Source organism: Chitinophaga japonensis, assembly GCF_007830125.1.
GTDB classification, from domain to species: Bacteria; Bacteroidota; Bacteroidia; order Chitinophagales; family Chitinophagaceae; genus Chitinophaga; species Chitinophaga japonensis.
The window spans coordinates 115,344-173,014 of the sequence record NZ_VLLG01000005.1; the positions used below are offsets into that span (position 1 = coordinate 115,344).

54 protein-coding genes and 1 pseudogene (2 of these 55 cut by a window edge) are annotated in these 57,671 nt (G+C 55.5%); 32 read left to right on the forward strand and 23 right to left on the reverse strand.

The window, feature by feature from the left end; all coding sequences use genetic code 11:
* The 3 genes from LX66_RS21760 to LX66_RS21770 form a co-directional block, all read left to right on the forward strand.
* Positions 1-931, forward strand: partial view of a hypothetical protein gene (locus LX66_RS21760; RefSeq protein WP_145717554.1) — the 3' portion only. 566 nt of this gene lie to the left of the window's left edge; the window shows 931 of its 1,497 coding nt (coding positions 567-1,497); its start codon lies beyond the left edge, outside the window; the stop codon is at positions 929-931.
* Positions 932-1,046: 115 nt separating this feature from the next.
* Positions 1,047-1,916, forward strand: a complete 870-nt coding sequence (locus LX66_RS21765) for a DUF6438 domain-containing protein (RefSeq protein ID WP_145717556.1) — start codon at positions 1,047-1,049, stop codon at positions 1,914-1,916.
* A 23-nt stretch (positions 1,917-1,939) separates the two neighbouring features.
* Positions 1,940-2,437, forward strand: coding sequence for a protease (locus LX66_RS21770; protein WP_145717558.1), 498 nt, complete (start codon positions 1,940-1,942; stop codon positions 2,435-2,437).
* Between the two features lie 4 nt (positions 2,438-2,441).
* On the opposite strand, the gene LX66_RS21775 is transcribed toward LX66_RS21770, so the two are convergent.
* Together LX66_RS21775 and LX66_RS21780 are read right to left on the reverse strand one after the other, a co-directional pair.
* Positions 2,442-3,425 (reverse strand): NAD-dependent epimerase/dehydratase family protein, encoded by a 984-nt coding sequence (locus LX66_RS21775; RefSeq protein WP_145717560.1) that lies wholly within the window; start codon positions 3,423-3,425, stop codon positions 2,442-2,444.
* A gap of 16 nt (positions 3,426-3,441) precedes the next feature.
* Entirely contained in the window at positions 3,442-4,056 is a 615-nt protein-coding gene (locus LX66_RS21780) for a class I SAM-dependent methyltransferase (RefSeq protein ID WP_145717562.1), read from the reverse strand.
* 54 nt (positions 4,057-4,110) lie between these two features.
* Here LX66_RS21780 and LX66_RS21785 point away from each other — a divergent pair, with 54 nt between their 5' ends.
* From LX66_RS21785 to asnB, 7 genes are all read left to right on the forward strand, one after another.
* The gene (locus LX66_RS21785; RefSeq protein ID WP_145717564.1) at positions 4,111-4,368 is read left to right on the forward strand and encodes a hypothetical protein; all 258 of its coding nucleotides are present in this window, start codon (positions 4,111-4,113) and stop codon (positions 4,366-4,368) included.
* Entirely contained in the window at positions 4,316-4,798 is a 483-nt protein-coding gene (locus LX66_RS21790) for a MarR family winged helix-turn-helix transcriptional regulator (protein WP_211366467.1), read from the forward strand. Before LX66_RS21785 ends, LX66_RS21790 begins: the two co-directional genes overlap by 53 nt.
* 226 nt (positions 4,799-5,024) lie before the next feature.
* Entirely contained in the window at positions 5,025-5,492 is a 468-nt protein-coding gene (locus LX66_RS21795) for a fibronectin type III domain-containing protein (protein WP_145717566.1), read from the forward strand.
* Positions 5,493-5,510: 18 nt separating this feature from the next.
* A complete protein-coding gene (locus LX66_RS21800; RefSeq protein ID WP_145717568.1) occupies positions 5,511-6,977 on the forward strand; it encodes a sodium:solute symporter family protein in 1,467 nt (488 codons plus the stop codon).
* Positions 6,964-7,086 (forward strand): hypothetical protein, encoded by a 123-nt coding sequence (locus tag LX66_RS28545; RefSeq protein WP_262713221.1) that lies wholly within the window; start codon positions 6,964-6,966, stop codon positions 7,084-7,086. The genes LX66_RS21800 and LX66_RS28545 overlap by 14 nt, the downstream gene beginning before the upstream one ends.
* Entirely contained in the window at positions 7,080-8,177 is a 1,098-nt protein-coding gene (locus LX66_RS21805) for an aspartate/ornithine carbamoyltransferase family protein (RefSeq protein ID WP_145717570.1), read from the forward strand. Before LX66_RS28545 ends, LX66_RS21805 begins: the two co-directional genes overlap by 7 nt.
* A 116-nt stretch (positions 8,178-8,293) precedes the next feature.
* Entirely contained in the window at positions 8,294-10,267 is a 1,974-nt protein-coding gene (gene asnB, locus LX66_RS21810) for an asparagine synthase (glutamine-hydrolyzing) (RefSeq protein WP_145717571.1), read from the forward strand.
* A gap of 47 nt (positions 10,268-10,314) precedes the next feature.
* Here the strand turns inward: asnB and LX66_RS21815 are convergent, their stop codons facing one another.
* Complete coding sequence (locus LX66_RS21815; protein WP_145717572.1) at positions 10,315-11,091, reverse strand: helix-turn-helix domain-containing protein; 777 nt, start codon at positions 11,089-11,091, stop codon at positions 10,315-10,317.
* Positions 11,092-11,211: 120 nt separating this feature from the next.
* Here LX66_RS21815 and LX66_RS21820 point away from each other — a divergent pair, with 120 nt between their 5' ends.
* Positions 11,212-11,628, forward strand: a complete 417-nt coding sequence (locus LX66_RS21820) for a VOC family protein (RefSeq protein ID WP_145717573.1) — start codon at positions 11,212-11,214, stop codon at positions 11,626-11,628.
* A gap of 25 nt (positions 11,629-11,653) precedes the next feature.
* Here the strand turns inward: LX66_RS21820 and LX66_RS21825 are convergent, their stop codons facing one another.
* Both LX66_RS21825 and LX66_RS21830 read right to left on the reverse strand, forming a co-directional pair.
* Positions 11,654-12,193: a DUF4199 domain-containing protein gene (locus LX66_RS21825; protein ID WP_145717574.1), complete on the reverse strand. Its 540-nt coding sequence runs from the start codon at positions 12,191-12,193 to the stop codon at positions 11,654-11,656.
* Between the two features lie 114 nt (positions 12,194-12,307).
* Positions 12,308-12,778 (reverse strand): response regulator transcription factor, encoded by a 471-nt coding sequence (locus tag LX66_RS21830; protein WP_145717575.1) that lies wholly within the window; start codon positions 12,776-12,778, stop codon positions 12,308-12,310.
* Positions 12,779-12,893: 115 nt separating this feature from the next.
* Here LX66_RS21830 and LX66_RS21835 point away from each other — a divergent pair, with 115 nt between their 5' ends.
* On the forward strand, positions 12,894-13,271 hold the full coding sequence (locus LX66_RS21835; protein WP_145717576.1) for a hypothetical protein: 378 nt from the start codon (positions 12,894-12,896) through the stop codon (positions 13,269-13,271).
* Positions 13,272-13,328: 57 nt separating this feature from the next.
* Here the strand turns inward: LX66_RS21835 and LX66_RS21840 are convergent, their stop codons facing one another.
* The 3 genes from LX66_RS21840 to LX66_RS21850 all read right to left on the reverse strand — a co-directional run bounded on the left by LX66_RS21840 (position 13,329) and on the right by LX66_RS21850 (position 19,235).
* Positions 13,329-14,987: a glycoside hydrolase family 43 protein gene (locus LX66_RS21840; protein ID WP_145717578.1), complete on the reverse strand. Its 1,659-nt coding sequence runs from the start codon at positions 14,985-14,987 to the stop codon at positions 13,329-13,331.
* 121 nt (positions 14,988-15,108) lie between these two features.
* Positions 15,109-15,726 (reverse strand): hypothetical protein, encoded by a 618-nt coding sequence (locus tag LX66_RS21845; protein WP_145717579.1) that lies wholly within the window; start codon positions 15,724-15,726, stop codon positions 15,109-15,111.
* Between the two features lie 77 nt (positions 15,727-15,803).
* Complete coding sequence (locus tag LX66_RS21850) at positions 15,804-19,235, reverse strand: DEAD/DEAH box helicase (protein ID WP_145717580.1); 3,432 nt, start codon at positions 19,233-19,235, stop codon at positions 15,804-15,806.
* Between the two features lie 149 nt (positions 19,236-19,384).
* On the opposite strand from LX66_RS21850, the gene LX66_RS21855 reads away from it, so the two are divergent.
* Positions 19,385-20,464, forward strand: a complete 1,080-nt coding sequence (locus LX66_RS21855) for a 3-oxoacyl-ACP synthase III family protein (RefSeq protein ID WP_145717581.1) — start codon at positions 19,385-19,387, stop codon at positions 20,462-20,464.
* A 6-nt stretch (positions 20,465-20,470) separates the two neighbouring features.
* On the opposite strand, the gene LX66_RS21860 is transcribed toward LX66_RS21855, so the two are convergent.
* Positions 20,471-21,217, reverse strand: coding sequence for a hypothetical protein (locus LX66_RS21860; protein WP_145717582.1), 747 nt, complete (start codon positions 21,215-21,217; stop codon positions 20,471-20,473).
* On the reverse strand, positions 21,214-22,014 hold the full coding sequence (locus LX66_RS21865; RefSeq protein ID WP_145717583.1) for a DUF3108 domain-containing protein: 801 nt from the start codon (positions 22,012-22,014) through the stop codon (positions 21,214-21,216). Before LX66_RS21865 ends, LX66_RS21860 begins: the two co-directional genes overlap by 4 nt.
* Before the next feature lie 186 nt (positions 22,015-22,200).
* Here LX66_RS21865 and LX66_RS21870 point away from each other — a divergent pair, with 186 nt between their 5' ends.
* From LX66_RS21870 to LX66_RS21880, 3 genes are read left to right on the forward strand one after another with little or no spacing between them, the layout of a single operon-like run.
* Positions 22,201-23,220 (forward strand): sensor histidine kinase, encoded by a 1,020-nt coding sequence (locus tag LX66_RS21870; RefSeq protein WP_145717585.1) that lies wholly within the window; start codon positions 22,201-22,203, stop codon positions 23,218-23,220.
* A complete protein-coding gene (locus tag LX66_RS21875; RefSeq protein ID WP_145717586.1) occupies positions 23,217-23,930 on the forward strand; it encodes a LytR/AlgR family response regulator transcription factor in 714 nt (237 codons plus the stop codon). Before LX66_RS21870 ends, LX66_RS21875 begins: the two co-directional genes overlap by 4 nt.
* Positions 23,931-23,978: 48 nt before the next feature.
* Complete coding sequence (locus tag LX66_RS21880) at positions 23,979-24,446, forward strand: hypothetical protein (protein ID WP_145717587.1); 468 nt, start codon at positions 23,979-23,981, stop codon at positions 24,444-24,446.
* Positions 24,447-24,460: 14 nt separating this feature from the next.
* Here the strand turns inward: LX66_RS21880 and LX66_RS21885 are convergent, their stop codons facing one another.
* The 5 genes from LX66_RS21885 to LX66_RS21905 form a co-directional block, all read right to left on the reverse strand.
* Positions 24,461-25,336 (reverse strand): PIG-L deacetylase family protein, encoded by an 876-nt coding sequence (locus LX66_RS21885; protein WP_145717588.1) that lies wholly within the window; start codon positions 25,334-25,336, stop codon positions 24,461-24,463.
* A 62-nt stretch (positions 25,337-25,398) separates the two neighbouring features.
* On the reverse strand, positions 25,399-28,563 hold the full coding sequence (locus LX66_RS21890) for an error-prone DNA polymerase (protein ID WP_145717589.1): 3,165 nt from the start codon (positions 28,561-28,563) through the stop codon (positions 25,399-25,401).
* Positions 28,564-28,578: 15 nt separating this feature from the next.
* Positions 28,579-30,078 carry a Y-family DNA polymerase gene (locus LX66_RS21895; protein WP_145717590.1) on the reverse strand — a complete coding sequence of 500 codons (1,500 nt, stop codon included), beginning with the start codon at positions 30,076-30,078 and terminating at the stop codon, positions 28,579-28,581.
* Positions 30,079-30,080: 2 nt separating this feature from the next.
* On the reverse strand, positions 30,081-30,812 hold the full coding sequence (locus LX66_RS21900; protein WP_145717592.1) for an ImuA family protein: 732 nt from the start codon (positions 30,810-30,812) through the stop codon (positions 30,081-30,083).
* 81 nt (positions 30,813-30,893) lie between these two features.
* Positions 30,894-31,847: a GlxA family transcriptional regulator gene (locus tag LX66_RS21905; RefSeq protein ID WP_145717593.1), complete on the reverse strand. Its 954-nt coding sequence runs from the start codon at positions 31,845-31,847 to the stop codon at positions 30,894-30,896.
* Between the two features lie 96 nt (positions 31,848-31,943).
* On the opposite strand from LX66_RS21905, the gene LX66_RS21910 reads away from it, so the two are divergent.
* The 3 genes from LX66_RS21910 to LX66_RS21920 all read left to right on the forward strand — a co-directional run bounded on the left by LX66_RS21910 (position 31,944) and on the right by LX66_RS21920 (position 34,592).
* Positions 31,944-32,927, forward strand: a complete 984-nt coding sequence (locus LX66_RS21910) for a quinone oxidoreductase family protein (protein WP_145717595.1) — start codon at positions 31,944-31,946, stop codon at positions 32,925-32,927.
* 97 nt (positions 32,928-33,024) lie between these two features.
* Positions 33,025-33,546: a DinB family protein gene (locus LX66_RS21915; RefSeq protein WP_145717597.1), complete on the forward strand. Its 522-nt coding sequence runs from the start codon at positions 33,025-33,027 to the stop codon at positions 33,544-33,546.
* Positions 33,547-33,614: 68 nt separating this feature from the next.
* Positions 33,615-34,592, forward strand: a complete 978-nt coding sequence (locus tag LX66_RS21920; protein ID WP_145717598.1) for a 3-keto-disaccharide hydrolase — start codon at positions 33,615-33,617, stop codon at positions 34,590-34,592.
* Positions 34,593-34,638: 46 nt separating this feature from the next.
* Here LX66_RS21920 and LX66_RS21925 read toward each other — a convergent pair whose 3' ends face one another.
* Positions 34,639-36,006 (reverse strand): S1 family peptidase, encoded by a 1,368-nt coding sequence (locus tag LX66_RS21925; RefSeq protein ID WP_145717599.1) that lies wholly within the window; start codon positions 36,004-36,006, stop codon positions 34,639-34,641.
* Positions 35,994-36,584 carry a hypothetical protein gene (locus LX66_RS21930; RefSeq protein WP_145717600.1) on the reverse strand — a complete coding sequence of 197 codons (591 nt, stop codon included), beginning with the start codon at positions 36,582-36,584 and terminating at the stop codon, positions 35,994-35,996. Before LX66_RS21930 ends, LX66_RS21925 begins: the two co-directional genes overlap by 13 nt.
* A 178-nt stretch (positions 36,585-36,762) precedes the next feature.
* On the opposite strand from LX66_RS21930, the gene LX66_RS21935 reads away from it, so the two are divergent.
* The 4 genes from LX66_RS21935 (at position 36,763) to LX66_RS21950 (ending at position 40,292) form a co-directional block, all read left to right on the forward strand.
* Positions 36,763-37,353, forward strand: a complete 591-nt coding sequence (locus LX66_RS21935) for a hypothetical protein (protein ID WP_158642708.1) — start codon at positions 36,763-36,765, stop codon at positions 37,351-37,353.
* Positions 37,354-37,412: 59 nt separating this feature from the next.
* Positions 37,413-38,183, forward strand: coding sequence for a peptidase associated/transthyretin-like domain-containing protein (locus LX66_RS21940; protein ID WP_145717602.1), 771 nt, complete (start codon positions 37,413-37,415; stop codon positions 38,181-38,183).
* Between the two features lie 95 nt (positions 38,184-38,278).
* Positions 38,279-39,358 carry an alpha/beta hydrolase gene (locus tag LX66_RS21945; RefSeq protein ID WP_145717604.1) on the forward strand — a complete coding sequence of 360 codons (1,080 nt, stop codon included), beginning with the start codon at positions 38,279-38,281 and terminating at the stop codon, positions 39,356-39,358.
* A gap of 1 nt (position 39,359) precedes the next feature.
* Positions 39,360-40,292 (forward strand): nuclear transport factor 2 family protein, encoded by a 933-nt coding sequence (locus LX66_RS21950; protein WP_158642709.1) that lies wholly within the window; start codon positions 39,360-39,362, stop codon positions 40,290-40,292.
* Here the strand turns inward: LX66_RS21950 and LX66_RS21955 are convergent, their stop codons facing one another.
* Positions 40,293-40,817, reverse strand: coding sequence for a hypothetical protein (locus LX66_RS21955; RefSeq protein ID WP_145717606.1), 525 nt, complete (start codon positions 40,815-40,817; stop codon positions 40,293-40,295). It lies immediately after the preceding gene.
* A gap of 174 nt (positions 40,818-40,991) precedes the next feature.
* Between LX66_RS21955 and LX66_RS21960 the strand changes: the two genes are divergently transcribed.
* Positions 40,992-41,882 (forward strand): NAD(P)-dependent oxidoreductase, encoded by an 891-nt coding sequence (locus LX66_RS21960; protein ID WP_211366470.1) that lies wholly within the window; start codon positions 40,992-40,994, stop codon positions 41,880-41,882.
* 18 nt (positions 41,883-41,900) lie between these two features.
* On the opposite strand, the gene LX66_RS21965 is transcribed toward LX66_RS21960, so the two are convergent.
* From LX66_RS21965 to cobA, 4 genes are all read right to left on the reverse strand, one after another.
* On the reverse strand, positions 41,901-42,257 hold the full coding sequence (locus tag LX66_RS21965; protein ID WP_145717607.1) for a winged helix-turn-helix transcriptional regulator: 357 nt from the start codon (positions 42,255-42,257) through the stop codon (positions 41,901-41,903).
* A 319-nt stretch (positions 42,258-42,576) separates the two neighbouring features.
* Positions 42,577-44,118, reverse strand: coding sequence for a M81 family metallopeptidase (locus LX66_RS21970; protein ID WP_145717608.1), 1,542 nt, complete (start codon positions 44,116-44,118; stop codon positions 42,577-42,579).
* Positions 44,119-44,139: 21 nt separating this feature from the next.
* Positions 44,140-44,835 (reverse strand): Crp/Fnr family transcriptional regulator, encoded by a 696-nt coding sequence (locus tag LX66_RS21975; protein WP_145717609.1) that lies wholly within the window; start codon positions 44,833-44,835, stop codon positions 44,140-44,142.
* Positions 44,810-45,610 (reverse strand): uroporphyrinogen-III C-methyltransferase, encoded by an 801-nt coding sequence (gene cobA / locus LX66_RS21980; protein ID WP_145717611.1) that lies wholly within the window; start codon positions 45,608-45,610, stop codon positions 44,810-44,812. The genes LX66_RS21975 and cobA overlap by 26 nt, the downstream gene beginning before the upstream one ends.
* A 184-nt stretch (positions 45,611-45,794) precedes the next feature.
* On the opposite strand from cobA, the gene nirB reads away from it, so the two are divergent.
* The 6 genes and pseudogenes from nirB (at position 45,795) to LX66_RS22010 (ending at position 56,568) form a co-directional block, all read left to right on the forward strand.
* Entirely contained in the window at positions 45,795-48,296 is a 2,502-nt protein-coding gene (nirB, locus tag LX66_RS21985; protein WP_145717612.1) for a nitrite reductase large subunit NirB, read from the forward strand.
* A gap of 42 nt (positions 48,297-48,338) precedes the next feature.
* Positions 48,339-48,722 (forward strand): nitrite reductase small subunit NirD, encoded by a 384-nt coding sequence (nirD, locus tag LX66_RS21990; protein WP_145717613.1) that lies wholly within the window; start codon positions 48,339-48,341, stop codon positions 48,720-48,722.
* A 91-nt stretch (positions 48,723-48,813) separates the two neighbouring features.
* Positions 48,814-50,178: an alginate export family protein gene (locus LX66_RS21995; RefSeq protein WP_145717614.1), complete on the forward strand. Its 1,365-nt coding sequence runs from the start codon at positions 48,814-48,816 to the stop codon at positions 50,176-50,178.
* Between the two features lie 22 nt (positions 50,179-50,200).
* A pseudogene (locus tag LX66_RS22000) lies at positions 50,201-51,535 on the forward strand (NarK family nitrate/nitrite MFS transporter); the annotation flags it as partial.
* 42 nt (positions 51,536-51,577) lie between these two features.
* A complete protein-coding gene (locus LX66_RS22005; protein WP_145717616.1) occupies positions 51,578-55,108 on the forward strand; it encodes a nitrate reductase in 3,531 nt (1,176 codons plus the stop codon).
* On the forward strand, positions 55,108-56,568 hold the full coding sequence (locus LX66_RS22010; protein ID WP_145717618.1) for a rubredoxin: 1,461 nt from the start codon (positions 55,108-55,110) through the stop codon (positions 56,566-56,568). The genes LX66_RS22005 and LX66_RS22010 overlap by 1 nt, the downstream gene beginning before the upstream one ends.
* A gap of 7 nt (positions 56,569-56,575) precedes the next feature.
* Here LX66_RS22010 and LX66_RS22015 read toward each other — a convergent pair whose 3' ends face one another.
* Positions 56,576-56,983 carry a Dabb family protein gene (locus LX66_RS22015; protein WP_145717619.1) on the reverse strand — a complete coding sequence of 136 codons (408 nt, stop codon included), beginning with the start codon at positions 56,981-56,983 and terminating at the stop codon, positions 56,576-56,578.
* Positions 56,984-57,116: 133 nt separating this feature from the next.
* Between LX66_RS22015 and LX66_RS22020 the strand changes: the two genes are divergently transcribed.
* Together LX66_RS22020 and LX66_RS22025 are read left to right on the forward strand one after the other, a co-directional pair.
* Complete coding sequence (locus LX66_RS22020) at positions 57,117-57,560, forward strand: SRPBCC family protein (RefSeq protein ID WP_145717620.1); 444 nt, start codon at positions 57,117-57,119, stop codon at positions 57,558-57,560.
* An 18-nt stretch (positions 57,561-57,578) separates the two neighbouring features.
* A protein-coding gene (locus LX66_RS22025; protein ID WP_145717621.1) for a helix-hairpin-helix domain-containing protein crosses the window boundary here: on the forward strand, positions 57,579-57,671 show its 5' end (the start). 117 nt of this gene lie beyond the right edge of the window; only the first 93 of its 210 coding nucleotides appear in the window; its start codon is at positions 57,579-57,581; the stop codon falls past the right edge of the window.

Here is a 57,671-nt window from a genome sequence, read left to right on the forward strand (position 1 = left end):
TTCCACTTTTGACTCCCTGCTGGCCGCCACCACCAATACGCTGCATAACATTAACCTGTACAACGCCTACTACCCCGGCGCCACCAGCACCTGCAACTGCCCGCCGGAGCAGAACGTACTGTGCCTGCCCTGCGGCGGCGCACCCGTTCCGGGAATGAATGACAGCACCTACCAGGGCGCCATGGAAGTAAAGACCGCCTGGCGGGAACTGACCCCGGAAGATGACTCCACCCGCTATTTCAAACGCACGGTGATCGTGTATGAAAAATCGGGCGACAACCTGGTAGCAGTGAATAAAAGGTATGCGCTGGTCGGGTTGCATATCATCCACAAAACGCAGAATTACCCGAACTTCATCTTTGCCACCTTTGAGCAGGTGGACGTGGAGCAAAGCGATATGGGCTATGTGGAACTGGACAACCAGGGCGTCGAGACCGGCCCCATTCATGCCCAATATCCCCGCCTGCACCCGATCCCGGATGTGATCAACGCCTCCACGGATGCGGCACATAAAGCGCTGAAAGACCAGAACCCGAACTCTATCTGGCAGTATTACCGCCTGGTAGGCGTACAGAGCACGCCCACCAACGATACCAGTTCTTTCAGCTTCTTCCTGGCGAACTACGTGATAGAATCCGACTCTACCCTGGCCAACTTCCACGGGAGTGGCATTGGCACCCCGCACAATGCCGGGAACAACAACCTGTACAAAGGCCAATACTATTCCATGGGCGGTTGCCAGGGTTGCCATGGCGTGGCGCAGTTGACGCTTGGCGGCGACTGTTCTTTCCTGATGGATACCGTTGGCAAGCCGGTAACCAGCCCGGACCCCGGACTGCAATTCAGCAAACTGCAAAGGTATATCAGCGCCCTGCAACGCAACCGTCTGATGCTGGAAATGGAAAAAGAGAAACTACAGCAAAACAAATAAGCGCGCAGGTGAAAAAAGTTTGATGCACAATGGGAACCTTCGGAGAAATCCGGGGAGCCCATTGTGCTTTTATAGGCATTTTATGCTTAATTTCAGCACACATCACCACATATTTATGAAAGCATTTTTGTTGTTGATCACGCTTCATTTTATGGTAGCCACCGGCTATTCGGGGCCAATAGATAGTTTGCAGACACTGGAAGAGGTCCGGCGCTTTATCACCACCCTGGGCGGCCACGTTGCCAACGTGGATACCTTCCTGAAGACGGATTTGGATAACAACGGGCTGGCAGACCTCATTGTAAAAGGAGATCCGCTGACGATAGTAATGAACAGCAACAGCGCCGGAGATAAACTGCACTATGTCTATCCGCCTGGTTTTGCTTCGGAATATTTGTTGATGGGTGTTGACAGCTCCGGTGGACAGCAGCAATTGCTATTGAAGACTAGCAAGAAGAAAAAATATCTTCACTACTCCCAAAAACGCATCCCGGAGAACAACAAAGATACCGCGCTCCGGGAAGCACAACCTATTGACACCCTGGTGTACAGGTTTAACGGGTTCATTGAATATAATGCGGCTCCCCCAAGATATAAGATCAAGTCAGTACGCCTGGCCACCACTACTTGCCTGGGCACTTGTCCTGAATACAACCTGGTGGTAAACAGCGACCGGACAGCAGATTATAATGCAGGATATTATACCGGGAAAAGCGGGCATTTCACCGGGATAATAGATGAACGCAGCTTCAATGAACTCATGCAGTTGATAGATTACATTCATGTACAATCACTGAGTGAGAACTACGCTATAGAAGCAACGGACTATCCTACCGCCATTTTAAAGGTCATATTTGAAGATGGACAGGAGAAGCTCATCCAGGATTATGGAATGAGGGGCACACACGGGTTGCGCGCGCTGTACCACTTCATAGACAAGCTCAGAAGCTCCCAGGAATGGATATGGGACAGGAAAATAAAATAATTTCTCCTAACTTGCCGCCCACAATGAACAACATCATCATGAGAAACCTGCTTACCATCCTGGCAGCCTGGCTGTCCGTCTTTTTCTTCCCGGCCTGTAAAAATTCCCAACCTGCTAACGGCAGTACCAACGAAGCGCTGGTAGCGGTCATGACCATACCCGCTACCGTGAAGGCAGGCCAGCCGGTAATGCTGCATTTCGCGGTACGCAACCCGTCGGCAAAAGAGCTGAGCTTCTGTAAATGGCATACGCCTTTTGAAGGGTTTATGGACGCTTTCCTGCATGTCCAGGAAAGCAAGGGCGCGGAAGCGCAATACAGGGGCATCATGGCCAAAAGGATCATGCCGCCGCCTGCAGACGCCTATATAAGGGTACCCGCGGGCGACAGTGTATCCGTGGATATCGACCTGCTGAAAGGCTACGCCGTGGATGTACCGGGAACATACACGGTGCGTTACCAGGCCGGCGGCGTAAGCGGACTGGAAAAGGTAAATGAAGCGGCATTTACCGTGGTGGAGTAAGCGTTTACTCTACCGGGTAGGGCCCTTCGGAAAAGGTTTCCGTATGGTATCCCTTTATGCCTACCAGCCTGGCAAGGGGACTTTGCAACTGGCTGCCCGCCTGCAGCCGCTCCACTACCGCGTTAAAATCATGCCGCGGCTGCCAGCCCAGCGCTGCACGGGCGCACCTGTTCACATACACCCGGTCTATGCCCGGGAACATTTTCCAGCCACGGCGGGCATACTCCGCTGCGTAAGCAGGCGCCCGCTGCTGCAATACGGCCGGCGCATCATGACGCAGGCGCGCCATATCTTCCGGTAAAAAGGGCGTGGTGGCGCTGATAATGTAAGTGCCGAAACCGATGTCCGCAGCACGCGCTGCAGCCGCCAGGTGAGCGCTCACCGCGTCTTCCAGGTCCACCCGGCGGAACAGGTATTCATTGGTTTTAAGGTTGTCATCTGTATAGCTTTCCCGCATGCGCCTGTTATCATCTGCTTCCGGGAAAAAGCGGGAGGTGCGCAATACAATACAGGGCAGGCCGTAGTTCCGGTAATATAGTTGGCAGAAATCCTCCGCCGCCGCTTTGGTAACGCCATAGATATTCTTCGGCACGGGCTGTACTTCCTCCGTGATCCAGGCAGCCGGCGCAGCGGGCGGCGGCACCAGCGCATCGCCGAAAACGCTGGTGGTGCTGGTAAAAATAAAACGCTCCACACCGGCTGCCACCGCTTCCTGCAGCAGGTTGAGCGTACCGCTGATATTGGTGTCTATGAACTGCTGTTGGCTGTGCGTTACCACATGCGGCTTGTGCAGGGTGGCTGCATGGAAAACGGTTTGCACGCCCTCCATGCAGCGCCGCACAAAAGCGCGGTCTGTAACGGAGCCTCTATGCGTTGTAAAGGCACTTGCCTGTATATCCAACGCCACCACCTCGTACTGCAGGTGCCGCAGTGTGCGCACCAGCCCTTCGCCCAGGTGACCGGCACTACCGGTTACCAATACTTTCATGGATCGCGTATAAGTTTTAAGTAGCTTTTCTTCCTACAAACCTGATCACCGCGCCTTTTCCAACATGGTATGTCCCTTCATTTAAGATCACTTCTTCTTCCGTCAGCAGCAGTATCTCGTAATTTTTAAAATCAGCGGTTATTTCTGCCTCGGAATACAGCTCGTCCATATCCCCCGGGCCTCCCACTTTGGGGTCCAGTTGCCTGAAGTGCAGGTGTCTTTTGCTGAAAGCTTCAAAAATAATGATACCGCCCGGTTTGAGATAGCCATCCAGCTTTTTATGAAATGCGGCTTTCCGCGCCGCTGAAAAATGCGCATATATCAGCCCGATGGCATCGAACGATGCGCTTTCAAACGTTAGTTGCTCCAGATCCCCGACAATGTACCCGATCGAAACCTGCTGCTCCAAAGCAAGCAGCAAGGCCTTCTGCCGCCCTTCCCTGCTCTGGTCAAAGGAGGTCACCTGCCAGCCCAGCCGCGCGGCAAACACGCCGTTACGGCCCTCTCCATCGGCCGGCATTAATATAGATCCGGGTGTGAACTTTGGCAGCCATTCCTTAAAGAACAGGTTTGGTTCCCTCCCATAGGCAAATTCAGGGTTCTTATATCTTTCATCCCATTTTTTGTCCATATCGGTTCGTTTTAAATTTTCCGGTCATTCCCTTCAAAATTGGCGCTCGCCGCCATGCTGCGCAAGCTCGTAAAAATAAGCAACTATTTTCTCATCCTGAAAAAGGGCCGATATGCCCGGCACCGGCATCCACGCATTCTTATTGATCCGGTAGATCACGGCGTCCGATGCCGCCACCGTTACCGTCAGGCTGCTGCTGATGGTGCTTTGGTTGCCGGTATTGCCAAAAAGATCGTATTTTTAGGGGCTTTATCTAACCGTGGATTACAAAGAGATCATTACAGACATACGCAAGATCGTGCGGTCCATTAACCTGGAATCCAAACGTATATTGAAAGATTTTGGCGTGAGCATACCGCAGTTGCTCTGCCTCACCTACCTGAGCAAGCAGGAGGAATACCAGCTCACGCACCGGCAACTGGTACAGCACCTGCACCTCAACTCCAGCACCGTAACCGGCATTGTGAACCGGCTGGAGAAAAAAGGCTACATTGCCCGGCTACCCAAAAAAGGCGATAAACGCGTTACCAACATAGCCATTACGGCCGCCGGCATAAAAGTGGTGGAAAGCACGCCGGACCTGCTGCACGAAAAACTCTCCAAACACCTGCAGCAACTGCCGGATGCACAGGTAAAGCAGATCAAAAAATCGCTGGACCTGCTGATCGACGTACTGGGCATCCGCGAACTGGACGCCTCTCCCCTGCTCATACTGGAAGATCCGCTGCCACCGGAGGAGTAATTAACAATTAATAATTAATTTTTTTGCTGCTGTGTAGCACAAACATTAGTTGTGGTACGGCCTCCGCAATTATTAATTCTTAATTATTCATCATTAATTTTCAGCGACGCCCTAAATAGTTCTATACGAACAATTTAGCCACTCCCATTTTGTTAAAATCCAGATTATTAACAAATTATATAGCTGATTTCTTGGTCAATTCGGTTGTATAGAACATATTTGCAGGATGAACTTTTCCCTGACCAGAGCAATTTCCCTGAAAGCAATGGCGCTTACCGGCCTGTTGCTGATAGCATTACGCGGCCTGGGAGCGGACACCATACCTGAATTGCGCCCCGCTACCGGCCCCGTGTCAAGGGACGGACACGTTAAACTGATATGGCAATACAATGGCGGCCACCCCGGCAATGTTTACGAGCTGCAGCAGGCAAAGAACGCAACTTTCAACGATGCACATACCATTTACAGGGGACCGGACCTGGCCTCCTTTGTTTCCGGCCTGGAAAGCGATACCTATTACTACCGGGTACGGCTAAACGGGCATAGCTGGTCAGAAACCGTACGCATAGAAGTGCTGCACCATTCCATGCGCCTTACCCTCATCCTGATGGTGGTAGGCGCCGTGGTTTTTCTTTTAACCGCCTGGATCATTATCAAAGGAGCCAATCAAGCCGTAAGAGAAAGGCAGATCTGACACATACGAACTTAGCCAATGAGACATCAATCTTACATGATATCACAGGAAACCGGGTGGATACTGCTCGGCGCGCTCAGCGTATTATGGATACTGCTGGGCATTTACTGGGGCCGCAAAGCCAAAAGCATGGACGGCTTTATGCTGGCCGGCCGCAACGTGGGGCTGGCTTTCGGCACCGCCACCGCCATGGCCACCTGGGTCACCTCCAACACCACCATGCTGGCGCCGCAGTTTGCACTGGAACTGGGCGTATGGGGCATGCTGGCCTACTCTACCGCCGCCTTCGGGCTGCTGCTGTTTGCGCCGCTGGCCAAACGCATCCGCTCGCTGATGCCCGGCGGGTATACCAGCGGCGATTTTATCCGCCTGCGCTATGGCAAGGCCACCTGGATATTGTTTCTCGTGATCAGCATTTTCTACGGCTTTACCTGGCTGATCAGCATGGGTATGGCCGGCGGTATATTAATGAACGCCATTGCTGGTATTCCTTACGCCACCGGTATGACCATCATACTGGCGGTATGTACGGGCTATACGCTTTTTGGCGGGCTGTACGCAGTGATAGGCACGGATTACATCCAGTCGCTGATCATCATGGCCGGCATCGTGGTCGTAGGGATTGCCGTGATGAACAAGGTAGACCTTGATACGGTGTACAACCACCTGCGTACCGACAAGCCCATGCTGCTGAAAGCATTGCAGCCCGCCGCCATGATGGCCGTGTTCAACAACCTGCTGTTCGGCCTCGGGGAGGTGTTCCACAGCAACGTGTGGTGGAGCCGCGCCTTTGCCATGCGCGGCGAGGTAGGTAAAAAAGCCTATACCCTTGCCGGTTTTGCCTGGCTGCCCATACCGGTAGCGGCCGGCTTTATTGCGCTCACCAGCGGCGCGCTGGGCATTAACGTGACCAGTCCCGACATGGTAGGCCCGCTGGTGGCGGCCAACGTGCTGGGCAAGGCAGGGGCCGTGATCGTATTCGCGGTGTTCTTCTGCTCCCTGGCCTCCAGCGTAGACAGCCTGCTGGCCTCTACCTCCGACCTGATCACGGAAGATATTTACCGCAAAATGATCAACCCGTCCGCCAACCAGCAACAGTTGCGGAAAGTATCTGCCGGCATCATCATCGGGCTGGCGGTGCTGGCCTGGCTGGTATGCCTGCCCCGCATCGGCACGCTGGCTACGGTACTGTTCTTTGCCGGACCCATGGTGGGCAGCACGATCTGGCCGGTAGCTACGGGCCTGTACTGGAAAAAGGCCAATGCAAAAGGCGCTATCTGGGGCATGCTGGCAGGATCGCTGGCGGGACTGGCGGCGTATTTTGAACTGGGCTGGTACACCGCCTCGCTGGTAGGGGCAGCGGTATCCATGGTCGTAGTAGTAGCGTTCTCCTACTTTTTCCCGGATAATTTTGACTGGCGGCGCCTGGATGAAAAGCATCACGGCGATGCCGCACAAAAAGCAAGCAGCCATGTATTTCACTGAGTCATTTGTCAGCGTTATGATCATCGGCGCGCTGATCCTCATCAGCATAGCGGTGATCGTGCTGCTGGCGCTTTTAATAACTGATATCAAAAATAAAAAGCTATGGTAACCAGGACAATCAATTCGGATGTAGCAGTACAGGAAGCAGATCCGCATATTCCACATGGATTGCATCCTGATCCTAAAAAACTGCTGAAGCAAGACCCGATCAACATGCATATTCTGAAGCGGCTGACAGGACAGTCGGTCGTTTCTGTAAAACAGTTTGATAAACAGTTGGTGTGCGAGCTGTGCAAGTTTGCCGCCCTGCTGGAAGCAACGGAGATCGGCAAAAGCCACCCGCTGGACGGCAAGATCGTGATCACTGCCTTTTTTGAGGCCAGCACCCGCACCCGTTTGTCTTTTGAAAGCGCGGTGCTGCGGCTGGACGGCAAGATCATCAGCATTCCCGAAGGCCACAGCACCGGCGTGGCCAAAGGCGAATCCCTGTCCGATATCGGCGAAATGTTCAACGCTTACGGCGATGCCGTGGTGATGCGCCATACCGAGACCAGCGCAATAGAAGAGATCATGCGCAACCTGCGCATCCCGCTGATCAACGCGGGCAACGGCTCCGGGGAACACCCCACGCAGGCGCTGGCCGACTGGTTTGCCATCCTCAAATGGAAACCGCAACTGAAAGAAACACTGAAACGGGAATCAGACAAGATACACCTGGGCATATTGGGCACGCCGGGCAGCATGCGGGCCGTGAACTCGTTCCTGCAAATGTCCCTGCTGTTCAGGGAGAACATCAAGCGCATCTCCATCGTGTCCGAGCTGGCCGACCCGCTGGGAGAAGAACTGACGGAACAGTTGGAAGCGTCCGGGCTGGACTTCCAGATCACCAACAATATCAACGAGGTGGTGAGCGACCTGGATGTGATCTATATGAATTCCATCGCCTTCCTGGGTGACAGCTACAAATCGCTGGACTCCCGCTTCAAGCTGAACCAGCAAACAGAACTGAAGGACAACGCGGTGGTGCTGCACCCGCTGGCCCGGCTGGACGAGCTGGACCCCACGCTGGACGGCACGCATCACAACCTGTACTTTACACAGGCGCATGGCGCAGTATTTATACGGCAGGCGCTGTTCATTTCGCTGCTCAACCGGTTTGACCGGCTGCCGCAGGAACAGATACCCGTCCTTCATCAATAGATTAATAATTAACAATTAATAATTAATAATACCTGTAGCACATGTGTTTCGTTGAAAGACAGCATTACGATTATTCATTGTTCATTATTAATTATTAATTAATTAAAAGAGATATTATGTGCGGAATAACAGGATACTGGAATGCAAGAGGTTTACATAACCAAACGCCCAAACTGTTGGAGAAAATGGCCCAGACCCTTCACCACCGGGGGCCTGACGGCTATGGATTTCATTTTGACAAGGAAGCCGGGTTGGCCATGGGCCATGCCCGCCTTTCTATTATAGACCTGTGCTCCGGCGGACAACCACTGTACAGCGAGGACAAAAAGAACGTGCTGACGGTGAACGGGGAGTTTTATGACTACAAACGCATCCGCACCCACCTGCGGCTGCAGGGCGCGCACTTCAGCTCCAAGTCGGACAGCGAGATCGCTATGCCGCTGTACGACCGCTACGGGCTGGATTTTGTGGAGCACCTGCGGGGCGAGTTCGCCATTGCTTTCTACGACGGGCGCAATGACCGGCTGATACTGGTGCGCGACCGTTTTGGCGTAAAGCCCCTCTTCTACCACATCCGGAACGATGTGGTGTACTGGGGCTCCGAGATCAAGGCGCTGTTTGCGCACCCCGACGTGCCCCGGGAATTTTCCACCCATGCCGTGCTGCACCAGCTCATGCATACCATGGTGCCCGGCACCAGCGCTTTCAAAGACGTTTACGCGCTGAAACCGGGGCATATGCTGATCATTTCCCGCCGGGGCGACAGCCTGGACGTACAGGAAAAGCAGTACTGGGACATGGACTTTCCGGAAGAAACGGAACGCGATAAAAGCATACCGGCCGACTATCACATCGGGAAGGTACAGGAAGTGCTGACCGATGCGGTGCAGCAACGCCTGGAAGCCGATGTGCCGGTAGGCTGCTACCTTTCCGGCGGCATAGACAGTTGCTCTATGCTGGGCATGGCCGCCGCCATGCAGCAATCGCCGGTGAAGGCCTTTACCATCAGCTTTGACAACAAGGACTATGACGAGGCCCACATTGCCCGCGAAATGGCGGAAAAGGTGAACGCCGAACAGGAGCAGATCAGCCTCTCGGCCGACGAACTGTATGGCGATAACTACGTGCGTACCCTCTGGCATGCGGAACGCACTTTCTACAACACGCTGGGCGTTGCCAAATGGTGCATGAGCAAGCGGGTGAATGAATGCGGCTACCGCGTGGTGGTGACCGGCGAAGGCTCCGACGAGCTGTTTGGCGGCTATCCCGCCTTTAAGCGCGATATGCTGGCGCACGGGCTGGACGGGGAGCACGACGCCGCGGAAGTGGCTTCCTACAAAAAGCTGATGGAAGAAACGAACCGCCTTTTCAGGGGCGCCATCCTTTCCGAAGACACCATCAGCCACCCCGCCATGGAAAGCGTATGCGGCTTCACCCCCTCCTGGATACAGCCCTGGATGCAAACCCTGGCTATTGCCAGGCCCCTGTTGCACGACGATGTGCTGGATATGCTGAAAGGCTACGATCCCATTGAGGCCATTGCCGGCTCCTTCAACAAGGCACAACTGAACGGCCGCCATGTGCTGGACAAAGCGCAATACACCTGGAGCAAGACCATGCTGGAATGCCAGATCCTGAACTGGGGCGGCGACCGCGTGGACATGGCCAATTCCATGGAATCGCGCCCGGCCTTCCTGGACCACCATGTAGCGGCAGCAGCCGTGCAGATACCGCCGCATTACCGCATTCACGGCAACAAGGAAAAATGGGTGCTGCGTGAAGCCATGCAGCAGATACTGCCCCGGGTGCTGTACGAGCGCGAGAAATTCGCCTTTATGGCCCCGCCGGGACATACCGATCAGAAAAAGCAGCAGGCATTGCAACTGTTGCTGAATGAATATATGAATGAACAGGCCATCCGCGATGCGGGACTGTTTGATGTAAAACGGCTCACCGCTTTCATGAAAGCTTACCTGGAGGATAAGGACCCGGTTTCGCTGGTGCGCAAGGATGCATTGATCAACCACCTGCTGGGCCTGCATATCTTATGGCGGCAGTTTGTAAAACGGGAAGCGCCGGTAGCGGTGTAAAACGTCAAGACCTGCCAGGTTTTAAAAACCTGGCAGGTCTTTTTTTTTTACCAGAAGTTAACAGACTTAAAAAACTCCTGCGGAGCCAGCCCTGTAAAGGCCCTGAAATCTCTTATAAAATGCGCCTGGTCAAAATAGCCGGCGTTTAATGCAACATCTGTAAGGCTGGCCGATTGCGGCACCTGCGCAACCACGTTCCTGAAACGCACGATCGAAGCAAACTGCTTGGGCGATACGCCGGCCAGGCGCCGGAACCTTTTCTCAAAGGCATCCTGGCTGATGTGCAGGTTGCCGGCCAGCGCTTTTATTTTCACAATGCCCCTTGCCGCAGTAATGGCCCTGACGGCGTGCAGCACCAGCGCGTCCTGCCCGGGCGCCTGCAGCAGTGTGCATAAAAGCCGCTCCACTATGGCGATTCGCTGTACATGGTCCGCAGCAGCGGCTAATTGTTCTTCCGTTTCCCTGACCAGCGCATCCGGCAGCAGCGTATCCAGCGGGAGACTGGTACCGGCCAGCTCATGCAGCGGCACTTTAAAGAAGGCGGCAGCGCCTGTTGCCGAGAATATGACCAGCAGGTTGGCCGTGTCCGGGGCATATTGCAGCAAGCGGACAGACTCCCGGATGCCGGTGATCACGGAAACGGGTAAACGGCTTTGCTCCTCCTCCCGGCTGCCATAGTTAACGCTGCCTTTATAGCGGAAAGCCATTACCAGGGAAGTATCGGGCAATATACTGTTCTCCATCCCGTCCCGGCTTTCAACAATGTTGTACACCCTGACATATGGCTTTAAAATATCCGATGGAAAGTAGCTGCTCAGTTGCATGGATAAATTGTCTTGATATACCTCCTTTATTGTCGTGTTCACACCCCGTCCGGGAAGGCGCAACGCAATAGATTTGCCAATAAAGTTACATGATTACTCAAATAAAATTTTAAGAACGTTATGTCACAGATCAATGCTTACCTGACATTCGACGGCAACTGCCGTGAAGCCATGACATTCTACAAATCCTGCATCGGCGGGGAACTGGAGCTGATGACGGTGGAAGGCTCTCCCATGGCGGACCAGTTCCCTGCCGACCAGCAAAAGCGCGTACTGCACAGCGCTCTCACCAAAGACAGCCTGCTGCTGATGGCCTCTGACCTCTGCGGCCCTGAAGAGCGGGTGAACGGCAATACCGTTGCCCTGTCCCTGACCTGCGACAGCGAAGAGCAGATGCAGGCTTTCTTCTCCAACCTGTCTGCGGGCGCGAACGTAACGCATCCCATCCATGATTTTTTTGCAGGCAAGATGGGCGCGCTGACCGATAAGTTTGGCCTGCAGTGGACCTTTTACTACGGCAACGGCCACGCACAGTAAGCCGGCTCCGGCAACTGCCGGCCATTCAACCGGCAGCAACAGCGGTGCCGCCGGAGCGGCGCTTCAGGATGGCGGCGCTGATCAGCGAGATCACCAGCCCAATGGGCAGCACTTCGGCGTAGGTCAGCAGCACCACCATCACGGGGTTGGTATACATTTGCTTAAACTTTGCCATCTCCTCCGCCTTTTTTGCCAGCTCCGCCGCCCCGGCCCCATCGTTTTCCGCCTGCCGCAGCACATGGGCAGTGTATTTGTCCATAAAATCCGGGATGAACAGGTAATAGTCTATTAACCATACCACCACGTACATCGTGGAGGCGATCAGGGTAATATACAAGCCTATTTTAAAGGCCTTCCCGAAGGAGATCACCCCGTTGTTATACTTGTTGCGGAAATTCCTGACCCCGATGAAGATCAGTGAAAAGGCGAGGATCATGGCGGCATATCCCACCACTACATTGCCTTCAAAATTCTCCCGGCTGTAGCACATGGCGATGGAGATCACCATCATGGTGGTGATAATAAGCCCGGAGATCAGGCCGAATACGAGGACGTTTTTCTTCATAATGAAATGCATTTGGTTGATGCTGCAAAAATGGAGGTTCACCTGCTTTTCATCTTCATACTTTAGGGTGATTTTGGGGAGAACAGCGGCTTTCATACCAAAGTATGGCGCCTATCAGGGTATGATATGCAGCCGCTTGCCCATTTCCACTGCCTGGGTCCGGCGTTTTACGTCCATTTTCTCGAACAGCCGGGAGGAATGGGTTTTAACGGTGTTCAATGACACGAACAGGCGGGCGGCTATTTCCTGGTTGCTCAATCCCTCGGCCATGAGCTGCAATACCTCCAGCTCCCGGCTGCTCAGGCCCAGCCGGTCCAGCGCGTCTTCATTCCGGGTAAAATCGGGCTGGCGGATATAGACCTCCTTTTCCACGATCACGGTCTTTACCCTGGGCCTGGCGAGCTTCAGCGCCAGCCAGCCACCCAGTGCGGTGAAGATCACGGCAATGGCGCCGATGTATACCTCGAAGGCATGGTGAATGATCACCAAACGCAGCTCCAGCCATTTCAGCAGGCCCAGTAATGCGGCCAGGCAAATGCCGTACAGCAGGGCATGTTTATGCTTGACGATAAAATTAAAAACCATGGTACAACCGGGTAATCCGGTTCAAAAATAAGATATTTTCGGGGCCGGTTACACCTGGGAAAATTTCACTATCTTACTTCTATTCTCAACCTTAAACAAAACCCTCATTGCAACCATGAAAAAGCCCTTTGCCTTCTCCGTCCTCCTGTGCGCATTGTTTTGCCTCCTTCATGTCAGCAACGGCTGGTCTGCCGCCCAACCTGCAGCCTCCATTGCCAAAGCTGCGGATTATAGCTGCAGCTATTATGATGATATGACCGGTAAATATTATTGCGTGGAAACAAGCGCAACCTGCAATATTGCGCATGCCTTTGTGAAAGAGTCCGGCAGCACTGCCAGCCCTACCCTCATCGTGCTGACCTACCAGGGCAACATAAATGGATGCCAGTATTTCGAGGGTAGCCTGCTGTTGCCAACCGGTAGCACCATTGTAGTGGGCGTAGTGAGTTGTAGCTGCGGATCGTCCATCACCACGCACGTGTTCTTCGTGTAAGGAATGGCCGGGAAGATGTTAATGCAGCGGGCGCAGGCCGTACCGCTGCATTAACTGCTACCGCGTTACCCGGAACCAGTCAAAATCCGCATAGCCGCCATTCTTTGCCTCATGGGGCCCGTTGCAGAAGATGCCCACCTTGGCGCCGATCCATTTGTCCGGTGTGGCCTGGAAAGATGATCCCAGCGGCTGGTAACGCCTGCCGTCCAGGCTGTAGCTGAAAGTACACTGCGCGTCCGGTCCTTTCACCTGCACCCGCAGGTACACCTGGTTTTCCCGCATCTCCTTTTTATCGAATTCCTTTTCTTCGCCCCCTTTTTCCGCACCTTTGCAAATGACCTGGCGGAGCGTATACGTATCTCCTTCCTGCTGCAGCGCCACATACGCGTAATCGCCGCCCATTACAATAAGCCCCGCCTGCTTCTGTGCAATGTCCGCAGTGAGCTTTACCACCGTAGTGGCCATAAAATCCGGCGCGGGAAACTTCTGGAGGAACAGGTTCGGCACATCCCAGCAGTTTTTACTGCCTTCAGGACGGCGCACGGCAAACAGCCGCAGGTACCCGCTGCCGGGTATCAGCGCGCTCCAGCGAATGTCCGGGTTGGCGTGCCACTGCCATTGCAGCCCCGGCTGCCGCCCGTTGAACTCATCGGACTCCTGCGGCGTGATCACCGGGTAGCTTTTTCCCACATCGGGCTTTTTATGCGTGAGCACCGGCGCTCCTTTTCCGTCCCCATCGGGGTCTGTCCCGATCACCGGCCAGTCGTTTGTCCAGCGCACCGGCTGCAGGTGTGTGATCCTTCCGTAGGCGCCGCGGTCCTGGAAATGAATGAACCAGTCCTCCCCTGCCTGCGTAGTGACCCAGGCGCCCTGGTGCGGGCCGTTGACGGGCGTATTGCCCTGCGCCAGCACGATCCTGTCCTCATAGGGCCCGTATATATCCCGGGAGCGCATCACTACCTGCCAGCCCTGCGTAACACCACCACCCGGCGCCCAGATGTAGTAATAGCCGTTACGTTTATAGAATTTGGGGCCTTCCAGCGTAGGGTGCTTACCGTGACCGTCAAAAACGTGTACGCCGGCATCCATTACTTTCATCCCGTCAGCGCTTAGCCGTTTCACGGTGAGGATGCTGTTGATCTCCGCACGGCTGGCCGCCCAGCCATGCACCAGGTAGGCCCTGCCATCATTATCCCATAAGGGGCAGGGATCGATGAGGCCTTTGCCGGAGTCCACCAGCACCGGCTCGCTCCAGGGCCCTGCTGCATGCTGGGCTTTTACCACGTAGATGCCAAAATCGGGATCGGGATAATAAATATAGAATTCACCTTTATGGTAACGGATAGCAGGCGCCCATACGCCATTGCCATGCTGCGGTTTGTTATACCATGACACCGGCACCTGCTCTGGCAGGGCATGACCGATAAGGGTCCAGTTCACCAGGTCTTTGGAATGCAGCACCGGCAGGCCCGGCGTACAGTTAAAGCTGGAAGCGGTCATATAAAAATCATCCCCTACACGCACCACATCGGGGTCTGAATAATCAGCGAACAGGATGGGGTTCTTGTAGGTACCGTCCCCCTGGTCCGCCACCCATACCTTTGAAACATAAGGATCACCCGGGTATGGATGCTGCTGTGCGTAACTGCTGCTGCAAGCGGCCAGCAGGTAAAGCGATACACACCTGTAAGCCCATACGAAAAGATTGTTTCTCATAACGTTCTGTTATCCTTTGGAATCTTTAAATATAGAGAAATAACCGGGGATAAAAAAGGAGCAGGCGGCTTTTTAGCGCCGCCTGCTCCCTATGCGTTTTACGTTGTTTTTCCTTGTCCTGTTATTGCTTCAGCAGCTTTACGACCTGCGTGCCCGTTACGATAGTGGTAGTTGTTACACCCTGACCGGTCTCCGTCTTGCTGGCGTTTATATGCGTAAGCAGTACCAAGGTATCGCCGGACCATGTCAGCCGGGAGCCGGAGGCGGTGGTAGGCGCAATGGTGCCTGATCCGTCGGTAGACACCATGTTGATGAATCCCTGTTCAAAGTAAATGGAATCCGTACCTACCAGCTTGTAGGGAGCCGTGCTGCTGGACTTGGGGATCGTGGCCGAAAAAGGTATCTCGTATGCGTCGTACATTCCGTCGCTTGCAAAATACTCGGCTTTCAGCACCGTATCTACCATGTAGGTGAAATCGGAGGATTTTACCGTAGTGGCATCGAACATAACCGTTCCACCGTTATTCTTCGAAACATAATTGGCAACGATCACCGCTGTATCCTTATAATCATCGGATACATTGATGGTGGTGGATACCGTGGCTGATATCATGTTCACGAAATCCCATGTTCCCTGGATAGCGTTTACATCCGGTTGGTCATCATCTTTACTACAGGACGCAAAAAACGTGATAGTGGTGGCTGCAGTTAACAAAAAGAGTAATCTTGTGATCTTCATTGATTTTGGGTTTACGTTTGGTATAGGTGAGGAAGCAAGATAATGTGTTGTCCCCATAAATAAATAACATATAAATGTTATATAACAAAATGCCCGCCCCTGGAGCGGATGAACGTGATCAACCGCTCATAAACAGGCTTCCTGGCCAGCAGGTCGGGGTTACCGGTAATGAACAACTGCTTCCGCGCACGGGTAAGGGCCACGTTCAGCTTGCGGTCTATCAGCAGGCCGTCCTCCTCGGCCTCATGGGCCAACTGGTCCAGTTGGTAGGCCTGGTTTACGCTGAAGGAGTAAATGATAATGTCCCGCTGTGAGCCCTGGAAGCGCTCCACGGTATCCACGGTAAGGTCGTTCAGCGCCGGCAGGTGCAGGTCGTGTATCCTGTGTTTGACCAGGGCCATCTGGCTGCGGTAAGGCGTGATGATGCCGAGGCTTTGTTCCGGTACAAAGGGCAGATCGTTCTGCCGGTAGAGATCATAGATATGCCGCACCAGCAGCGCCACGATCTCCGCTTCCCGGGCATTGCATTTATTATTCCCCGCATCCGGCCGCTTTTCGGCAGGAATGAATGCCAGCCGCCGGGTAGCCAGCCATTGCTGCACCGGCTCCTGTGCATCGTATAGTACAAAATCAAGCGGCGCTACCTGGTGCGGCGCCGGCACTACCTGCAACTGTCCGCCATAGAACGCTTCATTGGGAAAGGCCATGATATCGGGATGCATGCGCCCCTGCCGGTGCAGCATGCCCCATACCGGCGATTCCCCGCCGCCTTTATGCAGGCGGTACAACCGCTCAAAGAGGGAATGCCGGCGGTTGCGAATGCCAATGGCATTCAATGCCGGGTGCTGCAGCTCCGCATCCTTTTCCTTCTGCAATACCACGGCGGGCAGTTGCTTATGATCCCCGATCAGGATGAACCTGTCCACCGCGTTACGCCCTTCCGCATCTTTGGCGCACAGTACGCCCAGCAACTGCGGTTCCAGTATCTGCGAGGCTTCGTCAATAATGGCCACCTGGAAATGTTTCAGCCGGAACAGTTCCGCTTTGCCGGCAATGGAGGATACGGTGCCCACAAAGATGCGGTGCGCCTGAATGCGCTGCCGCACCTGCTCCCGGGTATCGCAGCCGGCTATCACGTTATCGAGTAAACGCTCCCGGTAACAGGGCTCGCAGGACAGCAGGGACCCTACCCGGATATAATCCGGCTGCCCGTCGATATCGTCCAGCGCGCGGCAGATCTCGTCCACCGCCCGGTTGGTATAGGAAAGCAGCAACAGGTTATTAGCCGGCTCCGCGTAAAACTCCTGCACCATGCTTTTCAGCGCAATGGAAGTTTTACCGGTACCGGGCGGGCCGATTAACAGGAAATAATCCTTCGCCATTTTGGCTTTCAGCACGATATCCGCTATGGCGGGCGACAGTATAGCCGGCCCCGTTAGCCGGGCCGCCGGGTCCTGTTCCGGGGGCCGCTGGTGCAGCAGCAGGGCCTGCCGGTCCGCACCGGCCTGCAGGAAGGCATATAGTCCGCGGTACATGGCGGCGTAGGAAGCGTCCAGGAAATCATGCTCCACGGCATACCGGCTGCCCGGGGGCAGCACAGCGGGGTTCCGCTGCCGGTAGCGCAGCCGGATGGTAATGCTGTGCGGCGTTAGTGCTTCCACCGCTCCCTTGAACACCTGCTTGTTGGTCACATTGTCCGTATACCGGTTGCGCTGGTAGAGTACCACGATATCGCCTATACGGAAATTAGGCAGGAAATCCGTTCCATAATCCGGTATCTGCAGGCGGATCACCGGCACAGGCGCTGCTGTACGGTTTTCCAGGATGGTGAGGTCCGGCAGTATTTCCCCGGCTTCCAGCTTGTCCTCCAGGGAAGAGAGCCACAGGGAGGCAATGCCTTTGTTGGTGTCGTACTCCGTATCGCCCGTCCTGGAAATGTAATGCTCTTTGGTAACAAAGGTGTAGAAGGCGTAGAAATAATCCAGCACCAGGGGCGGCGACTGCATAAAGGGCGCCTTGAACGCCGCCAGTTGCGGGATGATGTATTGCTCCAGGAAACGGCTATGGGTGGTTCCGCTGTTAAAAAGCGTATCCGGATGTATGCTGCCGATCAACTGCCGGGTGGCTTCCCCGGTGGCGTCATTGGCAATGCTGCGCTCCTGCGCCACAACCAGGTTGCGGATATTGATGATCTCCCGGATGGCCGCCATATAAGGCTGGGAAAGCCGCAGGTTGGCATTGGTATCCGGGTACTTTGAATAAAGGATGAAGGTGCTCAGGTGGCGGAATGATACGCCCAGCACTTTCTGTATCACGATCTGGTACAGGAATGCCTGCGACCGGTGGTTCCTGCCTATCAGCTCCACGTTGCTTTCGGGGAAAGGCGAGCGGCCGGATTTCAATTCTATCACCACCTGCCCGTTATCCGCCGGCTCCAGTTGTAAAAAGTCCAGCCGGCCCTGCACGCCCAGGTGCTCGCAGATAAAGTTGGGCTCCAGTATCCCGTTCTCCCGGCTGATCTTCCTCGAGGGGAACACCGTTTTCACCACCTGCCGGATATTGTTGAACTGCACCTGCGCTTCCCGGAAAAAGGTATGCTCCTGCTCCACATCGCGCAGGTCTGCACAGGTGGCAAGCTCAAAAGGCAGGGATCTGAAGATCCGTCGCATGGTATCCCTGTACACTACGGGACTGTCGGCGGTCTCATTCACAAATTCATCCAGGAACTGGTTGGCCGCATTACCCAGCAGGATATGACGGGTATTCTTCGGCGGCTCAAACTTGCTCTGCAGGTAGTTGAGCGGATGATCTCCGTACTCTTTCATGCACTCTGCCAGCGCGCTGATGTCCAGCAGGTAATCCGGCTCCAGCACAAGCAGGTCCGGGTAGTAAATATCATCCGCATCCACGCGCACGTCCAGCAGGTTCAACTGGCAGCCTTGCCACAGCGCTGCCGCCGTGGGCGCAAAAGTATCTCCCGTGCTTTCCGGGTCGCGGTAACGGATACGGATCGGCTCGCCGGAAGGCGTGTCCTCATCAAACGCATAGATATACTGTTCATCCACGGCAGTGACCGCCACCCTTATCCTCTCGTGCGTAATATCCCGGTTCCGGTACCCGGGCTTGTATATGTCCTCTGCAGGCAACAGCGCCTGCAGGGCCGCCGGCACCCGCGCACCATAAAAATGCGCCAGCACATCGCAGATGGCTTTCAGGTCCTGCAGGTACTCCGCTTCCGTGGGATGAAAGCTACCCTGCAGCACCTGGTTGGCATGTATCCGGAACGTATGGATACGATAGGCGGTTCCTGCAGGCAACCGCGTTTGCTGGCACACATAATTGAGACGGGAGAAGAGGTTGGAGAACTGGAGCGGCGCGCCGGCGGTCATCTGCCTGCACACTCTTTCCAGCAGTAAGCGCAGGCGGGTGTAGGTATCCCTGGGCCCGCTACCGGCAAAATGATATTCCTGTAGTTCTTCGAAAAGGTCAGTTCCTGTTGTGGTATCCATGTTTCTGCCGGGTAAATATACAGAAATTAAATCCGGGCAATTCAACAGAATTGCCCTACCTTGCAGTTTGACTGCAACTGATACAATTCTTTAACAAGCACGGCACTCCTGACTCCGCCCGGGAGTTGCTTATTTACAAGGGTGAAAATTTGAATACAGTAAGAACAATTATCAGCGGATCAGGAAGCTATATTCCACCGCAGGTTAAATGCAACGAAGATTTTAAGAGCAATGAGTTTTTCGACAGCAAGCAGGGGCGCATACCCACTGCCAACGAGGAGATCGTCGAGAAGTTCCGCCAGATCACCGGCATTTATGAACGGCGATACGCGGACAGTAACCAGAGCACTTCCGGCATGGCTGCCATTGCCGGGGAGCGGGCTATTGCCGATGCCGGCATAGACCCTGAAACGCTGGACCAGATCATCGTGGCGCACAACTTCGGCGACATCGATGCACATTCCGTACAGTCCGATGCAACGCCTTCCCTGGCGGCCCGTGTAAAGCATATACTTGGTATAAAAAACACCGCCTGCGTGGCCTACGACATCCTGTTTGGCTGTCCCGGATGGCTGCAAGGCGTGATACAGGCCGATGCCTTCATAAAGGCCGGCGTGGCAAAGAAATGCCTGGTGATCGGCGCAGAAACGCTGAGCCGGGTACTGGACCCGCATGACCGCGACAGCATGATCTTCAGCGACGGCGCGGGCGCCGTGGTAGTGGAAGCGCGGGAAAGCGCGCCGGATGGCAGCGGCATCCTTTCCTCCTGCGCACGTACATTTACCGTAGATGAAGCACGCTATATCGACATGGGGCATTCCAACAACCCGGAGGCAGACCAGCAAATACTGTACATAAAGATGCAGGGAAGAAAGGTGTACGAATTCGCGCTGAAACACCTGCCTGCAGCCATCAAATCCTGTATTGACGACAGCGGCATGCCGATCACGGCCATCAGGAAAATATTCATTCACCAGGCCAACGAAAAACTGGACGAAGCCATCGTGAACGGGCTGTACAAATTATACGGGCTTACACCGGATCTGCCCAGCATTATGCCGATGAACATTCATACGCTGGGCAACAGCTCCGTGGCCACCATCCCCACCCTGTACGACATGGTGCGCAAAGGCGAGCTGCCGGAACACCAGGTGGTCACCGGCGACGTAGTGGTGTTTGCATCCGTGGGCGCAGGCATGCATATGAATGCCGTGACCTACCGGGTATAAGCAGCTTCAGTGGCTGCGCAGCCACGCTTCCATATCCGCCAGCACAACTTCCGGATGCTGCGCAAGCGCCGCCTTTACGCTATGGCAATTCTCCACCCCCATCAGCACCAGCACCCGCTTGCCCGGGTGCTCCCCGGCAGCCTGCAGGGTAACCTGCACGATATTCGCTATCCAGCGTCGCTGTCCATCAGCTTCCACCGGTCCTACCAACCGGTCTTCCAGCGCACGTTTGCCAGCCAGCACTTCGTCTGTGACAGCACTGTTCACATCCGCCGGCGCATGCCAGGCTGATCGCAGCAACCCGTACAGGGCGGTGTTATACCGGTCCAGCATGTCCGCAGCACCGGGCTGCGCCGCCCGGAAATCTTTCCAGGCGGCGATCACCTCATTCACGATCTCCGTAAACATCGGCTCTGCCGGCTCAGCAGCATAAGCGGGACGCTTGCTGCTGTTTATAAATGGAAAAATGGCGGCGGGATATTCTATCTTGGACGCATGCACTTCCTGCGCCTCCAGCTCTTTAGGGCTTACGTCCAGCACCAGCACATCGGGGTTGATGCTGCGGATAATACGCTGCAGCGTATCCAGGTTATACACCGGGGTGGTAGCATGCCGCTTGTACAAAGTAGCCAGTACAAATACTTCGGTCCTGCCCGCAGTCTTTGCCTGTTGGGCCTGCAGGGCGCCGGCCAGCAGCAGCATACCCAGTAAAAGGATGACCGGCACGACGGGTAAAACAGGTGATTGCTTCATAAGGTAAGTTTTGGCGCTGCGCGCGGCAGCTTTATTTTACAACGGAACATTTTGTCAAATACATCTTCTTCCTTCAGCAGCTCATGCTGCTGCTTGCTGATCCAGAAAGTTTGCGTGTATGCCACACCGTTATATGATCCCGTGGTCGCCAGTTTCCAGCAGTCCACCTGTACCTGGCCCAGCAAGGTAAGCTGCTCGCTGCCGGTGACCTTGTACAGCACAAATTCCGGCGGCTCCCGGCCGGCGTCATAAAAGTTGATGGCAAAGGTTCTTCCTTCAGCTAGGGGCAGCATTTCAAAGGTCTCTATATCCAGGTTCCAGTTAAAATTGGGCCGGTCAAAAGCCAGTGCAAAATCCTTTTGCGCATTGGCCTCTACCGTGTCTGCACCGGCAATGCCCGCAGCGCTCCAGTTATAGGCGTTGGTCTTACCGTTACCGCTTTCCGTGTGGTACAGGGGCGCAAAGTCCTTTGCCCGGTTCAGGGAAAAGATCACCCGGTAGCTGGCCGTGTCGCTGCCCAGCCATTGCTGGTGGATGGCGTACACTTTTTCGCCGTTGCGGGTCTCCACGGCAATGTCCCGTATCCAGTACCAGCACCAGAGGGTTTTACCCGCCCCGGGGCGCTGGTAGTATACAAGGTATTGCTTCAGCCCCGGTTGCAATGCGGAGGTACGCAGGTGGCCGCTGCCGGGATACACGGTATCCACCTGCGCATAGGCAGGGGCGCGCAGCAGGGCGGCGGCGCACAGGAGGAACACGGTAACGGGGAACAGCCGGTATGGGTAGTGTTGTTGCATATGTGGTGATGTTTACCTGAACGGCTGTAAATTTCAGGCAGGAAAGCGAGGCCGGGAAACCCGTTCAATCCTTTGCAATGTTCCTTTAACGGTAAGGGATATTCCTTCAATAACCGCAACCGTTGAAATTCCGGCGGCAACGGTTGAAAAAAGCAAGGGCGGGTAAAATTCTTCGTAATTTTAAGCATGAGAATTTTCAGCGGGCAGGCAAGTCCCGTGCAGTTGCAGTGGCTGATCTGGGGATTTGTGTTCATCATTAATTTCATTTCATTGCTGCCTATGGACGGAGTGCCGCAGTCGGCCGCCTTTACCATTGTGAACACTGGTTTTTACGCTATCATCATTTACGGCAACCTCCATTTCCTGCTGCCGGTATTTTACCGGGAAGGACGCCTGCTGCCCTATGTATTCTTTTCCCTGCTTTTCCTGGCGCTGGTGGGCATCTCGAAAAGCTACCTCTCCCAATACCTGTACAACCGGTTCTTTGCGGAGGAGTATACGCCCATGAACGCCAGGATGCTTATTTACACCAGCGTAACGGGTATCGTGGTGTACGTGTTGAGCTTTGTGTTCCGCTTTGCCCTGGGTTATTTCAAGCTGAAGCAGCAGGCGGAAGAGATCATCGCGCAGAAAAGCCAGGCGGAGCTGAACCTGCTGAAATCGCAGGTGCAGCCGCATTTCCTGTTCAACACCCTTAACAACATCTATTATGAGGCCTACCGGGAAGCGCCCCGTACCGCTATTTTCATTGAGCGCCTTTCCGAGATCATGCGCTATTTTGTAGATGAAAGCCCGAAGGAGGAAGTAACGCTGGGCACGGAGATACAGTTCCTGGAAAATTACATTGCGCTGGAAAGGATCCGCATCCGGCATGAGGTGGACATCAGCTTTACGCAACAGTGCCAGCCCGGCACCGGTATTCCGCCCATGCTGCTGATGACCTTCGTGGAAAACATCTTCAAGCATGGCATTGATAAATCTTCCAGCCGGAACGAGGTGCACATCTCGCTGCTGCAACAGGATGGCTACCTGGTGTTCCGGACGCGGAACCTGCTGCACCCGGCGCAGGCCGGCAACAACGGCAGCGGGTTCGGCATACAGAACCTGCAAAAAAGACTGGCCCTGCTGTACGGCGCTCACTTTGAGCTGAAAACCTATGCTGCCGGGCAATATTTTAACGCTTTTCTAAAGATCCCGCTGTCATGAACCTACGTTGCATGATTGTAGACGACGAGCCCAATGCGGTGAACCTGCTGGAAATGCTGATCCGGCAAACCACGGAATGGCAATTGCTGGCCAAGTGCTACGACGCGCTGGAGGCGCTGGCCTTCCTGAAGGAACAGGAAGTGGATTTCATTTTCCTGGACATCAACATGCCGCGGCTTACCGGTATGGAACTGGCCGGGCTGCTGCCCGCTTCTACCCACCTTGTTTTTACCACCGCCTACTCGGAATACGCGGCGGACAGTTACGGCTATACGACGCTGGACTACCTGCTGAAGCCCGTTACCCTGAAACGCTTTTATGCGGCTGTACAGAAAATAGAAAGTTACTTTGCCATGAAGGAGCGCGGCAGCGATGCCCCTGCTCCCCCGCCGCCCGCTACTTATTTCTTTATCAAATCCGGTAAAACCTTTCATAAGATACTGCTGAAGGACATCCTGTACTTTGAAGGGGAAAAGGAATACGTGCGGCTGGTAACCGCCACCGCGCAACTGCTGGTGTACCGGCGCCTGAAGGAGATCGAAGAGCAGCTATCACAACCCTTTATCCGCGTGCATCACTCCTACATCATCAACATGGCGCAGGTAAGCAAAATACAGGACAATCACATTTTTATTGCCGATAAGCAAATACCGGTAAGCGACAAGTTCCGGGAGCCGTTTATGACCGCTATCCGGCAGCGGATGTTTTAATAATAAAATAATTTTTAATATTTATATTTGCCGGCAATTTTGAATTTCATGCTCAGATCCCTTGCCTTTGTAACCTGCGTGCTGGGCATAGCAGGTTGTATGGAAACCAGCGCCGGCGATACTGCCCGGACCACCGATATTGACAGCGACCGCATAGCTACTGCCAGCGCCCCCCGGTATACGGCCTACCGGGAGAGCGGGGAACAAACCATCTCCATAGACAGCGCGCTGTATGCGCACCTGCAGTGGGCCAATGCCCTGATCCACACTTTTGTAAAGTATTCCGACAACCCGATGGTGCAGTACGCCCTGCAGGACCATACGCTGGAATGGCGCTGGGACCGGCTGCAAACTACCGATACCGCTGCCTACCTGGTAGTGCAGCTAACGCACACGATAGACGATGAAGACGGCAGAAGAGCTGTAACAGACGGCTGGATATACGTAGATACGCTGACGCGGGTGGTGTACGAGTACGACCTGCCCAACGACAGCCTGCTGTTGCTGGCCGAATAAACCGGGGATTTTCTTTATTGGCCTCCAAGCATGGGAAACAGTTGCCTGATCTCTTTCTCTGTGGGCCGGGAGCCGTATTCGCATAGCTCAAACGCTTCGGCATACCGTGCTGCTTTAGCCTGTTGGGGGCCATACCATTTTTCCAGGCCCGCTCTTACAGCGGTATCCATGGACGGCCACCTGCTGTTTCTTATCCAATCTTTCCGCTCCTGTTTACCAGCGGGTATGGTGCCCTTGTAGCCCATGATCCAGGGCAGCCACTCATAAAACTGGGATTCGTGCGCATCCAGCGCTTCCATTTTCTTATCCATTACCTGCGTAATATCCACGCACACGTCCGGCTGAAAACGGGAGGGTTTGGTAAAATGATCCTGGAAATAAAGAAACACCGGGTTCTTCTTTAAGGGTGGCATATCTGCTGCAATATTGGGCACCATTACCATGAAGGCCGCATCCTGCACCAATATACCGGTATAGCGATGATCCGGGTGATAGTCCACCGGCCGGTGCGAGATAACAACATCTGCGTTCCAGGCCCGGATCTTCCGGATAAGGTCCAGGCGGATGTCCAGGGTGGGCATCAATTCCCCATCGTGATTGTCCATGACCTCATAAGTGATGCCCAGGCGTTTAGCCGCTTCCGTGGCTTCGGCCCGCCGGCGTTTTGCCAATGCGCCTCCCCCCTGCTCCATATGCCCCGCATCGCCGTTGGTCACCGAGATAAACTTTACCTGGTGGCCCATTTCAGCAAACAGTGCCGCCGTTCCGCCGCTTTTGATATCACAATCATCGGGATGAGCCCCGATCATGACGATGCGTAAACGGCCATCCTGGGCGCCGGCAAAATAAAAACTACAGCTTAGCAAAATGGTGCTTAACAGGTATTTCATAAGGCTTCATTTTCCTCATAAGATAGAGAAAAACGCATCTATATCATATATATCCTGCCTCCTCACTTAAAATTCCTGGACCTGGCAAAGATCTCCTGCTGCACCACTTCCACAGCACCGGCAGGCGGCTTTTCCGCCCCGGGCGCCGTAAGCTGCCGCAGTAACCCGGACAGGTTGTAACAGCGCTTTACGATCACATGGATCACCTCTCCTTCCCGCTGCAACTGACCTTCCACCATCAGTAGCCGGGATTGCAGGATCTCCTTCCGGTATTGCTCAAACAGTTTCTCAAACACCACCAGGTTGGCGCAGCCGGTTTCATCCTCAATCGTAATAAAGCAGATACCGGAGGCGGTGCCCGGCCGTTGCCGCATCAGTACCAGGCCCGCCACTTTTACCGGCATGCCGTCATGCAGCGTTTCCAGGTCCTTGGCAGGTACAATATGCAACAGCGACAGTTTTTCCCGGATAAAGCTTACAGGGTGCGCCCTTAAGGATAAGGAAGTGGCGGCATAATCCTGTACCACATGCTCGGAGGCTGCCATTCCCGGTAAAGCGATCCCTTTTTCCATAGCGGTTTCCGAGGGCTGGCCCGCAAACAGCGCAATGGGCCGGTCATGCAGGGCGGATACTTCCCACAACGCCTGCCGCCTGTCCAGCCCCAGGGAGCGGAAAGCATCCGCATCCGCCAGCTTTTCCAGCGCCGTATGCGGCACACCCGCATCCCGTATTGCCTGGATGCCGGTATAGCCGGAAGCCCGTGCAGCTACCAGCACCTGCATATCTTCCTCCCGCAATCCTTTTACCTGCCGGAAGCCCAGCCGCAGCGCGCAGTTCCTGCCTGTTCTTTCTTCCAGCCGGTTATCCCAAAGGGAATGGTTCACATCTACCGGCCGCACTTCCACGCCATGTTTCCGGGCATCGCCTACGATCTGCGCCGGCTGGTAAAAGCCCATCGGCTGACTGTTCAGCAAGGCGGCGGCAAAAACATCCGGGTAATAACATTTAAGCCAGGAAGACACGTACACCAGCAATGCAAAGCTCACTGCATGGCTTTCCGGGAATCCATAGCTGCCAAAACCTTCCAGTTGTTTGGCAATGCGGTGGGCAAAATCCTCGCTGTATCCCCTGCCCACCATACCGCTGATCAATTTTTGCTTGAACTGTTTCACTGTTCCTACAGCTTTGAACGTCGCCATGCTGCGGCGCAGCTCGTCTGCTTCCGCCGGTGTAAAGCCTGCCGCTACAATGGCGATCTTCATGGCCTGCTCCTGGAACAGGGGCACGCCTAATGTGCGGTATAATATCTTTTCCAGCTCTTGCGATGGATATTCCACCAGTTCCGGGTTCCTCCGGCGTTGCAGGTAAGGATGCACCATGTCGCCCTGTATAGGCCCGGGCCGCACAATGGCCACTTCTATCACGAGGTCGTAAAAACATTGGGGCCTGAGCCGCGGCAGCATGGCCTGCTGTGCGCGGCTTTCGATCTGGAATACCCCGATGGTGTCTGCGTGGCAGATCATCTCATACACCGCAGGATCGTCCTCCGGGATATTGGCCAGTGTCAGATCCCGCCCGTAATGCGCTTTGACCAGGTCAAACGCCTTGCGGATACAGGTGAGCATACCCAGCGCCAGCACATCTACCTTCAAGAAACCCAGGGCATCAATATCATCTTTATTCCATTCAATGCAGGTCCGGTCTTCCATACGCGCATGCAGGACAGGGCACAGGTCCGACAGCTTTCCCTGCGTGATCACAAAGCCGCCGGTATGCTGCCCCAACTGGCGCGGGAAGCCCAGGAACTGCTCCGTAAGCTGCAGGGTCTTACGCAAATGCGGATCATTGGGATCTAATCCCTGCTCAATAATGCGCTTTTCATCAAATCCTTCTTCAGAGCGCCAGATCGCAGTGGACAGCAGGTTGATCATGTCTACGGACAGGCCCATGGCTTTTCCTACATCGCGGGTGGCGCCTTTGTGATGCTGCTGCGTGACGGTGGCTACAATTGCCGCCCGGTCCCGGCCATATTTTTTGTAGATGTATTGTATCACTTCCTCCCGCCGCTCATGCTCAAAGTCCACATCAATATCCGGCGGCTCGTTGCGGGCGGATGACAGGAACCGTTCAAACAGCAGGTCAAATTTTTCAGGGTTCACCGAAGTAATGCCCAGGCAGTAGCAGACCGTGGAATTGGCCGCTGAGCCCCGCCCCTGGCACAGGATATTTTGCTCCCTGGCAAAACGTACAATATCATGCACCGTTAAAAAATACGCTGCGTAATTCATCTGCTCAATGAACGCCAGCTCATGGCGGATGGCTTTCCGGGTCTTCTCCGGGATCACTTCGCCAAACTGCCGCCGGGCGCCCTCCCAGGTAAGGAAGGTCAGCTCTTCCTGCGGGGAGCGGCCCTGGCTGGTGATCTCTTCGGGATACACATAGTGCAGCATGTCCAGCGAGAAGCGGCAGGCTTCCGCAATTTCCTGTGTGCGGCGGATGGCGTCCGGGTACTGGCGGAACAAACGGAGCATTTCGTTTACCGGTTTCAGGTGTCTTTCCGCATTGGCATGCAGGCGAAAGCCAGCATGATGGATGGTGCATTTTTCCCGGATGCAGGTAAGCACGTCCTGCAACTCCCGCCGGGCAGGATCATGGTAATGCACATCATTAGTGGCCACCAGCGGCACATCAAACCGGGCGGATAGCTGTGAAAGCCGGTACAGTCTCCTGGCGTCATTGCCCTGGTAATAGCGGGAAGCCCCCAGGTACAGCCCTGCGCCCAATGCCTCCCGGTATGCCTGCAGCGCCTCAATGAATGCCGGCTCCATACTTGATGCCAGGTTTAATGCAGGCGGCGGTACAACAATGAATTGCATGCCTTTGGCATGCTTGTATACATCCTCCCTGTATAAATGACACTGCCCTTTTTCCGCTCGCAGGTTACCTGTTGTCAGCAGGTTGGAAAGCCTTGCATAAGCTGCCCGGTCGGTAGGATATACGAGCAGGCCGGGCCCGTCCAGCAGGTCCAGGCGGCAACCGGGAATAATGCGCATGCCGGCCTTCCTGGCCGCTGCATGACCACGCACCAGGCCGGCGAAGGTATTGCGGTCCGTGACCGCTATTTCCCGGTAGCCATATGCCTGCGCCTGTTCCACCAGCTCTTCGGGGTGGGAAGCACCCCGCAGGAAACTGAAATTGGTGGTCACCTGTAATTCTGTATAGCTCATATATCATCTCCTCTTTCAGGCAAAAAAACCATGTAAGAACCAATGTGGCCGGCTGCCATCGTAATGGCCGGACCGGAAGATCCAGTAACGCCGGCCGGCTTCATCTTCTACTACATAATAGTCCCGGTGCGGGCCTGCTTCCAGCCACCATTCCCGCTCAATGCGCTCCGGACCGTCTGCCCTCCTGACCCGGTGCACCTGGCCCTGGTAGCGGAACAGCATGGGCGGGTAATCCGGTATGGGCGCCGCCACGGTTATACGTTCCGGCTCCGGCAGCAGCCGTACCGGCCGCAGCACATCGCTGCGCCAGGCAGTGGCAGGTTTTTCATCCAGGGAAGCTGCGGGCCTGGCAGACCGTTCCGGCCAGTAATGTTCCTGCGGCAAATAGCGGTGAATGCAATGCGCGCCCAGTTTGTTGGCCAGCCGGTCTACCAGCTCCGACAACCGCGGGCTTTCCAGGCCGCAGCCGCCAGTCCACAGGGTTTCCTGCTGCGGGGAAAGCGCGTCCGTCTTCGGCGCTTCCAGTACAAACAGCTCGATGCCCAGCGCCGGTTCAATCGTCGGTATCTTGTGCGCGAACAGCTTGAACAGGTGATCAGCATTATGCGATGCGCCGTTGGTGCCAATGGAGACCTGCACTACCCGGCCATCTACCCGGAAAGCTTTCAACACAGCAGTACGCAATCCCTTCCCCTCCCGGCGCAGGCGGTTGCAAAGCGCTTCCAGCAAGCGTTGGAGGGCAATTTCAATACCCGTGGCCGTTAGTATCGGCTCCAGGCAGGGCAACCGTTCCTGGAAGGGCTGCACCGGCTCCAGGGGCTGTATGCTCTCTTCCTCCCGGCCCAAAGCCTGATCCAGCCGCTGCAGCAGCTCCTGCCCGAAGCGCCGGCGCAATGCCGTGCGGGGCATGTTGATGAAGTGGCTTACGTTAACCAGCCCCAGCTTTTGCAGGCGCTCCACCGTTTCCTGCTCCAGGCGCAGGGCGGCAGGCGGCAGGTACAACAGGGCTTCCTGCTCTTTACCGCTGTCGATCATAAAATGTGCGCTGCCAAAGCGGGACACGGCCCACGCCGTGCCAATGGTACCCGCCATAGCGGCCCGCGCCTGGTACCCGAAGGCCTGCAGGCGGGTGATGATCGCTTCCAGGTACGGCGCTTCTCCGCCCCAGAGGTGCGCACAGCCGCTGGCATCCAGTATCAGCCCGTCCGGTGGGTCAATGGCTGCAAAGGGAGTGTAGCGGATGCACCATTTGGCCAGCGCTTGCAATAATTCCTCCGCCAAGCCCGGCCGGTCATTGAACACCTGCAGGGCAGGCAAAATGGCCCGGGCATCCGCCAGCACCATACCGGCATATATGCCCTGTGCCTGTGCAGCGGTACTGGCGGCGGTGATCACCATCCGCCCATGATCCGGGGCTGCCAGCACAAAGGGCTGCTGCCGCAGGTCAGGCCGACGGATCGTGAGCCAGTCCGTGACCAGGTGATATAACCATATGGTGACAAAACGTTGCGCCATGCTTACCCGGTTTTCCTGGCCGGCGCCTGCGGCTGCGCCACCCGTTTTTCCAATACCGGGCAAAACCGCCCTGCGGACCATTCCAGCAGCCAGCTACCCGGTTTGCCATTGCGCACCTTCAGCAGCTCTACCTGCCAGCGCGGAAAGCCCACTCCCGGCATGCCGGGCTCCGGTTCACTGGCTACCGGGCGTATGCGCCAGCGGGCCATACAGGCATTGGCATTCAGGTCGCGGGGCTGGTGGCGCAATACCAGGCCGGTAACCCGGCTTTGCTCTACCGCCAATTGCAGCCGCCGGGAGGCGGTGAAGCTGATCTCCTTCACCTCGGCGACCACCGCGGCCAGCCCTTCACATTGCAGGGCCTCCTCCATGGCCCACAGCACTTCTTTTTCCCGGTTAAGGTCTATAAAAATGACCCGCTCCGGCTCCACGCCAAATGCTTTCAGCGCGGGCGGGAACAACCGCCGGGTGGCGCTGATCCAGATACAGGCGCCGCCACGCCGCATCAGCGGAGACAGGAGACCCGCCACAAAACCGCTGGTAACAGCCGCCTCTTCCGCAGTTTCGCTCAGGAGCTCGTGCACCGCAGCCGCAGGAAAAACACCCCGGGGAAAAGCCGCCTCTACCGGCCCCAGGCCCACAGGCACCGCAGTAGCTGCAGGCGGCGTAAACCCCTGCCAAAGCAGGATATCTTTCTGCAGTTGATGGATGATATCACTCCTCGTAGCTGGCATAATGCAATACTAATATTTTTAGCAATTATACACTAAAAATATTAGTTTAAAATTCTCAACTTCATCCTTATCATAATAATCTTATTCCATTCCTCTTAAATGCTTCCGGAATTCAACAGGACTTACGCCTGTTTCCCTGGAGAAAAGGCGGGAAAAAGATGCGGGATCATCGTATCCTACCTGGTAACATATTTCGGCCACTGTAAGAGCAGTATCTTCCAACAGCGCTTTTGCCTTCTCCAGTCTTTTCTTTTGTATCCATTTACCCGGGCTTGTCTGCAACTCGTCAAAAAAGTGCCTTGACAGCGTCCTGTGAGATAAGGACAGCCTGGCAGCCAGGAAGTCAACATCCATGTCTGCCAGGTGGTCCGGCAAAAGTGCATCCAGTTTTTTCTCCAGGGCGCTGCCTGCACCTGCCGTATCCATCTCATAAGGACTTTGAAACTGCCGCAATGGCGGAAGCACCAGCAGTTTGCGTATTGCTTTTTCCTCCTCTGAAAATCCCAGGTCTGTCAGCAGGGTTGCAATAAGCTCCAGGCCGGAGAACCCGCCGCCGGAAGTATAAATGTTCCCATCCCTGACCACCATCTTTGCCGGCTGCCACCTGGCCTGAGGAAAGCGCTGTTGCACCTCCTTTTTAAGCCACCAGGACACAGTGGCTTTCCTGCCGTCCAGCACGCCTGCCTTTGCCAGCAGGAAGGCAGCGCCACAGGTAGCTGCGATCTTTGCGCCTGCTTTCTGCGCCATCATGATCCAGGGCAAGGCCTGCTGCGCTTCTTTTTCAAGCGCGGCAGGCAGCAGGGGCACCTCTGCTCCCAGACCGGTCAGCAGGAAAAGCACCTGCGGCTTACGGGAAGGCTTTTTAACTGTCCGGAACGCAATCCCCGACCTGGCTCTTGTGATGGTGCGGGCGGACACAAACTCATAGGTAAGCCTGGCAGCCGGGTTTATCCTGTTAACCACCTGCAGTATTTCTGCCAGTGTTGAAGCAATGGCAGCATAAAAACCTTCAGACAAATAAATGATAAAATGCATGGCTGTTTTCGCATATCAATTGTCAGATATGACAAATCGAAAATAGCATATCGTTCCTAAAATTGCATCATCAATTACCCATTTAAAATACAATTCATGAAAGCAGTAGTTTTTGACCAGGTTGGAGACCCGGAACAGGTGCTCTACCTGGCTGATCTTCCCGTACCACGCATCAGTAAAAATGAAGTGCTGGTAAAAATGGTAGCCGCCTCTATCAACCCCGGGGATTTTCTTTTTATCCGGAACCTGTATCCCGATCCTAAAAAACCGGCATTCCCGGCACAGGTTGGCGGCAACCACGGCGCCGGCATTATTGTGGAAACGGGACCGGATTCCTCCCTGGCGCCCGGCGCCCTGGTAGCATTCAGCTACTATAATACATGGGCAGAATATGCAACTGTTCCGGAAGAGTGGCTGATACCCCTGCCCGATCTTCTTGCGCCGGAAAAAGCCGGCCAACTCGTTAACGCCATCACCGCTTACGACCTGGTAGAGATGTCCGGGGTCAGGGAAACGGACTGGCTGGTGATCACTGCCGGCAATGCCGCCGTATCCACGATGGCGGCCCAATTTGCCAGCGCAAAGGGTATAAATGTCATTACGTTTGTCCGCTCCCGCAACCCGGCTATCCCGCTTGAAAAAATGGGATGTGCCGCTGTAATCGAGCTTACAGCATTTGACGGCGATACCCGGAAGATCATCGGGGAGATTACCGGCGGGCAGGGCATCAGCGGCGTGATAGACAATGTTGGCGGCCCACTGACCGCAGCGTTGATACGCAGCCTGAACTTTGGCGGCAAGGTGATCATCAATGGAGGCATGAGCGATGAAAATTACAACCTGCATAATTTCGACATCTTACTGAACGGGGTGCAGATCACTCCCTATGTTTACCGCTATTTCTTTGCGCCGCCTGCAAGGGGGGATAAAGCATACCTGGATAAAATGCTGGCTGTTTACAGCAGGAAAGACTTTATTGTACCGGTTGCGGGGTTACATGCGCTGTCCGGTTTCCGGAAAGCGGTTCACAGCACCTTGTACCAGTCCGGAGGAGGAAAGCATTTATTCAGTTTCACATAACTGTCGCAATCGCCCCCTGAATATGTCGTTAACGCCCTTCGATGCTAATCCAGGATGCCATAAGTTTGCATTACACCTTCAAAAAAAACAAACGCATATGAAACCAAATTCAGCATGGATGCAGGCCATCCTCCCGCTATTCCGCATGCATACCCAGCAATTCGATAATGCTTTGCGCGACATAAAAGACGAAGATGCCCTGGTACGGATCGAAGGAAGGACCAATCATATTACCTGGATGGTTGGGAACCTGGTCAATTGCAGGTACTGGCTGGCCAATGTGCTGGGCATGCCGCACAAAGATCCGTATGAAGACCTGTTCAACCTGGCCAAAGCGCTGGATCCCCAGGCGCAGTACCCGGACCTGGCTACCCTGAAAAAAGAATGGCATACCATTTCGCCGCTGGTGTTCCGGGAACTGCAGCAGGTAACGGACGCCAAACTGGGCGAAGCTTATCCTTTCGGGATGAATGTGGATTTTATTGAGGAGAACCGGCTGAACATGACGGGGCTTTCACTGGACCGGGAAAGCTACCTGCTGGGACAGTTGGGCTTTATGAGAAGGATACTGGGTTATGAAGGCGTGAAGTATGATATTAATAAGGAGCTTAGTTATTAAGTCATCTTCCTCAAAAAATCTCGTTTTTTGCCTTAATTTAAAGCCCTGGCAAAAAACAATCAGTACACATGCATAACAAATTCCTTGTATGGAGCGCCAGCCTGCTGTTAACGCTGGGCGCTTCCACATCCACGTCAGCCACCACACACCCCCTGTCCGCCACCGCACAGGACCCGGCTGATTCCAAAGCGCTGATCGGGCGCTGGGACATAACGATCGATGAGAACGGGAAACCGGCCCCGGCCTGGCTGGAAGTAAAACTCTCCGGTACCCGTACGCTGGTGGGATACTTTGTAGGCACATCCGGCAGTGCGCGTCCCGTGGCAAAAGTAAACTTTGATAACGGTCAGTTCAGCTTTACCATTCCGCCACAATGGGAACAGGGAGACCAGGATTTTGTGATCAAGGGAGCACTGGCCGGCGAGGGTATACAGGGCACCATCACCACCAGTGAAGGCAAAACCTATTCCTGGAAAGGCGTAAAGGCCCCTTACCTGAAAAGAACGGCGGCGCCGGCGTGGGGCGCGCCCATCCAGCTATTCAACGGGAAAGATCTGAGCGGCTGGAAAGCGGCGGGCAACACCAACCAGTGGGAAGTACGGAACGGTATCCTGACCAGCCCCCGTTCCGGCGCTAACCTGGTCTCCGAACAAACCTTCAACGATTTCAAGTTGCATGTGGAGTTCCGGTACCGGAAAGGCAGCAACAGCGGCGTGTATTTAAGAGGCCGTTATGAAGTGCAGATCGAGGACAGCCCGAAAGAAACGCACCCGTCCAGCGTATTGTTCAGCGGCGTATACGGTTTCCTGGCGCCCAGCGAAATTGCAGCTTTAGGCCCTGACCAGTGGCAGACCTATGACATCACCCTGGTAGGCCGGATGGTAACGGTAGTGGCTAATGGAAAAACCGTGATCAGCAACCAGGAGATACCCGGCATTACCGGGGGCGCACTGGACAGCAACGAAGGAGCGCCCGGACCAATCTACATCCAGGGAGATCACGGACCGATCGAGTTCAGGAAGATCGTGATCACACCGGCAAAGTAAATACCAGTAAAGGCCGGCTATAGTGATATACCGGCCTTTACCCCTGTCAATTCGAAAAAGAGGTCAACTGGATCGCAATGGCATACTGCGCCCATTGCTCATAATCTGCCGGCGCCATTTGCATACTGTTCCGGAAAGCGGCCGCCCCCAGGAAATACTGCGCTTTTCCCGCCAATGCTTCAAACAGGTAATATTGCTGGCCGTTTCCCATAAAAGCCTTCCTGCGGATAATGGAGCCGGTAGGGCCGGTAAACGGCATGGGATAGGTCCAGGCTACATCCGCCATCCAGTTGATGGCAGGATGATTGAAAGTGCCCTCGAACACCTGGGAAGTGTATTGTATGTTGTTTGTTACCTGCAGGTCAATGTACAGGCGGATGCGGTTATCGCCGCATACCAGCTTGCCGTTCTCCTGCCGCAGCGTCTCCCCTTCCGGCACCACTACCGTAGCCCCGGTGCTTTCCTCCAGGTAAATATCATAGCGGAACTGGCCCAGGTTGTATCCATAATTGGAAAAGAACGACAGCAACTGCTGCAGGCCCATGGCGTCGGAGGTGGAGTACTTACCGGTAAAATCCAGTTGGGAAAAGGAGCGGGTCTTGATGCGCCGGAAGCGGAAATTTCCCAGGCTGGTATATTCCACGCTTTCCGTGGGGGCCTGATACTCCTCGTAAGCAAAGAGATTCCGCAACCGCGGGCTGTTCAGCGAAGGCAGTGTTTCATTGGATGTTTCCAGTTGCGATATGTGGCTGGCATGAATGCACCAGCTAATATCCGCCGCACCATTTTCCAGCCCTCCGTCCGCTACGCCTACCAGCCGGCCGCCCTGGTCCACTACCGGCGCGCCGGAGAAACCATGCAGCAGGCTGCCCTGCAGGTAAATGATCTGTATAGCCAGGCTGGGGAATCCCAGCGCCTGTATCTCCTGGCGGGCCGCCACGGGCAGCAGGTCCGCCAGGCGGTTGCCCTGTAAAAGGCCTACGGAAAAATCGCGGTCTATATAGGCGGCGCTGCCGCCGTTATACCCAACCGTAAATACACGTGTATCCACAGGCGGACGGCTGGTATAATGCTGGCTGAGATAATGGGGGGACGCATATTGCTGCACCTCCAGGGAGATCAGGTCTCCACCCCGGTATACTTTCCTGAGCCTGGCGGACCTCCACCCGGATATGGCGGGTATGTACACTTCTATATCCCCGCCGCTGCTGAGGGAATGCAGGGTGGTCAGCACCGTCCGCCCATCCCTCCAGAAAAAACCTGTGGAGTATTTGGTGCCGGAGCGCACCCTTACGATGGTCCTCGCTACTTCCTCCTTGATGCCCGGCGGAACCGGCCCGGTAACGGCAACGGCCATGGCCTGCAGGCCGCATACCAGGCATAAGACCAGGAGGAAACGTGTTACTGCTTGCATATGATCTTTTTGAGGTGTAACAAAGTAAGACGCCGCTCGTCCGGGTTGGAGACCGTTTCCCGGAGTGAGCGCTGCAGCTCGTCATAAACGCCGCCGGACTGGCTGAACGCCTGCTGTATGTCTTCCAGCGTGGATTGTTCCGTAAGGGCGCAGAGGTCCAGGCTGCCGGGGTCTTTGGCCATCAGCACCGTGGAGCCCGCCTGTTTAGCTTCTTTGGAGAACGTGTAACCCTCCGGCACCAGCCCCAGTTCCCGGAACAGTACGATCTTTTTGATCTCACTGGTATCAAAGCCGGCTGCCCGGTACGCGCGCAGCGATGCATCGGGGGAAGGCGCCAGTACGTTATGCGTACGCATATACAGCCCGGCAAAAATAGCCAGCACGCAGGTAAACCCGAAGGTGCCGATGATCAGTTGATTGCCGGCCTCCCCTTCGCGGCTGCCCTGCAACCCGAAGAAAGCGGCCAGCAGCGAGGTCAGTGCGCCCAGAATGATACCGGTCACCTCCGCGATAGATAGCCCGATGATAATGCCGGTCAGCAATCCAAGGCCGATACCGGCAAACAGCTCTTTTTTCATCTGTATATTTTTTTGATCTTTTATGGTATGCGAAAGTCCATCATCCCGGGATGTATACATTAAGCACTACACGACAGGTAAGGGGTCTTATCATCCGGTACAGGAATTCTTTGTATTAAGGTAGGAAAAAAAATGCAGTTTTTATTATTTTCAGTAATATACACCTAACATGCAAAAGATGATCTTCAGTAAACTTTGTGCCGCGTTGGCGTTCGCTTGCCTGCTGGCCCCTTCTGTGAATGTGGCCGCCCAGTCAAACGAAGCGCCTGTTACAGATATCACCATGGACCTGCAGGAATGGGCCCGGCACCTGAACAGCGATGCAGACAAAAATCTTTCCCGCGAAAAAGCACCGGAGCTCAACCGCTACCTGGAAGCCCTGAAAATGAGCCTGGAGGATTATATGAAAACGCGGAAAAGACTTTCGGACAGCCTGTTCCGGAACAATGTGGCGCCGGGAAAAAAGGATATCTATCACCTGGAAGTGCTCAAAGAGCAGATGAGCGCTGTAATGGCTGGCATGCGCGGCGTAACGGACCTTACCGGCAGGGAGCTGCAGGAAGAAGGCGACAAGCTGAACAACCGCATCTACGATATACTGTATGGAGAGCAAACTCATTTTTTATCCTACCTGGAAGCATTTTTAGCCGGCATGGATGTTACCAAAAAAGACCTGGCGCTGGATGGCAGCACCTGTTACCAGCGCCTCCGGGAATGCATCAACCTCATTTCAAACCTGCAGGGCAGGATCAATAAAAAGATGAAATGATTTGTTAATATTTGGGGGATGCTTGCTTATATTTTCATCCTGTCTTAGATTGGGCCGCAATGGGTATCTCCAATCTTTTACAAAAGACCGTCCTGTCTGTAGTGCTGGCATTGCTTAGCCTGGCAGCGGCAGCGCAGGTGCAGCTCAAAGGTACGGTGTACGACCGTTCCGCCCGTATTGGGATGCCCGGGGTAAGCGTGCGGAGCACTTCCGGCGCCGGCACTGTCACCGATTCCATGGGGCGTTACAGCATCCACCTCGGCCCTGCAGATTCCATCAGCTTCTCCTACCAGGGAAAAGCCACCCAGAAATTCCCCGTAAGGGACATTGACACCTATCATCCTTTCGACATCAAACTGCATGTGGATGTGCAGGTGCTGCCTACCGTGGAGGTATCTGCCACACGGCCGCACAGCTACCAGTTTGACTCGCTGGAAAACCGTAATGAATACCGCAGGGTGTTTGACTACGATCCCCAGTTCCTGTCCGGCGGCAGCAGCAACGGGTTTGGCGTGGGCGTCAACCTCGAGATGCTGCTTAGCGGGAAAAAGATCAAAAGGATGGAGCACTTCCGGCAGCTCCTGGAACAGCAGGAACGGGAGAAGTATGTAAGCCACCGGTTCAGCAAAGAACTGGTAAAAAGAATAACCGGCCTGGAAACGCCCGCCCTGGATACCTTTATGGTGTACTACCGGCCCACCTATGAAATGCTCTGGAGCTTTGAGAACGAATACGAATACTATAAGTACATCCGGGACTGGGGCGAGTACTTTGCTGAAACCTGGCGAAGAGCGTATCCTGCCCGCGACTCCTTTTCTACTCATCAATAAAAACAGGCCTGTTGTACATCCCCCGCTGCGGTTGAGCAATCTCATCTCCACCGCACTGCACCTTTCGGTAAATTCGGCAAACATCCTTCACCAACATGATCACCAGGTCCCTTTTTATATCCGGAGTACTACTCTGTTTATCCGGCGCCTATGCACCTGCCCGGTCACAGGCTATCCAACACGGCACTGTAATAACGGAACACCTGCCGTCCGCCATCTTGCAGGAGAACCGCACCGGTCTTGATCCCAACCGTACCATTAAGATATACCTGCCGCCAGGCTATAAGGATACCGGTAAATCTTACCCGGTGCTCTATTACTTCCACAGCATTTTCTGGAACGCGGAAAAAATGTTCGAGGATGGCAACCTGGTAAAGCTGCTGGAACGTGGCTTCGCCAATGGTATAAGCAGGGCATTCATCTTTGTAGCGGCAGATTACAGCACGCCTACTACCGGCAGCATCTATGAAAATTCGCCCATCAGCGGGAGATGGCTGGACTTTACCACGCAGGAGCTGGTGCCCTTCATTGACAGTCATTTCCGCACGATCCCCCACCGCAACAGCCGTGCACTGGCCGGTGATTTCATGGGCGGTCGCGGCGCGCTGAAGCTGGCCATGACCCATGCAGATCTTTTCAGCGTGGTGTACGCCCTGCACCCGGTAGCCACCGGTACCGGGCAACTACCCTGGCCCTATGTGCAGATCGACTGGAAAAGGATCTACCAGGCTAAAACATATGCCGATCTTGGAAGCGATCACCGTACCCGGCTTTTCGTCACCATCAGCCAGGCATTCCTGCCCAATCCCAGCCGCCCGCCCTTTTACTGCGACTACTTCATGGAGCCTGAAAACGGGGAGCCCGGGCTAAACGTAGAAAACACGAAAAAGACCAAAGCCGGTTTCCTGCTGGATGAAACGCTGTACGAATCCGCCGCCAACCTGCGCACCATGCGGGGCATCGCGTTTGACTGGGGGCGCTTTGATGCTACCACCGCGCATGTGTATTCCAACCAGGCTTTCAGCCGTAAGCTGGAAGACCTGGGCATTGAGCATGAAGCGGAAGAATACCGCGGCAATCCCTGGGACAGGACCTGGACCGAATACGGCCGTTTTTACGCACGCCTGCTCCCTTTCATGAACCGGCACCTGGTATTTAATGCTACAAATCCCTGATATGATGCTTCCCCGGTATTTCCTGCTGCTTATCCATCTCTGCTGCCTGTGCACCAGTGCATTTGCGCAAGCCGTCCTGCCGGCAGATGATACAACGCAAACGTACCTACGTAAATACAGGTCCGCTTACATCCAGGCCATGCTGAACGCAAACCCCGGAGCGCTGCAGGCCTTTTTTGCGGACAGTATCCGGCTTATGCCCGAATTCCAGAAAACGGTGACCCGGAAAGAAAATGCCTTGCTATACTACCAGGCGCTCCTGTCCAGGTTCCGTATCCTGGCCTTTGCCATGGATGCCGCAGAGGTCCTTGACCTGGGCGGCTGCCTGGCGGAAACCGGTAAGTTTAGCGCCACCCTGCAATTAAAAAGTACCGGTAAAGCCCGGGAGGTAAAAGGGAAATACATGCATCTCTGGAAGATATCCACCGGTCATGCGCCCCGGTTGCTCACAGCAGCGTGGAACTATGACCACCCGCTGGAAATGGAAGCACAATTGAGATTTGAAGCAGTGCCGGTAACGGATGTAGCATTGCAGCCGCACCTGCCCATTAGCAGCAACATCCGTTTTGAGCTGGCCGCGCTCAACCGGTTGATGGAAGCTACGGTCACCCAGCACGATGCTCCCACCTGGGAACGGTTCTATGCAGACGATGGCATGTTCCTTTACAGCCGTCATGCCGCGGTGCAGGGCCGGCAAGCGATCAATACATTCCTGGAAGCTCATGCCAGGGAACTGCCGGTTTTTGAGCACCTGGATATCCGCAACGACCGGGTCGATCACCTGGGAGATTATGTAATTGAATACGCCAGCCATATTGCCAGTTGGAGAACAGGCGATTACTCCGGTGTAGGCCTCGGAAAAGACCTGCGGATCTGGCGCCGGGAGCAAGACGGCTCCCTGAAGATATTCCGGCACATTGCGATGTACGACTGATCAGGCAGGCACTGCTTTCCGGACGGCCCTGCCCTGTTGCATCCAGGGCTTTATGACGGAGATGAGCACAATGAGAAAAAAGCCCAGCAATTGTAGCGGCACCACATACATGAGCGCCTGGTGATTGTGCAGGAATACTGGATCCGTTAATGCCTGCTGCGGCCGGCTTTCCAGGATGCTGATATTATCCAGCATGCGTTGCTCTGAATAGAACATGCCAAAAAGGATCATCCCTATTACAGATACCAGCTTCACCCTGATCCAGGTATGCCGGAACAATCCCCAGGAAGTGAGCAGGCTGTTGAGCAAACCCGTCACAAAACTGGTGATGCCACCCCACCCTATCACGTTCCAGGCAATGGAGCGCATGTTCAGGTAAGTGATACGGGTAGCCGCCGTATCCGTTAAAGGCATGTTATATACCAGGGGAAGGAAAGTTAACAGCCCACCGATCCAAAGGGTGGTGCAAAAGATATGCACGGCTTTTAACAGGCGTGCGCCGGCAGGATTTACTTTGAATGCCATCTGTGTAACAAGTTTTTACTGCCGGCAAAGGTGGTAAAGTGAGGGGGTTTAAAATTGTACGATTTGGACAGTCCCCGGGGAAAAAATATTCCCCCACCTGAATCTTTTATCCCTTATTTCCGCACATAGCGGCGCATACTAACTTGCAGCATCCAACAAAACAAGGAATTATTTATGATGAAGGAAACAACAAACAACCCGGGAAAAGTATCAGTGATCGGGCTGGGGTCCATGGGTGCGGCGCTGGCCCGCACCTTCCTGCAGAAGGGATTCCAGGTAACGGTCTGGAACAGGGATATTGCCAAGGCGCAGCCCCTGGCGGAGGCGGGCGCCACGCCGGCCGGCAGCGCAGCGGCTGCTATCGAGGCCAGCCCGGTTGTGGTGGTCTGCGTATCGGATTACAAAGCTACCCGGGCGATCCTGGAAGAGCACAAGGCCGCAGCAGCACTGCAGGGGCGCACGCTGGTGCAGCTCAGCACCGGTACGCCCAAAGAAGCCCGCGACCTGGAAGCCTGGGCGCAGCAACAGGGCGCTGCCTGTATGAACGGCGCCATCCTGGCCTGGCCGGGGCAGATCGGCGGCGATGACACCACCATCCTGGCTGCGGGCAACACGACTATTTTCCAGGAGCAGGAGTCCCTGCTCCGCGCATTGGCCGGCAATCTTACTTACATGGGCACGGAAGCCGGCGCTGCTGCAGCGTTGTTTGCCGCAGTGCTGTCCTACCTGGCAGGCAGTTGGATAGGCTTTTGCCATGGCGCGCTGATCTGCGAGCGGGAAGGGTTGCGGGCAGACGATTTCGGCGTACTCATGGAAGCGCTGTCCGGCATATTGGGTGCAGAGTCCAGGCACATGGGCGAAGTGATACAACATAACCGCTTCCGCGACCCGGAGAGCACCGTGAAAACTACCGGAGAAGACCTGGAACTACTGGTGCAGCATGCCCGGGAAGCCGGTATCAGCAGCGAGCTGCCGAAATTTGCGGCTGGCCTGTTCAGAAGAACGATAGACGCCGGTTATGGTGCGGAAGAGCATGCCGCGGTCATCAAAGTGCTCAGGAATTGATAAGGAGGCATATCCTGGTCACACCAGGTGGCTGCGGGCACCGGCCAGGATATGCTCCCTGTTCTCATTGCCCCACTGCTCCAGCACGTCCATTACCGGCAGCAGGCTTTCCCCCACTGCAGTAAACCGGTATTCCACTCTTACCGGCACCTCCGCATATACCTGTTTATAAATAATGCCATAGTCCTCCAGCTCTTTAAGATGCAGGTTAATAATCCGGGGGCTTACCTCCTGCATTTCCCGGTGCAGGGCGCTGGGGCGCTGAATACCGCGCCGGATGCAATCCATGATCCAGGCCTTCCATTTGCCGCCTACCACTTTAACGGCTACACTCAGCCCGCAATCCAGCATTTCAGGAATTTTCCGTTCGTACATATCGCAAAAATTTGTACCAAAGGTAAAAGAAAGCACCGTAGGCAGCTAAAGCAGGCATGGTGAAAAAATTATCCCCCACCCTGCTGAAATAAAAAACCGCCGGCGCTTACCCTGCGATAAACGGCCCGGCGGTTACAGGTTATAGTATGGCGGTTAAATGTTATGGGCGGTGGCGGCAACCACCGATCCTGCAACAAAGGTAAACCGGCGGCCAAACAGAAAATTGTACAAATGCGAACTGAAAGTAGGAGGTAGGAAGTAAGATGTAAGATGTAAGACGCACGATAATTGTAACGGTACATCTCCTACTTCCTACATCTTACTTCTTACTTCCTACTAATCTCGCGGAAAGGTCCGGGTCCTTCATATCCTTGTCCAGCGGGAACATGGGACGCGCTATCCGGCGGTACGGCAGGCGTTCCAGGTTCTGGTCCACGCCGCCCGGCGTCAGCGCCAGCAGCCAGTCTGCCCGCATAGCATACAGCTCCGGCTCCAGGTAGCCGATCTTTACCACTACGATGTCCGCCTTCCTGGGCTGTAACCCCAGCCGGGTAAAATCACGCTCCTTGTGATACGGTTTGCGTTTTTGGGTAACGATCACATGCACGCTGCCCACCTGTACCACCACTTCCACTACCGCATCCCGGTCGCCGCGCTCAATGGCTCTTACGGTGCCGGAAAGCCTTAGCGGCGGCGCATAACGTGCATCTACCTTAGCACCGGCATAGCCGTCCACGTGCCCGCCTACCCCGGCAGCTATTGCTTTTTCCACCAGCTCCGGGCCGGGAATGGAGGCATAGATCAGCGTGGGGCCGTTTTCCGACTGGAATTCCCTGCGGGCCAGTATTTCTTTTAAGGTCCAGGTAACATCCCCGGCGCCGCCCGCGGTAGGATTATCCCCGGAATCGCTGATAAAGAAGGGATGTCGGGTGCTGGCCAGCGCCTTGTCCAGGCATTCGTGCAGGCTGCCGGTGGGCGCTACAAAGGCATAATCATGCCGCGCATCCCAGAAGCTGCGCGCCAGTTGCTCGGCGGTACGGGTCACTTTTGCTTTATCATCGCCCGTTACCATTACCACGGCATGGTTACGCGGCTCGTCGGCCCAGGCATAGCCCACCCAGATGGCGGCGTCGATGATGCCTTCCTGCGCGGCAGCCGGCGCTACTTTTTTATATACGCTTTTGGCCGGTTCTATGCGGGTGCTGGTCTTTTCACCGGGCAGCAGGATGGGAACAGGTATCCAGGCTTTGTAAGCCGGTTTCCCCTTGCCGCTCTCAATGCGTACCAGCAGGTTTTCCACGGCCCGCTGCTTGGTTTCCATCGCATCCTCGTGCGGCGCCATGCGGTAACAGGTGATCAGGTCCGTATTTTCCGCCAGCCGCCAGGATACGTTGCCATGCAGGTCCATGGAGGTGGAGATGATCGTTTCCTTTCCTATCACCTCGCGGATGCGGGTAATGAAGTCCCCTTCCGGGTCGTCCAGCCCTACCACGCTCATAGCGCCGTGAATGTCAAAGAAAAGCCCGTCATACGGTCCGTTCTTCTTTAAGGAGTCCAGCGTTTTGCTCACCAGCGACTCATAGGCTTCCCGGGTCACCGCCCCGCCGGGCAGTGACTTGCCGATGAGGGCCGGCAGCCATACAGCCCGCTGGCGCAGCGGGGAGCCGTCGGACAAAAAAGGATAAGACGTAAAAACGGCCGGGCCGTATTTGGCGTGAAAGGCTTCCTCGGTGGTCAGCGCCGGCGAAAAGGTGCTGGACTCTATCCCCAGGCCGGCAATGGCGATGCGGGGCAGCGGTTTTGCGTGTGTAAGCGTGCTAATGGCCAGGCAACAGGCGACCAGGAAAAAAAGGCGCTTCATTGTATAGTGTTTTTATTATTATCAAAGTTCATCCTCCTGCACCAGTTGCTGCAGCTTTTCCATATGCTTTACCGTAATTTCCTTCCCCCGCAGGGTAATGGTCCCTTCCTGCATCAGCTCGCTCATCACCCGGATCACGGTCTCGTAGGTAGTACCGGCATAGGCGGCCAGGTCCTGCCGGCTTAACTGCAGGTGCAGCGCCCCGTCGCCATTGGTGCCGAACTTGCGGTGCAGCAGCAGCAGTGCATAGGCAATGCGGCCCTTTACGGACATATGCGCCAGGTTGCGCATTTTCATCTCGGATTCCTGCAATTCCTTGGCATAGAAGAGCATCAGCTCGTACAGGAAATCATGGTTCACCTGCAGGCTGGTCTGGAAAAAGGGCAGGTCAATATAACAAACAGTGGCCGGCTCCAGGGCGGTAGCCGATACGGGGTAGATCATCTCATGTCCCATGCCGCGGTGGCCTACAATATCCCCCTGCTGCGCAAAACGTACGATCAGCTCCTTTTCCTTTCCCCAGTGCTTGTGCACCTTAAAGCTGCCGCTGTATACAAAATAGATGCCCTTTACCTCGTCCCCTTCCCTGAACAGCAGCTCTCCTTTCTTCAGGGAAAAATGCTGATGATGCGTACCAATGGCCGGCCTCCATGCCGGCAGGCACAGCCGGCACAGCATACAGGTCTGGAGATCACAACCCTGCTTGTTTTTCTTCATAGAGTGTTTGATGGTTCATGTTTCCGGTCAGCACCTGCACATGGGCAGGCAATTGCCCGGCATACAACCGTACCACCTCCCCTACCACGATCACGGCAGGATTGGCCAGGCCGGCATGCCGGGCCTTGAAGGTAATATCTTTCACGGTACCGCTTACCATCTTTTCTTTAAAAGTGGTGCCATCCTGTATAATGGCCGCCGGCGTGTCCCCTTTGCCGCACTGCATGAAAATATCCATGATGGCCTCCAGCCGGCTCATGGCCATCAGTATCACCACGGTGGCGCTGGACTGCGCCGCCAGTTGTACGTCTTCAGATATGCCCCCGCTGCGGGTAGTTCCGGTGGTGACCCAGAAGCTCTCCGCCACGCCCCGGGTGGTAAGGGGTATCCACTGCCCGGCCGGCACGGCCAGGGCGCTGGAAATGCCCGGTACAATGGATACGGGGATGCCGGCCTGCCTTGCCGCGTCAATTTCCTCCGCCGCCCGGCCGAATATAAAAGGATCGCCCCCTTTCAGGCGCACCACGTGGCCGTAGGCCAGGGCATCGGACACGATCAGCCGGTTGATCTCCTGCTGCGACAGGGTATGGCAGCCATACCGCTTGCCGGTAAAACGGACAATGGCATCCGGGGCGGCATATTCCAGCAGCGCTTCATTCACCAGCGCATCATATAATATAACATTGGCCCGGCCAATGGTGCGGATGGCCTTCAGCGTGATCAGCTCCGGGTCTCCGGGGCCCGCTCCTACCAGTGATAACAAGGGATTTGGCATAAATTCAGTTATATTATAATTATAATTATATGATTCAAATCATGCAAACAGCTATAAAATTAAATTAATAATCGCTAATTTCATGACGGAAATCATACAACACGCCAAAACAACCATCGATTTTCATCTCAAGAATAATATTAAAATTATTTAAATATATCCGGCCTTTAAAAATTATTCGGACATGACTAAAATCGTAATTATTGGCAATGGCATGACGAGCTACAAGTTTTGTGAAAAGATCATTGCTAAAGCCGTGCCCGGTACCCTGCAACTGGTTGTTTTTGGCGAAGAGCCCCGCCCTGCCTATGACCGCGTGCACCTGAGCGCTTTCTTTTCCGGCAAAACAGCACAGGACCTGGAGCTGGCGCCGGCAGACTGGTATGCACAGCAGGGCATCACCCTCCACCTGGGCGATCCCGTACAACATATAGACCGCGCGCAAAAGACCGTGCATTCCCATAAAGGCATTACCGAAACCTACGATTACCTCGTAATGGCTACCGGGGCGGCCGCTTTTGTACCTCCCATTCCCGGGGTAGATAAAAAAGGCGTTTTTATATACCGCACTATAGAAGACCTGGAAATGATCCGGGACTACGCCCCCCATGCCGCCACCGGTGCGGTAATAGGCGGCGGACTGCTGGGCCTGGAAGCGGCCAAGGCCCTGCTGGACCTGGGACTGCGCGATACGCATGTGATCGAGTTTGCCCCCCGGCTGATGCCCCGGCAGATAGACGACAGCGGCTCGTCCCTGCTGAAGGCCCAACTGGAAAAGCTGGGCCTGCGGGTGCATACCAGCATGCAAACCACCGCCATACTGGGAGACGATACCATTACCGGCCTGCAGTTTGCCGATGACAGCTCGCTGCCGGCCGATATCCTGATCATATCCGCCGGCATCGCCCCCCGGGACGAGCTGGCCCGCCTCTGCGGCCTGGACACCGGTCACCGCGGCGGCATTGTCGTAAACGAACAGTTGCAAACCAGCGATCCCTATATATATGCTATCGGCGAATGCGCCTTATATAATGGTATGATCTACGGCCTGGTGGCCCCCGGCTATGAAATGGCCGAAGTGGTGGCCTCCCAACTGACCGGCACAGAGAAAGCCTTTACCGGTTTTGACATGAGCACCAAGCTGAAGCTGATAGGCGTGGACGTGGCCAGCTTCGGCAATCCCTTTACCCCGGCAGACCAGTGCCGGAGCATTGTGTTCGAGGACACCCTGAAAGGCGTGTACAAACGCATCAATATTACGCCGGACGGGCAGCACCTGCTGGGCGGCATCCTCATTGGCGATGCCGATGATTACAATATGCTGCTGCAAACCGCCAAAAACAAGGTAGTGCTGCCCCCCAACCCGGAAGATGTGCTGTTGGGCGCACGCGGCGGCCAGGCAGAAGGCGCGGCCGGCGTGCTGGGGCTGCCGGACGAGGCCACCATCTGTAGCTGCGAGAACATCAGCAAAGCCGCCATCTGCAATGCCGTAAAAGACGGCCATGAAACGCTGGATGCGGTAAAGAAATGCACCAAAGCCGCTACCTGCTGCGGGGGCTGCGCGCCCATGGTGAAGGACCTGATCACCGCCACCCTCAAATCGCAGGGCAAATACATCCGCAATGTGCTGTGCGAGCACTTCGATTATTCCCGCCAGGAGCTGTTTGACCTGATCAGGATCAAAAACCTGTATTCCTTTGATGAGGTGCTGGACCATTACGGCCACGGCGACGGCTGCGAGGTCTGCAAACCGGCCATCGCCAGCATCCTGGCCAGCCTCTGGAACGAAATGATCCTCGCAAAAGGCAATGATACCGCCCAGGACTCCAACGACCGTTTCCTGGCTAACATACAGAAAGGCGGCACCTATTCCGTAGTGCCCCGCGTGCCCGGCGGCGAGATCACGCCCCGCCAACTGATGGTGATTGCCCAGGTAGCGGAGAAATACAACCTCTACACCAAGATCACCGGCGGCCAGCGCATAGACATGTTTGGCGCGCATGTGAACGACCTGCCCCTGATCTGGGAAGAGCTGATAGCCGCCGGCTTTGAAAGCGGCCATGCCTACGGCAAAGCGCTGCGCACCGTAAAAAGCTGCGTGGGCAGCACCTGGTGCCGCTTTGGCCTGCATGACAGCGTAAGCTACGCCATCCGCATAGAGCAACGCTACCGCGGCCTGCGCGCGCCGCATAAGATAAAATCCGCCGTGAGCGGTTGTATCCGCGAATGCGCGGAGGCACAATCCAAGGACTTTGGCATCATCGCCACCGAAAAGGGCTGGAACCTGTATGTATGCGGCAACGGCGGCTCCAAGCCCCAGCATGCAGTGCTGCTGGCCGGCGACCTGGACAGCGAGACCTGTATCCGCTACATCGACCGGTTCCTGATGTTCTACATCAAAACCGCCGACCCGCTGACCCGTACCGCTACCTGGCTGAACAAGCTGGACGGCGGCATAGAATACCTGCGCAACGTGGTGGTGAACGACAGCCTGGGCATTGCCGCCCAACTGGAAAGCGAAATGCAGGCGCTGGTAGACAATTACAAATGCGAGTGGAAGGAAGTGGTGGAAAATCCCGCGCTGCGGAAACGCTTCTCCCACTTCGTGAACGCACCGGAAGAAAAAGATCCTACCGTATCCTTTGAGCACTTGCGGGAGCAGAAAAAAGCAGCGGAGTGGAAATAAGATCCATTAAACAAGAAGCGCTTCAACCAAAAAACAATTCATATGTCATTATCCAACACAGCAACTATCACCTGGTTCTTTGCCTGTAAAGTGGAGGATGTGCCGGCCAACGGCGGGGTATGCGTAAAGTACCGGGACGAACAGATCGCGTTGTTCCATTTCAGCCGCAGGGGTGAATGGTATGCCACCCAGAACCTTTGCCCGCACCGCCGGCAGATGGCCCTGAGCCGCGGCATGATAGGCACGCAGGGCGGCGAGCCTAAAGTGGCCTGCCCCTTTCACAAGAAATCATTTTCCCTGGCCGACGGGCGCTGCCTCTCCGACGATACGGAATGTTCACTGACGACCTATCCGGTAAAGGTAGAGGAGGACCGTGTATACATCGGGATTGTAAACGGCAGCGGGCACGCAGCGGTAATGGCATGACATTATAAAAATGAAGCCCGGTAGCTGGCAGGCTCCCCGGGCTTCTGACTTTAAACCTGATTGGCATCATTTTAAAATCAACCAAAGTTACATGAAAAAATTATTTCCTGGCGGAATTATGCTCTTGCTTTGTTGTACCTGCTGGTTGCTCCCTGCTCACGCGCAGTTCTCCCTCAGCGCCCAGTTGCGTACCCGCACAGAGCTGCGCGACGGCCAGGGCGCTCCCCTCCCGGAAGGAACATCGCCCGCCGTATTCACCTCCCAGCGTACCCGCCTCAGCGCCGGCTTTACTGCTTCCCGCATCCGGCTTGGACTGGCCATCCAGGATGTACGCGTATGGGGACAAGACGCCTCCACCATCAACCGCACCACCACCGCTAACAACAACGGGCTGATGCTGCACGAAGCCTGGGCAGAAGTGCTGCTCACGGATACTGCTTCCGCCCGCCGGCGCCTGCTCCTGAAAATAGGACGCCAGGAGCTGCTGTACGACGATTCCCGCCTGCTGGGCAACCTGGACTGGCTGCAGCAGGCGCGCCGCCATGACGCGCTGGTGCTGAAATACGAACAGGATGCCTGGATGCTGCATGCCGGAGGGGCCTTTAACCAGAACAAGGAAGGCGCAGCCGGCACCGTATACGATCCTACCCCGCCGGGCAACTACCCCGGCAATACCAACGGGGGCCGCAACTACAAGAGCCTGCAGTTCCTGTACGCCGGCCGGAAGCTGCACAACGGGAATGTATCCTTCCTGTTCCTGGCAGACCAGTTCTCCCGCAGCTATACAGATACGGTAGACAATACGCCGGTGACCAAATGGGAGGATGCTACCCGCAACCGCATGACCACCGGCCTTTATTTCAATAATACTTTCCGGCGCGTGACGCTCACGGCAGCCGGCTACTACCAGTTCGGCAAGAACGTGGAAGGCAGGAACCTCAGCGCCACGCTGCTGTCTGCTGCCGTGCAATATGCCTGCAGCAAGGCCTTCAGCATTGGCGCGGGCGCGGATTACACCTCCGGCGGAGGCAGCGGCAATACCAGCCATGCCTTTGACCCGCTGTACGGCACGCCGCATAAATTCTGGGGCAATATGGACTACTTCTACGTAGCCAGCGGCTTTGGCAACCGGGGTCTGCAGGATTATTACCTGGGTGCAAAGCTAAAGGCCGGCAGCAAATGGCTGCTCACCGCAGCGGCACACGAGTTCTTCAGCGCCAGCACACTGCCTTCGATAGACGGCCGCACCACGCCTTCCCGGCGCTTTGGTACGGAAGCGGACCTCACGGCCGTGTTCTCGCTCACGCCCATGATCGCCTTTGAAGGCGGCTACAGCTACTTCCGCAGCACGGAATCGCTGACCTCCGTCGGCGTGAAGAACATCAGCAACCCGGATCACAGCAGCAACTGGGCCTACCTGATGGTGAGCATCAAGCCCTCCTGGCTGTTCAAGTAAATCAAAAACACAACCTGAAAAAAAGATACTTATGGCTTCTATACAATCCAACAATAACAACAACCAGCCCTTGCAGGCCCTCCGGATCTTCAGCCTCAACAGCATACAGATGCGCACCTTTCATGTTACCTGGCTGATGTTCTTTGTATGCTTCTTCGGCTGGTTTGGCCTGGCGCCGCTAATGCCCACCATCCGGGAGGACCTGGACCTCAGCAAATCGCAGATAGGTAATATTATTATCGCCTCCGTATCCGGCACCATCATCGCCCGGCTGCTTATCGGCAGGCTCTGCGATACCTGGGGGCCGCGCAAAACGGCCGTGCGGCTGCTGCTGGTAGGCGCCATACCGGTATTCCTGGTAGGGCTTTCCAAAGATTATACAACCTTTCTGCTGTTCCGTTTAGCCATCAGCGTGATAGGCGCTTCCTTTGTTATTACCCAGTTCCATACCTCCATGATGTTTGCACCGGCCATTAAAGGCACGGCCAACGCCATTACCGGGGGCTGGGGCAACCTGGGCGGAGGTGTTACCAACATGGTGATGCCGCTGATATTTGCCGCCATTACCGGCTTTGGCTATACGAAGCAGGAAGCCTGGCGCTATGCCATGATCGTGCCCGGCATCATGATGCTGCTGGTGGCTTTCCTGTACCACAGGTACACCAAGGATACGCCGGCGGGCAATTACGACGAAACGGACTACCGGCGCACCAAGGGCAAAACAGACTGGTCTGTGCTGGCGGACTGGCGCATCTGGGCGCTCACGCTGGCCTATGCCATGTGCTTTGGCATGGAGATCACTTTTGACAATGTGGCTTCCCTGCACTTTGTGGACAGCTTTGGCCTTTCCCAGCGAAGCGCCGGTTTCTGGGCGGGCGTGTTTGGCTTTATGAACATTTTTGCCCGTGCGCTGGGCGGCATTGTATCCGACAAGGTAGGCGCCAAAGCCGGCATGAAAGGCAAGGGCCGTTTGCTGGCGCTGGTGCTGCTGCTGGAAGGCGCAGGGCTGCTGCTGTTTGCGCAGGCCGGGTCGCTGGTACTGGCCATTACCGCCATGCTGGGCTTTGCCCTCTTCCTGAAAATGGCCAATGGCGCCACCTATGGCATTGTGCCTTTTATCAATGAGAAGAACGTGGGCCTGGTGAGCGGCATTGTAGGCGCAGGCGGCAACCTGGGCGGCATGCTGTTCGGCTTCCTGTTCAAATCGGATACCATCACCTACGTAGAGGCGTTCCAGTATATCGGTTACGTGGTGATAGCAGTGTCTGTGATCGTGATGATCACCAGCTTTGTACCAAAAACGAAAAGCGAAACGCAGAACGCGAAAAGCAAAATGCAGGAAGCATTGGGCGTATAGCTTTCCGCGTTCGGCATTTTACAATCATAACAAAAAGTACTCATGCAGGCTTCTTTCAAAACTACCTGTTGCTATTGTGGTGTAGGTTGCGGTGTGGTGGTGCAGCAGGACAGGCAGGGACGGCTGCAGGTGAGCGGCGACAAAGACCATCCCGTAAACCGCGGGATGCTTTGCTCCAAGGGCATGAACCTGCACTACACCGTCATGGACACATCAGACCGGCTGTTGTACCCCGAAATGCGTTACAACCGGCAACTGCCCCGCCAGCGCGTGAGCTGGGAGCAGGCACTGGAAAGAACAGCGGCGGTTTTCCGGACCATTATTGCGCAGCACGGGCCAGATGCCGTAGCCTTTTACGCATCCGGGCAATGCCTGACGGAGGAATATTATGTGATCAACAAGCTGGTAAAAGGCTTCATTGGCACCAATAATATCGATACCAACTCCCGCCTCTGCATGAGCAGCGCGGTGGCTGCCTATAAAATGGCGCTGGGAGAAGACAGCGTGCCTATTTGTTATGACGATATTGAGCAGGCGGACTGCATCTTTGTAGCCGGGGCCAATCCCGCCTGGTGCCATCCCATCCTGTGGCGGCGCGTGGAAGCCGCCAAGGCGGCCAACCCGGATATGAAGATCATTGTCAGCGATCCCCGCTCCACGCAAACCTGCGCCATTGCAGACATACACCTGCAACTGAATCCCGGCACCGACATCGTGCTGCACCATGCCATTGGCTGCTGGCTGATCGGGCACGGGCATACGGATCATGATTTTATACAGCAGCATACCGAAGGCTTTGACGCTTACCGTGAAACAGTGATGCAGCGCAGCCTGGCGGAAGCAGCCGCCATCTGCGGCATACCGGAAACGGCTATCCGCGAGACCGCCGCCTGCATCGCCCGCGCCAATGGCTTCATTTCCATGTGGACCATGGGGCTGAACCAGAGCGCCGTGGGGGTGCGCAAGAACCTGAGCCTGATCAACCTGCACCTTATTACCGGGCATATCGGCAAGCCCGGCAGCGGCCCCTTCTCCCTCACCGGGCAGCCCAATGCCATGGGCGGCCGCGAAGTGGGCGGACTGGCCAACCTGCTGCCGGCGCACCGCGTGCTCAACAACCCGCAGCACCGGGCAGAAGTACAGGCTTTCTGGGGCGGCGGCGCCATTGCCGAAAAACCGGGCCTGACGGCCACCGATATGTTCACCGCGCTGGAAGACGGCCGTCTCAAAGCCATCTGGATCATTGGTTCCAACCCGCTGGTAAGCCTGCCGGATGTGCGCAGGGCCGAGGCCGCCCTGCAAAAAGCGAAGTTCGTAGTGGTGCAGGAGATCTCCAACAAGCCCGAAACCCTGCGCTATGCGGATGTAGTGCTGCCCGCCGCCGCCTGGGCGGAAAAGGAAGGCACCATGACCAATGCCGAGCGCCGTATCAGCTACCTCCACCAGATCACCACGCCTCCCGGGCAGGCGCTGCCCGACGCGGAGATCATCTGCCGTTTTGCGCAGAAAATGGGCTACCACGGTTTCGACTATACGTCTCCTGCCGGCATCTATGAAGAGCATGTACGGCTGACGGCCGGCACCCGCATAGACATCAGCGGGCTGGATTACGAGACCCTGCGCGCCAAACGCAGCGTGCAGTGGCCCTACGCCGGCACCAAAGCAGGCAATGGCACGCCCCGGCTGTTTACCGACCACCGTTTCTACACACCTACTGAAAAAGCGATCATACACTCCTTTGAGGACGGCAACAGTTCTGCGCCCGTGTGCCCGGAACTGCCGCTGATACTCACCACCGGCCGCATCCGCGACCAGTGGCATACCATGACCAAAACCGGCAAGGTGGGCAAGCTGAAGCAGCATATTGCCGCCGCCTTCCTGGAAATACACCCGGCAGATGCAGCCGAAAGGAATATTGCGCAGGATGATATCGTGGAAGTGCGCAACGCCCAGGGCACGGTGCGCGTAAAAGCGCAGTTGAGCAGCCGCATAAAAAAAGGCGTGGTATTCCTGCCTATGCACTGGGGTAAAATTTTGCACAGCGACCTCAACCGCGCCAACAACCTGACGCATAACCGCGTAGACCCGGTATCCGGGCAGCCGGACCTGAAATTTGCCGCCGTACAGGTACAACGTTATGAAAAACCGGTACAAAAGATCGTAGTGGTAGGCGCGGGCGCAGGCGCCTGCGGCTTTGTGCGCTCCTACCGCGCCCTGAACACAACAGATGAAATAGCCGTGTTCAGCAAGGAGGCCCTGCCCTTCTACAACCGCGTGATGCTGCCGGATTACATCAGCGGCGTGCAGCAATGGGAGCAACTGCTGAAAATGTCGCAGGAGGAAATGAACGGCAGCGACATCGCCTTTCACCAGGGCGTGAGCATTACCCGTATAGACCGGGAACGTAAAACCGTGACCGACAGCCGGGGCAGGCAGCATCCCTACGATGTGCTGATACTGGCCACCGGCAGCCGGGCCGCCACCCTGAAGGACATGCCCCCGCTGAACGGCATCTTCACCATGCGCAGCCGCCCGGATGCGGACGCCTTCATACGGCATATCGATCCCGCCAAAGGGAAAGTGGTGATAGCCGGCGGAGGCCTGCTGGGCATAGAGCTGGCCGCCTCCCTCCGCGAAATGCAGATAGACGTGGCCGTTATACAGCGCACGTCCCGCCTCATGGACCGGCAACTGGACGAGCTGGGCAGCCGCCTGCTGTACGAGGAGCTGACGGACCGCGGCATAGAAGTGCTGTTCAATGATGAAGTAGAGCGCTTTATGGGGCTGGAGAATGTAGAGGGCATACAGTTGAAAAGCGGCCGGCAGATGGACTGCCAGGCAGTGGTGGTGGCTATTGGCACCGTGCCCAATACGGAGCTGGCCAGGGCCAGCCACCTGGATTGCAAACGCGGCGTAGTGGTAAATGAGTACCTGCAGACCAACGACCCGGATATTTACGCCATCGGGGAAATAGCGGAATTCAACGGCACCCTGTACGGCATTACCGCCGCGGCGGAGCAGCAGGCAGCCGTAGTGGCGCGTTACCTTTGCGGCGACATATCGGGCTTTTACCAGGGCTCGGTGTTCATGAACATCCTGAAAATGCAGGGCACAGACATCTGCTCCCTGGGCATGGTGAATACGCCCGATGATCCCGCATACGAGGAAGTGGTGTTCATTGACAAGGCCAAACGTTATTACAAGAAATGCATTATCCATAACGACCGCCTGGCCGGCGCCATCCTGATCGGCGACAAGGCGGAGTTTATCATGTTCAAGGAGCTGATGCAGCATAACATGGAGCTGAGTGAAAAAAGGCTGCAACTGCTGCGCTCCGGCAAGAAGGCGGACCCCGTAATAGGCGCGGTGGTATGCTCCTGCGGCAATGTAGGCGAAGGCAATATCTGCAATAAAATAAAGGAAGGGCATACCACCCTGGAGGCGCTTTGCCAGGCCTCCGGCGCCGGGCAGGGCTGCGGTAGCTGCAAGCCGGAAGTACTGGCCATACTGGAGCGCCAGGTGAAAACGCCTGTGAAGGAACTGGAAGAACAACCCGTAAATGCGATCGTATAATGGCGAAGCAAATACATACCCTTAGCATCAATTTTACCGGCGGCATTATCTCCCCCGGCCATTTGCACGAAGTGCTACAGATAGCCGCTGCCGCCAAAGTAACGCAGGTGCGCTTCGGGCAGCGCCAGCAACTGCTGATAGACGTGCCGGCCCGGCAGCTCAAACAGTTCACCCAGCAGTGCCGGGAGCAGGATATCCTGTTCCACGAGCAGGGGGCCTGTCCCAACATTACCAGCTCCTACCCGGCCGCCGGCATTTTTACGGGCGATAGCTGGCTCACGGAAGGCGTGTATAAAGACGTGTTCGACCTGTTTGACTATACGCCCGCCCTGAAGCTCAATATCTGCGACAGCACCCAGACCTTTGTGCCTTTCTTTACCGGGCATATCAACTGGATCGCGTCGGAGCATGCGCACTATTGGTACCTGTTCGTCCGCTTCCCGGGCACCGGCCGCCTGCTGCCCTGGCCGGAGTTGGTGTACACGAACCACATCAGCCGGGTAAGCCGCCACATAGAATCACTGCTGGGAAAAGGCGCAGACGGAAGCTATAACCTCTACGAGCAAACGAAGAAAGATATTGAATACATGGGCCGCCCGGCGGACCAGGAGCTGGAGCTGCCGCCCTTCCACCTGCCCTACTACGAAGGGTTTAACCGGCACAATAACGGCTACTGGCTGGGCATCTACCGCCGGGACGAGCGCTTTCCCCTGGCCTTCCTGCAGGATATCTGCGCCATTTGCATGGAAACCCGCACCGGGCAGCTATATGCCACCCCCTGGAAAACCATCATCATCAAGAACATAGACCCGGCGCACCGCCACCTGTGGGACTATACCCTGGGCAAGTACCGCATTAACGTGCGGCATGCGGCCAATGAGCTGAACTGGCACGTGGAAGATAATTCGGAGGACGCGCTGGTGGTAAAGCGCCATATTGTGCGCCATTTTGATATTGCGGACCTGCGTACCTACGGCCTCTGCTTCAGCGTGCGCATACAGGCTGCAGAAGGGCAGTTTGGCTCCGTGGTGATACGCCGGCAGGAGAATAAATACGGCAGCAAGCTGAAATACATGCAGCGCTACGACATATTATACACACCGGGCTTCAATCCCAATACCTCCGCCCTGCTGCTGTACCGGGAGAATGTGCCCAAGGAGCAACTCGGCCCTTACCTGGCGGCGCTTTGCAAACACTTCTATGAGCTGGGCAGTGAAGCCAATGCCCTGCAGGATTTTGTAAGCAGCCGGCAGGCGCTGGCCCCCGTTATGCAGGCGGAAAAAAGCCTGCACCAGTGCCGCCACTGCCTGAGCGTGTACGATGAAACACTGGGAGAACCGGAGCTGGAGATTGCGCCCGGCACCGCTTTTGCTGCATTACCGGCGCATTTCTGCTGCCAGTTGTGCGGCGCGCCGGCAACAGATTTCGAGGAGGTCAGTGAAAGTGTGCTGGGCTGCTGATGCCCTCTTATACTGCTACGGCATCATACACGATCACCTTTTCCCAAAGATGCTCGCAGTTCTTAATAAATTCCAGGTGAATGGGGTCCGTCTGGTAAGCCGCCTGGCCTTCCAGGTCGCTGAAGAACATCAGTTCTGAAACCGCCCAACTGTTGTCCACTACCTCCCTTTTTTCCGTACTGGCCACCACGCCTACATGCAGTTCGCGCACGGTTTTTATTTTGGCCAGCGTTTTAACGCCGGCAACCAGTTTGTCACGGTCTTCTTTGGAACCGGGGTTCTTTAGCCAGAAAAACACATGATGCACTACGGGATATTTCTTTGCTGCTGCAGGCAGCGGCATGGCGGCGGCTGCTGTGCCTGCGCAAAGCGCGGCGGCAGTCCCAAGGAATTTACGTCTGTTGGATCTTTGCATGGCCATTTTGGATTTATGGCCTCAAAATAATAAAGAAAATCTATATGTCCCGCCTGGCACCCATACTTGTCCTCATTCCCCCACTTCGCTGTCCCCAAAGTGCCCGATCTTTGGGATCATAAATTTCATCGTCATGGGAAAAAAACAGCTCAAGATCACGATCAATGCCCCACGCGAAAAAGTGTGGGCCACCCTCTGGAACGACGCCACCTACCGTGCCTGGACCGCTCCTTTCAGCGAAGGCTCCTGGGCAGACACGGACTGGAAAAAAGGCGGCAAGGTCCTGTTCCTCAACGGCAACAACGAAGGCATGGTATCTACGGTTGCGGAAAACATTCCCAATGAGTTCATGTCCTTCAAACACCTTGGTTATGTGAAGAATGGTGTGGAGGACATAGAAACGGCCAAAACCCAGGGATGGCATGGCGCCATGGAAAACTACACGCTTAAGGGCCAGGACGGGAAAACGGAGCTGGTCGTAGACATGGACCTGAACGACGAAGATTACGAAAAATACTTCAAAGACAGTTGGCCCAAAGCGCTGGAAAAACTCAAAGCGCTTGCCGAATCTAACTAAATTAACAAGACAGACCATATGCAGCATGATCTTCCTCCCGGGCTGGCGCGGCCTGCACAAAGAGCTTTGCAGGCCGCCGGGTATACTACGCTGGAAAAGTTAAGCACCCTG

Bases quoted from the DNA above. Each gene is read 5' to 3' on its own strand.
- LX66_RS21775 (WP_145717560.1), bottom strand. From the start codon at position 3,425: ATGAAAGTATTGGTAACCGGTAGTGCCGGTCACCTGGGCGAAGGGCTG.
- LX66_RS21770 (WP_145717558.1), top strand. From the start codon at position 1,940: ATGAACAACATCATCATGAGAAACCTGCTTACCATCCTGGCAGCCTGG.
- LX66_RS21765 (WP_145717556.1), top strand. From the start codon at position 1,047: ATGAAAGCATTTTTGTTGTTGATCACGCTTCATTTTATGGTAGCCACC.
- LX66_RS21885 (WP_145717588.1), bottom strand. From the start codon at position 25,336: ATGAAATACCTGTTAAGCACCATTTTGCTAAGCTGTAGTTTTTATTTT.
- LX66_RS21970 (WP_145717608.1), bottom strand. From the start codon at position 44,118: ATGAAGCGCCTTTTTTTCCTGGTCGCCTGTTGCCTGGCCATTAGCACG.
- LX66_RS21920 (WP_145717598.1), top strand. From the start codon at position 33,615: ATGCATAACAAATTCCTTGTATGGAGCGCCAGCCTGCTGTTAACGCTG.
- LX66_RS21860 (WP_145717582.1), bottom strand. From the start codon at position 21,217: ATGAAGCAATCACCTGTTTTACCCGTCGTGCCGGTCATCCTTTTACTG.
- LX66_RS21780 (WP_145717562.1), bottom strand. From the start codon at position 4,056: ATGGACAAAAAATGGGATGAAAGATATAAGAACCCTGAATTTGCCTAT.
- LX66_RS21820 (WP_145717573.1), top strand. From the start codon at position 11,212: ATGTCACAGATCAATGCTTACCTGACATTCGACGGCAACTGCCGTGAA.
- LX66_RS21960 (WP_211366470.1), top strand. From the start codon at position 40,992: ATGATGAAGGAAACAACAAACAACCCGGGAAAAGTATCAGTGATCGGG.
- LX66_RS21950 (WP_158642709.1), top strand. From the start codon at position 39,360: ATGATGCTTCCCCGGTATTTCCTGCTGCTTATCCATCTCTGCTGCCTG.
- LX66_RS21850 (WP_145717580.1), bottom strand. From the start codon at position 19,235: ATGGATACCACAACAGGAACTGACCTTTTCGAAGAACTACAGGAATAT.
- LX66_RS21965 (WP_145717607.1), bottom strand. From the start codon at position 42,257: ATGTACGAACGGAAAATTCCTGAAATGCTGGATTGCGGGCTGAGTGTA.
- LX66_RS28545 (WP_262713221.1), top strand. From the start codon at position 6,964: ATGTATTTCACTGAGTCATTTGTCAGCGTTATGATCATCGGCGCGCTG.
- LX66_RS21815 (WP_145717572.1), bottom strand. From the start codon at position 11,091: ATGCAACTGAGCAGCTACTTTCCATCGGATATTTTAAAGCCATATGTC.
- LX66_RS21795 (WP_145717566.1), top strand. From the start codon at position 5,025: ATGAACTTTTCCCTGACCAGAGCAATTTCCCTGAAAGCAATGGCGCTT.
- LX66_RS21995 (WP_145717614.1), top strand. From the start codon at position 48,814: ATGAAAAAATTATTTCCTGGCGGAATTATGCTCTTGCTTTGTTGTACC.
- LX66_RS21925 (WP_145717599.1), bottom strand. From the start codon at position 36,006: ATGCAAGCAGTAACACGTTTCCTCCTGGTCTTATGCCTGGTATGCGGC.
- LX66_RS21890 (WP_145717589.1), bottom strand. From the start codon at position 28,563: ATGAGCTATACAGAATTACAGGTGACCACCAATTTCAGTTTCCTGCGG.
- cobA (WP_145717611.1), bottom strand. From the start codon at position 45,610: ATGCCAAATCCCTTGTTATCACTGGTAGGAGCGGGCCCCGGAGACCCG.
- LX66_RS21940 (WP_145717602.1), top strand. From the start codon at position 37,413: ATGGGTATCTCCAATCTTTTACAAAAGACCGTCCTGTCTGTAGTGCTG.
- nirD (WP_145717613.1), top strand. From the start codon at position 48,339: ATGTCATTATCCAACACAGCAACTATCACCTGGTTCTTTGCCTGTAAA.
- LX66_RS22020 (WP_145717620.1), top strand. From the start codon at position 57,117: ATGGGAAAAAAACAGCTCAAGATCACGATCAATGCCCCACGCGAAAAA.
- LX66_RS21870 (WP_145717585.1), top strand. From the start codon at position 22,201: ATGAGAATTTTCAGCGGGCAGGCAAGTCCCGTGCAGTTGCAGTGGCTG.
- LX66_RS21840 (WP_145717578.1), bottom strand. From the start codon at position 14,987: ATGAGAAACAATCTTTTCGTATGGGCTTACAGGTGTGTATCGCTTTAC.
- LX66_RS21955 (WP_145717606.1), bottom strand. From the start codon at position 40,817: ATGGCATTCAAAGTAAATCCTGCCGGCGCACGCCTGTTAAAAGCCGTG.
- LX66_RS21900 (WP_145717592.1), bottom strand. From the start codon at position 30,812: ATGCCAGCTACGAGGAGTGATATCATCCATCAACTGCAGAAAGATATC.
- LX66_RS22015 (WP_145717619.1), bottom strand. From the start codon at position 56,983: ATGCAAAGATCCAACAGACGTAAATTCCTTGGGACTGCCGCCGCGCTT.
- LX66_RS21830 (WP_145717575.1), bottom strand. From the start codon at position 12,778: ATGGTTTTTAATTTTATCGTCAAGCATAAACATGCCCTGCTGTACGGC.
- LX66_RS21875 (WP_145717586.1), top strand. From the start codon at position 23,217: ATGAACCTACGTTGCATGATTGTAGACGACGAGCCCAATGCGGTGAAC.
- LX66_RS21975 (WP_145717609.1), bottom strand. From the start codon at position 44,835: ATGAAGAAAAACAAGCAGGGTTGTGATCTCCAGACCTGTATGCTGTGC.
- LX66_RS21915 (WP_145717597.1), top strand. From the start codon at position 33,025: ATGAAACCAAATTCAGCATGGATGCAGGCCATCCTCCCGCTATTCCGC.
- LX66_RS21935 (WP_158642708.1), top strand. From the start codon at position 36,763: ATGATCTTCAGTAAACTTTGTGCCGCGTTGGCGTTCGCTTGCCTGCTG.
- LX66_RS22010 (WP_145717618.1), top strand. From the start codon at position 55,108: ATGGCGAAGCAAATACATACCCTTAGCATCAATTTTACCGGCGGCATT.
- LX66_RS21800 (WP_145717568.1), top strand. From the start codon at position 5,511: ATGAGACATCAATCTTACATGATATCACAGGAAACCGGGTGGATACTG.
- LX66_RS21865 (WP_145717583.1), bottom strand. From the start codon at position 22,014: ATGCAACAACACTACCCATACCGGCTGTTCCCCGTTACCGTGTTCCTC.
- LX66_RS21895 (WP_145717590.1), bottom strand. From the start codon at position 30,078: ATGGCGCAACGTTTTGTCACCATATGGTTATATCACCTGGTCACGGAC.
- LX66_RS21930 (WP_145717600.1), bottom strand. From the start codon at position 36,584: ATGAAAAAAGAGCTGTTTGCCGGTATCGGCCTTGGATTGCTGACCGGC.
- LX66_RS21945 (WP_145717604.1), top strand. From the start codon at position 38,279: ATGATCACCAGGTCCCTTTTTATATCCGGAGTACTACTCTGTTTATCC.
- LX66_RS21880 (WP_145717587.1), top strand. From the start codon at position 23,979: ATGCTCAGATCCCTTGCCTTTGTAACCTGCGTGCTGGGCATAGCAGGT.
- LX66_RS21785 (WP_145717564.1), top strand. From the start codon at position 4,111: ATGCTGCGCAAGCTCGTAAAAATAAGCAACTATTTTCTCATCCTGAAA.
- LX66_RS21845 (WP_145717579.1), bottom strand. From the start codon at position 15,726: ATGAAGATCACAAGATTACTCTTTTTGTTAACTGCAGCCACCACTATC.
- LX66_RS22005 (WP_145717616.1), top strand. From the start codon at position 51,578: ATGCAGGCTTCTTTCAAAACTACCTGTTGCTATTGTGGTGTAGGTTGC.
- asnB (WP_145717571.1), top strand. From the start codon at position 8,294: ATGTGCGGAATAACAGGATACTGGAATGCAAGAGGTTTACATAACCAA.
- LX66_RS21835 (WP_145717576.1), top strand. From the start codon at position 12,894: ATGAAAAAGCCCTTTGCCTTCTCCGTCCTCCTGTGCGCATTGTTTTGC.
- LX66_RS21805 (WP_145717570.1), top strand. From the start codon at position 7,080: ATGGTAACCAGGACAATCAATTCGGATGTAGCAGTACAGGAAGCAGAT.
- LX66_RS21905 (WP_145717593.1), bottom strand. From the start codon at position 31,847: ATGCATTTTATCATTTATTTGTCTGAAGGTTTTTATGCTGCCATTGCT.
- LX66_RS21825 (WP_145717574.1), bottom strand. From the start codon at position 12,193: ATGAAGAAAAACGTCCTCGTATTCGGCCTGATCTCCGGGCTTATTATC.
- nirB (WP_145717612.1), top strand. From the start codon at position 45,795: ATGACTAAAATCGTAATTATTGGCAATGGCATGACGAGCTACAAGTTT.
- LX66_RS21910 (WP_145717595.1), top strand. From the start codon at position 31,944: ATGAAAGCAGTAGTTTTTGACCAGGTTGGAGACCCGGAACAGGTGCTC.